51 protein-coding genes and 2 pseudogenes (1 of these 53 only partly in view) are annotated in these 56323 nt (G+C 71.7%); 13 read left to right on the plus strand and 40 right to left on the minus strand.

Features of this window, described 5'->3' with window-relative positions; genetic code table 11:
* The 5 genes in view from ACGFWI_RS23700 to ACGFWI_RS23720 are tightly spaced (at most 17 nt apart) and all read left to right on the plus strand, a layout consistent with a single transcriptional unit that may run on beyond the window.
* Window positions 1–416 carry the 3' portion of a gas vesicle protein gene (locus ACGFWI_RS23700; RefSeq protein WP_393908054.1) on the plus strand. The gene continues 97 nt to the left of window position 1, outside the view, so only the last 416 of its 513 coding nucleotides appear in the window; the start codon falls outside the window, past its left edge; its stop codon occupies window positions 414–416.
* Window positions 413–1228, plus strand: coding sequence for a GvpL/GvpF family gas vesicle protein (locus ACGFWI_RS23705; RefSeq protein WP_393907994.1), 816 nt, complete (start codon window positions 413–415; stop codon window positions 1226–1228). The genes ACGFWI_RS23700 and ACGFWI_RS23705 overlap by 4 nt, the downstream gene beginning before the upstream one ends.
* Complete coding sequence (locus ACGFWI_RS23710) at window positions 1225–1476, plus strand: gas vesicle protein (protein WP_393907995.1); 252 nt, start codon at window positions 1225–1227, stop codon at window positions 1474–1476. Before ACGFWI_RS23705 ends, ACGFWI_RS23710 begins: the two co-directional genes overlap by 4 nt.
* Window positions 1463–1870: a gas vesicle protein K gene (locus tag ACGFWI_RS23715; RefSeq protein WP_393907996.1), complete on the plus strand. Its 408-nt coding sequence runs from the start codon at window positions 1463–1465 to the stop codon at window positions 1868–1870. The genes ACGFWI_RS23710 and ACGFWI_RS23715 overlap by 14 nt, the downstream gene beginning before the upstream one ends.
* Window positions 1871–1887: 17 nt before the next feature.
* Window positions 1888–2061 (plus strand): CsbD family protein, encoded by a 174-nt coding sequence (locus ACGFWI_RS23720; protein WP_393907997.1) that lies wholly within the window; start codon window positions 1888–1890, stop codon window positions 2059–2061.
* A 78-nt stretch (window positions 2062–2139) separates the two neighbouring features.
* Here ACGFWI_RS23720 and ACGFWI_RS23725 read toward each other — a convergent pair whose 3' ends face one another.
* From ACGFWI_RS23725 to ACGFWI_RS23745, 5 genes are all read right to left on the minus strand, one after another.
* Complete coding sequence (locus tag ACGFWI_RS23725; RefSeq protein ID WP_393908055.1) at window positions 2140–2676, minus strand: Dps family protein; 537 nt, start codon at window positions 2674–2676, stop codon at window positions 2140–2142.
* Window positions 2677–2854: 178 nt separating this feature from the next.
* The gene (locus ACGFWI_RS23730) at window positions 2855–3823 is read right to left on the minus strand and encodes an SDR family NAD(P)-dependent oxidoreductase (RefSeq protein ID WP_393907998.1); all 969 of its coding nucleotides are present in this window, start codon (window positions 3821–3823) and stop codon (window positions 2855–2857) included.
* Window positions 3824–4162: 339 nt separating this feature from the next.
* Window positions 4163–5089 (minus strand): Rieske 2Fe-2S domain-containing protein, encoded by a 927-nt coding sequence (locus ACGFWI_RS23735; RefSeq protein WP_393907999.1) that lies wholly within the window; start codon window positions 5087–5089, stop codon window positions 4163–4165.
* On the minus strand, window positions 5086–6063 hold the full coding sequence (locus tag ACGFWI_RS23740; protein ID WP_393908000.1) for an SRPBCC family protein: 978 nt from the start codon (window positions 6061–6063) through the stop codon (window positions 5086–5088). The genes ACGFWI_RS23735 and ACGFWI_RS23740 overlap by 4 nt, the downstream gene beginning before the upstream one ends.
* Before the next feature lie 6 nt (window positions 6064–6069).
* Window positions 6070–7071, minus strand: coding sequence for a histone H1-like repetitive region-containing protein (locus ACGFWI_RS23745; RefSeq protein WP_393908001.1), 1002 nt, complete (start codon window positions 7069–7071; stop codon window positions 6070–6072).
* A 486-nt stretch (window positions 7072–7557) separates the two neighbouring features.
* Here ACGFWI_RS23745 and ACGFWI_RS23750 point away from each other — a divergent pair, with 486 nt between their 5' ends.
* Window positions 7558–9069: an alpha/beta hydrolase gene (locus ACGFWI_RS23750; RefSeq protein ID WP_393908002.1), complete on the plus strand. Its 1512-nt coding sequence runs from the start codon at window positions 7558–7560 to the stop codon at window positions 9067–9069.
* 42 nt (window positions 9070–9111) lie between these two features.
* Here ACGFWI_RS23750 and ACGFWI_RS23755 read toward each other — a convergent pair whose 3' ends face one another.
* The 10 genes and pseudogenes from ACGFWI_RS23755 to ACGFWI_RS23800 all read right to left on the minus strand — a co-directional run bounded on the left by ACGFWI_RS23755 (window position 9112) and on the right by ACGFWI_RS23800 (window position 18781).
* Window positions 9112–9339, minus strand: a complete 228-nt coding sequence (locus ACGFWI_RS23755) for a DUF6458 family protein (protein ID WP_393908003.1) — start codon at window positions 9337–9339, stop codon at window positions 9112–9114.
* A gap of 112 nt (window positions 9340–9451) precedes the next feature.
* On the minus strand, window positions 9452–10408 hold the full coding sequence (locus tag ACGFWI_RS23760) for a Ku protein (RefSeq protein WP_393908056.1): 957 nt from the start codon (window positions 10406–10408) through the stop codon (window positions 9452–9454).
* A gap of 161 nt (window positions 10409–10569) precedes the next feature.
* Window positions 10570–11968: pseudogene (locus ACGFWI_RS23765) on the minus strand (DUF2252 domain-containing protein).
* Between the two features lie 26 nt (window positions 11969–11994).
* Window positions 11995–12393, minus strand: coding sequence for a hypothetical protein (locus tag ACGFWI_RS23770; protein WP_393908004.1), 399 nt, complete (start codon window positions 12391–12393; stop codon window positions 11995–11997).
* Between the two features lie 98 nt (window positions 12394–12491).
* Complete coding sequence (locus tag ACGFWI_RS23775; protein WP_393908005.1) at window positions 12492–13331, minus strand: hypothetical protein; 840 nt, start codon at window positions 13329–13331, stop codon at window positions 12492–12494.
* 48 nt (window positions 13332–13379) lie between these two features.
* Entirely contained in the window at window positions 13380–15188 is a 1809-nt protein-coding gene (locus ACGFWI_RS23780; RefSeq protein WP_393908006.1) for a bifunctional sugar phosphate isomerase/epimerase/4-hydroxyphenylpyruvate dioxygenase family protein, read from the minus strand.
* Window positions 15181–16065 carry a shikimate dehydrogenase gene (locus ACGFWI_RS23785; protein ID WP_393908057.1) on the minus strand — a complete coding sequence of 295 codons (885 nt, stop codon included), beginning with the start codon at window positions 16063–16065 and terminating at the stop codon, window positions 15181–15183. Before ACGFWI_RS23785 ends, ACGFWI_RS23780 begins: the two co-directional genes overlap by 8 nt.
* Window positions 16066–16070: 5 nt before the next feature.
* Window positions 16071–16544, minus strand: coding sequence for a type II 3-dehydroquinate dehydratase (gene aroQ / locus ACGFWI_RS23790; protein WP_393908007.1), 474 nt, complete (start codon window positions 16542–16544; stop codon window positions 16071–16073).
* 52 nt (window positions 16545–16596) lie between these two features.
* Complete coding sequence (locus tag ACGFWI_RS23795; RefSeq protein WP_393908008.1) at window positions 16597–17922, minus strand: MFS transporter; 1326 nt, start codon at window positions 17920–17922, stop codon at window positions 16597–16599.
* Between the two features lie 175 nt (window positions 17923–18097).
* Window positions 18098–18781 carry a TetR/AcrR family transcriptional regulator gene (locus ACGFWI_RS23800; RefSeq protein WP_393908009.1) on the minus strand — a complete coding sequence of 228 codons (684 nt, stop codon included), beginning with the start codon at window positions 18779–18781 and terminating at the stop codon, window positions 18098–18100.
* A 580-nt stretch (window positions 18782–19361) separates the two neighbouring features.
* Here ACGFWI_RS23800 and ligD point away from each other — a divergent pair.
* Window positions 19362–20288, plus strand: coding sequence for a non-homologous end-joining DNA ligase (gene ligD / locus ACGFWI_RS23805; protein ID WP_393908010.1), 927 nt, complete (start codon window positions 19362–19364; stop codon window positions 20286–20288).
* A gap of 71 nt (window positions 20289–20359) precedes the next feature.
* Here ligD and ACGFWI_RS23810 read toward each other — a convergent pair whose 3' ends face one another.
* Entirely contained in the window at window positions 20360–21442 is a 1083-nt protein-coding gene (locus ACGFWI_RS23810; protein ID WP_393908011.1) for a cation diffusion facilitator family transporter, read from the minus strand.
* Window positions 21443–21661: 219 nt separating this feature from the next.
* Here ACGFWI_RS23810 and ACGFWI_RS23815 point away from each other — a divergent pair, with 219 nt between their 5' ends.
* Window positions 21662–22321: an endonuclease gene (locus ACGFWI_RS23815; RefSeq protein WP_393908012.1), complete on the plus strand. Its 660-nt coding sequence runs from the start codon at window positions 21662–21664 to the stop codon at window positions 22319–22321.
* Window positions 22322–22473: 152 nt separating this feature from the next.
* Here the strand turns inward: ACGFWI_RS23815 and ACGFWI_RS23820 are convergent, their stop codons facing one another.
* From ACGFWI_RS23820 to ACGFWI_RS23920, 21 genes are all read right to left on the minus strand, one after another.
* Window positions 22474–24306, minus strand: coding sequence for a complex I subunit 5 family protein (locus tag ACGFWI_RS23820; protein WP_393908013.1), 1833 nt, complete (start codon window positions 24304–24306; stop codon window positions 22474–22476).
* On the minus strand, window positions 24303–24650 hold the full coding sequence (locus ACGFWI_RS23825) for a sodium:proton antiporter (RefSeq protein ID WP_053209921.1): 348 nt from the start codon (window positions 24648–24650) through the stop codon (window positions 24303–24305). The genes ACGFWI_RS23820 and ACGFWI_RS23825 overlap by 4 nt, the downstream gene beginning before the upstream one ends.
* On the minus strand, window positions 24647–25405 hold the full coding sequence (locus tag ACGFWI_RS23830) for an MnhB domain-containing protein (RefSeq protein ID WP_393908014.1): 759 nt from the start codon (window positions 25403–25405) through the stop codon (window positions 24647–24649). Before ACGFWI_RS23830 ends, ACGFWI_RS23825 begins: the two co-directional genes overlap by 4 nt.
* Complete coding sequence (locus tag ACGFWI_RS23835) at window positions 25402–25671, minus strand: Na(+)/H(+) antiporter subunit B (protein ID WP_393908015.1); 270 nt, start codon at window positions 25669–25671, stop codon at window positions 25402–25404. The genes ACGFWI_RS23830 and ACGFWI_RS23835 overlap by 4 nt, the downstream gene beginning before the upstream one ends.
* Complete coding sequence (locus ACGFWI_RS23840; protein ID WP_393908016.1) at window positions 25664–26155, minus strand: monovalent cation/H+ antiporter complex subunit F; 492 nt, start codon at window positions 26153–26155, stop codon at window positions 25664–25666. Before ACGFWI_RS23840 ends, ACGFWI_RS23835 begins: the two co-directional genes overlap by 8 nt.
* Window positions 26152–26328, minus strand: a complete 177-nt coding sequence (locus tag ACGFWI_RS23845) for a hypothetical protein (protein ID WP_393908017.1) — start codon at window positions 26326–26328, stop codon at window positions 26152–26154. The genes ACGFWI_RS23840 and ACGFWI_RS23845 overlap by 4 nt, the downstream gene beginning before the upstream one ends.
* A gap of 115 nt (window positions 26329–26443) precedes the next feature.
* Window positions 26444–28858 carry a phosphoketolase gene (locus ACGFWI_RS23850; protein WP_393908018.1) on the minus strand — a complete coding sequence of 805 codons (2415 nt, stop codon included), beginning with the start codon at window positions 28856–28858 and terminating at the stop codon, window positions 26444–26446.
* Window positions 28859–28894: 36 nt separating this feature from the next.
* Complete coding sequence (locus ACGFWI_RS23855) at window positions 28895–29860, minus strand: LLM class F420-dependent oxidoreductase (RefSeq protein WP_393908019.1); 966 nt, start codon at window positions 29858–29860, stop codon at window positions 28895–28897.
* A gap of 52 nt (window positions 29861–29912) precedes the next feature.
* Window positions 29913–30107 (minus strand): hypothetical protein, encoded by a 195-nt coding sequence (locus tag ACGFWI_RS23860; RefSeq protein ID WP_393908020.1) that lies wholly within the window; start codon window positions 30105–30107, stop codon window positions 29913–29915.
* A gap of 145 nt (window positions 30108–30252) precedes the next feature.
* Window positions 30253–34527, minus strand: a complete 4275-nt coding sequence (locus tag ACGFWI_RS23865; protein WP_393908021.1) for a molybdopterin-dependent oxidoreductase — start codon at window positions 34525–34527, stop codon at window positions 30253–30255.
* A 142-nt stretch (window positions 34528–34669) separates the two neighbouring features.
* Window positions 34670–35902 (minus strand): NAD(P)/FAD-dependent oxidoreductase, encoded by a 1233-nt coding sequence (locus tag ACGFWI_RS23870; protein WP_393908022.1) that lies wholly within the window; start codon window positions 35900–35902, stop codon window positions 34670–34672.
* Between the two features lie 87 nt (window positions 35903–35989).
* A complete protein-coding gene (locus ACGFWI_RS23875; RefSeq protein ID WP_393908023.1) occupies window positions 35990–36760 on the minus strand; it encodes an HpcH/HpaI aldolase/citrate lyase family protein in 771 nt (256 codons plus the stop codon).
* 1 nt (window position 36761) lies between these two features.
* Window positions 36762–38009 carry a type III PLP-dependent enzyme gene (locus ACGFWI_RS23880; protein WP_393908024.1) on the minus strand — a complete coding sequence of 416 codons (1248 nt, stop codon included), beginning with the start codon at window positions 38007–38009 and terminating at the stop codon, window positions 36762–36764.
* Window positions 38006–39787 carry an IucA/IucC family protein gene (locus ACGFWI_RS23885; protein WP_393908025.1) on the minus strand — a complete coding sequence of 594 codons (1782 nt, stop codon included), beginning with the start codon at window positions 39785–39787 and terminating at the stop codon, window positions 38006–38008. Before ACGFWI_RS23885 ends, ACGFWI_RS23880 begins: the two co-directional genes overlap by 4 nt.
* On the minus strand, window positions 39775–41055 hold the full coding sequence (locus tag ACGFWI_RS23890) for an MFS transporter (RefSeq protein WP_393908058.1): 1281 nt from the start codon (window positions 41053–41055) through the stop codon (window positions 39775–39777). The genes ACGFWI_RS23885 and ACGFWI_RS23890 overlap by 13 nt, the downstream gene beginning before the upstream one ends.
* Before the next feature lie 5 nt (window positions 41056–41060).
* Window positions 41061–42869: an IucA/IucC family protein gene (locus ACGFWI_RS23895; protein WP_393908026.1), complete on the minus strand. Its 1809-nt coding sequence runs from the start codon at window positions 42867–42869 to the stop codon at window positions 41061–41063.
* A complete protein-coding gene (locus tag ACGFWI_RS23900; RefSeq protein WP_393908027.1) occupies window positions 42866–44056 on the minus strand; it encodes an acetyl-CoA carboxylase biotin carboxylase subunit family protein in 1191 nt (396 codons plus the stop codon). The genes ACGFWI_RS23895 and ACGFWI_RS23900 overlap by 4 nt, the downstream gene beginning before the upstream one ends.
* 92 nt (window positions 44057–44148) lie before the next feature.
* Window positions 44149–45162: an ABC transporter substrate-binding protein gene (locus ACGFWI_RS23905; RefSeq protein WP_393908028.1), complete on the minus strand. Its 1014-nt coding sequence runs from the start codon at window positions 45160–45162 to the stop codon at window positions 44149–44151.
* A 59-nt stretch (window positions 45163–45221) separates the two neighbouring features.
* Window positions 45222–46031 (minus strand): ABC transporter ATP-binding protein, encoded by an 810-nt coding sequence (locus ACGFWI_RS23910; protein WP_393908029.1) that lies wholly within the window; start codon window positions 46029–46031, stop codon window positions 45222–45224.
* The gene (locus ACGFWI_RS23915) at window positions 46028–47110 is read right to left on the minus strand and encodes a FecCD family ABC transporter permease (protein ID WP_393908030.1); all 1083 of its coding nucleotides are present in this window, start codon (window positions 47108–47110) and stop codon (window positions 46028–46030) included. The genes ACGFWI_RS23910 and ACGFWI_RS23915 overlap by 4 nt, the downstream gene beginning before the upstream one ends.
* A complete protein-coding gene (locus ACGFWI_RS23920) occupies window positions 47107–48117 on the minus strand; it encodes a FecCD family ABC transporter permease (RefSeq protein ID WP_393908031.1) in 1011 nt (336 codons plus the stop codon). Before ACGFWI_RS23920 ends, ACGFWI_RS23915 begins: the two co-directional genes overlap by 4 nt.
* 325 nt (window positions 48118–48442) lie before the next feature.
* On the opposite strand from ACGFWI_RS23920, the gene ACGFWI_RS23925 reads away from it, so the two are divergent.
* From ACGFWI_RS23925 to ACGFWI_RS23945, 5 genes are all read left to right on the plus strand, one after another.
* The gene (locus ACGFWI_RS23925) at window positions 48443–49600 is read left to right on the plus strand and encodes an FAD-dependent oxidoreductase (RefSeq protein WP_393908032.1); all 1158 of its coding nucleotides are present in this window, start codon (window positions 48443–48445) and stop codon (window positions 49598–49600) included.
* A 330-nt stretch (window positions 49601–49930) separates the two neighbouring features.
* Window positions 49931–50695 carry a VOC family protein gene (locus ACGFWI_RS23930; RefSeq protein WP_393908033.1) on the plus strand — a complete coding sequence of 255 codons (765 nt, stop codon included), beginning with the start codon at window positions 49931–49933 and terminating at the stop codon, window positions 50693–50695.
* Between the two features lie 174 nt (window positions 50696–50869).
* Complete coding sequence (locus ACGFWI_RS23935; RefSeq protein ID WP_393908034.1) at window positions 50870–51289, plus strand: SH3 domain-containing protein; 420 nt, start codon at window positions 50870–50872, stop codon at window positions 51287–51289.
* 120 nt (window positions 51290–51409) lie between these two features.
* Window positions 51410–52204 (plus strand): SDR family NAD(P)-dependent oxidoreductase, encoded by a 795-nt coding sequence (locus ACGFWI_RS23940; protein ID WP_393908035.1) that lies wholly within the window; start codon window positions 51410–51412, stop codon window positions 52202–52204.
* A 243-nt stretch (window positions 52205–52447) separates the two neighbouring features.
* The gene (locus tag ACGFWI_RS23945; RefSeq protein WP_393908036.1) at window positions 52448–53668 is read left to right on the plus strand and encodes an acyl-CoA dehydrogenase family protein; all 1221 of its coding nucleotides are present in this window, start codon (window positions 52448–52450) and stop codon (window positions 53666–53668) included.
* Between the two features lie 422 nt (window positions 53669–54090).
* Here ACGFWI_RS23945 and ACGFWI_RS23950 read toward each other — a convergent pair.
* The 3 genes and pseudogenes from ACGFWI_RS23950 to ACGFWI_RS23960 form a co-directional block, all read right to left on the minus strand.
* A pseudogene (locus ACGFWI_RS23950) lies at window positions 54091–54236 on the minus strand (AAA family ATPase); the annotation flags it as partial.
* A 404-nt stretch (window positions 54237–54640) separates the two neighbouring features.
* Window positions 54641–55912, minus strand: coding sequence for a cytochrome P450 (locus ACGFWI_RS23955; RefSeq protein WP_393908037.1), 1272 nt, complete (start codon window positions 55910–55912; stop codon window positions 54641–54643).
* Between the two features lies 1 nt (window position 55913).
* Window positions 55914–56114, minus strand: a complete 201-nt coding sequence (locus tag ACGFWI_RS23960) for a ferredoxin (protein WP_393908038.1) — start codon at window positions 56112–56114, stop codon at window positions 55914–55916.
* Window positions 56115–56323: the final 209 nt, after the last annotated feature.

The raw sequence follows: 56323 nt of genomic DNA on the forward strand, positions 1-56323 counted from the left end.
TCATCGCGGGCGACATCCAGATCAATCTGCTGGACATCGAACTGCTCACCATCAAGCTGCGCCTGCTGATCGCCTCGGTGGACAAGGCGAAGGAGATGGGCATCGACTGGTGGGAGCACGACCCGTCACTCTCCTCCCGCGCTGCCGACGGCCACCACTCGCTCGCGGAGGAGAACAAGCGGCTGCGCGCCGAGATCGCGGCCCTGCGCGAGGACACCGAGCTGTCCCCGGCCGAGGACGAGGAGGAAGCCGAGGAGTACGAGGAGCAAGGCGAGGACGAAGCCGGGGAGTACGAGGAGGAAGCCGAGGAGGAGGACCGTCCGGCCGCCACCCGCCGCCCCTCACGCCCCTCCCGCACGCCACGCGCCAAACGGGCCGGGCCCGGCCCCCGTAGCAAGCGGCGGGACGAGTCATGACCGAGGCCATCACCTACGCCTACGCCGTCGCGCAGGACGCCGACGGCTCCCTGGAGGAGGCGCTGACCGGACTGCCGGGGGTCGCGGACGGACCGGTGCATCTGGTGCGCGCAGGAGACCGCGGCGAGGTGGTGGTCGCCGTGAGTCCGGTACCCGAGCAGGACTTCGAAGAGACCGCACTGCGCGCGCACTTGGAGGATCTGGACTGGCTGGAGTCGGTGGCCCGCGCCCACCACCGGGTGATCGAGGCGCTGGCCGCGCGCACCACCGTCCTGCCGCTCCGTCTGGCGACGGTGTACCTCGACGACGAGCGGGTGCGGCAGATGCTCGACGCCCGCCAGGAGGCGTTCGGCGAGCGGCTGTCCGACCTGGCCGCGCACACGGAGTGGGGCGTCAAGATCTATGTCGAGGCGCCCGCCGCCACCGACCGGCCCGCCGAGCCGCCCGCGGACGCGGACCTGAGCCCCGGGCGGGCCTACCTCAGCCACCGCAAGGCGCAGCGGCACGCCCGTGAAGACGCCTACCGGGACGCCGAAGAGGTCGCCCGCCGCGTCGAGGACGCGGCCCGCGGCTATGCGGTCGACCGGGTCCAGCACCGGGTGCAGCAGGGCGAACTCGCCCGCGGCCCGGGGGAGAACGTCATCAACGACGCCTACCTCGTGCCGCTGGAGCACGGCGACGGCTTCCGCGCCGACGTCCTCCGGGCCGGCGAAGGGCTGTCCGGAGTACGCGTCGAGGTCACCGGGCCCTGGGCCCCGTACTCCTTCGCCACGCCCCCCGAAGCCGAAGCGTTGAAGCGGGCCGCCCCGTGAGGGCGGCGGGCGGGCCGCCGGCACGGGCGGACGAGCCCCTGCCGGACCGGCAGATCGCACTGATCGACCTGCTGGACCGGCTGCTCAGCGGCGGCGTGGTCCTCACCGGAGACATCGTCCTCTCCATCGCCGACATCGACCTCGTACGCATCTCGCTGCGCGCGCTGATCGTCTCCATCAGCGAACAGAACCCCTCCCCGTGGCGCTCCACCGCACCCCTGGTACGGGACGACGATGACAGCCGGTGACCGCCGCCCCGGCAACCGCTTCGACGATGTCGCCGATGCGGCCGCCCGCGCCTTCCGGCTGCTGCCTTCGACACCGCAGGACGTCCAGCCCCCGGCCGGCCCGGGACCACGAAGGCCGGCCCACCGGGTCAGCGCCGACCCCGACACCGTGGAGCGGGACCTGATCAAGCTCGTCCTCACCCTGGTCGAGCTGCTGCGCCAGCTCATGGAACGCCAGGCCCTGCAACGGGTCGAGGCCGGAGATCTCACCGAGGAACAGGAGGAACGCCTGGGAGCGACGCTGATGATTCTCCACGACCGCATGGTCGAACTCTGCGCCCGCTACGACCTTTCGATGCAGGACCTGAACTTGGATCTCGGGCCGCTCGGGACGTTGCTGCCCCCTGCCGAATGAACCCGAAGGAGTACGCGATGAACATCGGCAAGAAGACCAGGAACATCGGCCATATCGTCGAGGGAAAGGCCAAGGAAACGACCGGGAAGGCCCTCGGCAACAGAAGCCTTCAGCGGAAAGGCAAGGCGGAACAGGCCATGGGAAGAATGCGGCAGGCAGTGGAAAAGGGTAAGGACACCTTCAAGCACTGACCGGCACGGCCCCGCCGCCGCACCGCGTGCGACGGCGGGGCCGGCGCCCCATGGGCCGGGGGACACCCGGCAGCCGGCTCAGGGCTGGCGCCGCGCCTCGTCGACGGCCGCGCGGCCCGCCGCGAACTCCCCGTCGGCGGAGTCGGTGCTGAGCTTGCCGCCGGCGCTCTCCAGATGCGCCCGGACGAACCACTGGAAGAGTTCCAGCGACCGCAGATGCTCGATGAGCAGGTCCTGGGTCACCGGATCGGTCACATCGGTGGCGGCCACCGCCGCGCGATGGTCCTTGATGATCCCCGAGTAGACGACGTCCAGCGCCCCCAGGTGTTCGATCGCCTGTGCCCGTCCGACGGAGTAGTCCTCCCAGGCCCGCTCGGCGACCAGGGCCCCCGGCGTGCCCGTCGGCGAGCCGCCCAGCGTCGCGATGCGTTCCGCGGTGGCGTCGACCATGGAGCGGACGGCCTCGACCTGTGGGTCGAGCATTTCGTGGACGGCGATGAAGTGCGGACCCACGACGTTCCAGTGCACATGCTTGAGGGTGAGTGCCAGGTCATTGAGCGCATGCAGCCGTAGCCGCAGCCGTCCGATGACCTCTCGTCCTTCGGCCTCGGTCATGCCGGGAACGGTGTACTCGGGGGAATTGCTCGCAGCCACGGTGAACTCTCCTTTCACCACAGGTGGGCTCTTCCTGCGGTGAAATCCCGGGTGCCCGGTAACTCCGTCCGGAAACACGCGCCCGGCCCCCGCTTTCCGTCCGCCGCGGCCGCGGGCCGCACGGCCCTACGGGACGTCCTCAGCGCTGATTGAACCGGTCGGCCGCCCGTTCGTTGAGGGCGCCGAGCACACTGCGCAGCCGCCGGGCCGGCGGCTGCTCCCCGGCCGCGACCGTCGAGCCGTCGACGGTGCCGCGGGCGCCGTCGCGGGGCAGGACCCGGGAGAGCGCCGACACCAGCCGGGTGGTGGTCACCGGCGCCAGCCCGTGCGCCTTGGCACCGAGCCGGGCCGCCGGCGTCAGCACGATGCGTGGACGGCGCCGTTGCACCGCGGACACGATGCGCTCGGCCGCCCGCTCGGCGTTCATGGACAGCAGCGGCGCCCCGGCCAGCGCCGAGAACCAGGCGTACTCCCGGCGCCGGTCCCCGCCGAAGAGGGCATGGAGATGCGACCCGGTGCGCATCAGGCCGGGGTGGACCGCCGTCACGGTGACGCCGTGCGCGCCCTCCTCCGCGTGCAGCCCGTCGGCCAGCGCGGCCACCGCGGACTTGGCGCAGGAGTACGGCAGCAGATGCGGCACCGCCAGCAGACCCCCGACGGACCCGATGAGGGCCAGTCTGCCGCCGGCCGGGCTGCGCCGGAGGTGGGGGAGCGCGGCGAGCGCGGTGTTCAGCGCCCCGTTGAAGACGGAGTCCATCGCGTCCTGGAATCCGTCGGGGCCGAGTGCGTCCGCCGGGCCGACCTGGATGATGCCGGCGTTGGCGATGACGAGGTCCAGGCCGTCGTGGTCCCTGGCGATCTCCGAAAGGCGGTCCTGCACCGCGGCCCGGTCCCGCACATCGCACACCACACCGCGCACCGTGCCGCCGCGCCACTGGGCCAGCTTGCCGACGGCCCTGCCGAGTTCGGCCTCGTCGCGGGCCAGCAGCACCACATCACAGCCGCGCCGCAGCAGTTGACGGGCCAGGAGCAGCCCGAGCCCCCGCGAGCCGCCGGTGACCACAGCGGTGAGCCCTTCGATCGAGGGAGCGGCCGGAAGTACGCGCATGACGATCCCTTCCCTTGGACGCCGGTCGGCACAGGCGGGGAGGCGGTCCCGCGGACGACCTCAGGCGCCGATCGCCTGCTGGCTTCGACGCTAACGGGCGGCGGGGCGTGGCGTGAGGCGCGCATGAGCCGCTGAGCTGGGCATTCGTCCCCGGACCTGGCGGGATCCCCGGACAGCCAAGGGCGGGGGACGCCTACGGCGCCGGGCGCACCCGCCAAGGAGCGTTCGGCCAGTCAGGCGGCCCGGTGCCGCCGGACGCTCCGAACGGCGCGGCGCAGCCCTCTCGATGAACCAGCAGCTGCGCCAGGCCCACGGCCGCTGACCGGACCCGCGAAGCGGTCAGCCGGCGCTGGGCAGCCGTACATGGACGGTGCCCTCACCGTCCACGCTCACCTGGAACGACGGCTGGGGAGCGGTGGCCGGGCCACGGACGTTCGCGCCGTCCGACAGCCGGAAGACGCTGCCGTGCCAGGGGCACACCACACAGCCGTCGGTGATCGTGCCCTCCGGCAGGGGCCCCGAGAGATGGCTGCACCGCCCGGCGAGGACATGGATGTGCCCGCCCGGCTGGCGGACCACCAGCAACGGGACCTCGCCCAGTTCCCGGCGCACCGCCTCGCCGACCGGGAAGTCCTCGACCCTGCCCACGGGGTGCCAGCCCTCGTCCAGCAGATGCGGCACCGGCTCCGCCTTGTTGGCGCCCGCGGCCTGCCGGTAGGCGAGGTGCCCGCCGAGCATCCCGCCGGTGCCGGCCGCGCACAGTCCCGCGAACCCGAGCACCTTGCCCCGCACCGTACGGCCGCGGCCGCGGTGCACCCAGGACCGGGTGTACAGCCCGACGGCGACGGCGATGGACGCCGCGTGCACCAGCCCCGTACGCATTTGGTCCTCGTGCTGCTCGGCCCAGTCCACCCAGCCGGCCCACGCGGCCGGCACGGCCGTGACGACGCCCACCCCCACCAGGAGGCGGGCACCGCGCCGGGTCCCCGGGACGACGTCCAGCACCGCGGCGGACAGCCAGGCGCCCATCGGCACCTGCACCAGGGCCGGATGCAGCGGATGACCGATCGGCAGACCGTGCAGCACATCGCGGTAGCGCCCCAGGGGCAGGCCGCGCACCAGCCGCTGCAACGGACCGGCCAGCGCATCCAGCTTCTCCCAGCGGGCCGGCGCGTCGAGGGACGTCACCACGGCTTCCGCGGCGCGGGCGGCGGCCCCGGCAGCGGTTCCGCTGCCGCTCGCGACGCCATATGTCCTCGCTCTCATTCCTCTTCCTCCTCGTCTTCCTCCTCCTCTTCAGCGAGTTCGTCGTCGTCCTCGTACTCCTCCTCGGGCTCTTCCTCCTCCTCGTCCTCTTCGCCTTCGTCGTCGTAGCCCTCGGCTTCCTCGTCCTCCTCCTCGCTGTCGTAGTCCTCGGCGTCTTGAGCCTCTTCTTCCTCCACGGCCTCTTCATGAGTCCGTACGACCTCGCCGTCGCGGATTTCCCCGCGCCAGCCCTCGGGCTCTTCGTCGGTGAGGGTGACGTAGCGCTGGAAGTGCTTGAAGTCCAGCCGCAGTCGGCGTCCCTGGACCCGCCAGATATTTCCGGTCTTCTCGAAGAACCCCGAGGCGTAGTACTCGACGACCAGCACGATGCGGGTCAGGCTGGGCGCCAGTTCGTGAAAACTGACGGCACCCCGGGTCGATCCCTTGGCACCCTCGGACGTCCACACGATGCGCTCGTCCGGAATCTGTTCCTGCACGGTCGCCTTCCAGCCCCGGGTCGACGGACCCACCTTGGCCTTCCAGTCACTGGTCGTCTCGTCGTGCAGCGACACATTGCGTACGCCCTTGGTGAAGCCGCTGAACTTCTCGTACTGCGTCCAGTGGTCGTAGGCGGTGCGCAGTGGCACCCCGACATCGAGCACCTCGATGATGTTGGTGACCTTCTGGTCCCCCGACTTGCGTTTCTTCCCGCCGCCGAAGGTCTCCTTGGCCTTCCCCACCACGGTGTCCTTGACGTTCTCCGCCGTGCCCTTGAGGGCGGCCTTGACGGGGGAGTCGCCGCCGAGGAGATTGCCCGCGATCTTGGACAGTGAGCCGCCGTTCTCGGCGACATCGGTGAGCTGGCCCGTCACATCCATGAGTTTGTCCCCGGCCCGTTCGGCCAGGTTGCCGACCCACTTCGTCGCATATTCCCCGAGTTCGTCACGCAGCCGGTCGAGTCCCGAGTCCGCGTTGTCCTGTCCCGTCTTGGCCATGACCGGTTACCTCCGCCGCTCGGTGCGCGATGATGTCTTCTTGGCGGCCTTCTTCGCCGCGGGTGCTGCCTTCTTGGCTGCGGCGGTCTTCTTCGCGGGAGCTTTCTTGGCGGCGGTCCGCCCGGCCGTCTTCTTGGCCGCGGTCTTCTTCGCCGTGGTCTTCTCGGCTGCCGTCTTCTTCGCCGCTGTCTTCTTCGCTGCCGTCTTCTTTGCCGCGGTTTTCTTGGCCGGGGCCGCCTTCTTGGCCGGGGCTTTCTTCGCGGTCTTCTTCGCCGCCGTTGTCTTCGCCGCGGTCTTCTTGGCTGCGGACTTCTTTGCGGGCGCCGTCTTCTTCGCGGCCGTCCGTCCCGCGGCGGCCTTCTTCCCGGCGGACTTCTCGGCCGGTGGCCGCTGCGCGCGCTTCTTCGCCGGGGCTCCCCGCTTCGCCTCCGACGCGCGTCCGCGCGGCTCCGGCTTCGCAGCGGCCCGCGGGGTGCGCCGAGCCGGCCGCTCCTCGGGCTCTTCCTCCGGCTCCTCTTCTTCTTCCTCTTCCTCGTACTCCTCCTCGGGCTCTTCCTCCGGTTCCTCCTCCTCTTCCTCGTACTCGTCCTCCTCGTACTCGCCTTCGGGCCCCTCCTCCTCCGGCTCCTCTTCCTCGTCGTACGCGTACTCCCCCTCGTCCTCCTCTTCCTCTTCCTCCTCCGGTTCCAGCCCGATGCCATCGAGCTTGAGGGACCGGTCGTGGAGGGTGTCGGCGAGCGTCGTCAGACGGCGGTTGGCGGCCGTCGTCAAGGCCTTCCGGCCGGCATCCATCACTTCTCCGCGCAGTTGGTCTCCCAGCTCCGCGACCTGGGGGATCTCATTGAGCTTGCGCATTCCCTGGGCCACGAGCTGGCGCGGTTCAAGCCCGAATTGACGCCCGGCGATATACGACGCCGCCGTCAGCGCGAACCGGCCCTTCTTCGTACGGCCCAGCACATAGCCGCCGGCTAGGGCGGCGGCCAGCAGAATTTTGGTTCCGTCATTCATGGGTACGTCACCTTTTCCCGGAAATGCAGCCGATCGGCGTCTGTGGAGGGGCCGCCACTGGGCGGCATACCTTTCAGCCCTATCTCCAGAGTGATCGGTGTCGTGACCTGCGCATCCCGAGCGGTCCGAAGGGCCCTGTGCGCTCACCCTGTGGAAGCGGCCGGTCCTGCTGCGTGGCGGGCGTACGCGGGCGCCGCACGTACGGCAACCGGCGGTGACGCCCCCTGGACGGGCGCGGGCACGGCCCGCCGTACGGGTCACCTGCGCAGCAACGGAAGCCTCGCGCCTCCCGGCCACGGCGCGACGGCCCTCGGGTGGGGCACCGCGTGGCAGCGGCAGCACGGCAGGTGTGCGGGAGCTGAGCAACGGCCCTACGCTCGGAATATGCCGGGAACACGCCGTGCACCGTCTCGTGTGGGAGTAGGGGGAGCGCGGCGTGTTCGCCGGCACAGGCCGGCGGTCCGGCCGTCGGTCGTCACGGCGGTGATGGCGCTGCTCGCCGCGTTCGTCGGAACTCCGGTCGCGGCGGCAGCCGATGACCCGGATCTGACGTCCTTCTACCAGCAGAAACTGTCCTGGGAACGGTGCGGACAGGACCTGCAGAGCGGCGCGCGGAGCGACGGTGCCGGTCAGCCGCCCGGCTTCCGGAAACGTCTGGAGTGCGCCCGGCTGGAGGTGCCGCGGGACTACGGCAACCCCGGGCGGAGCACGATGCAGGTCCAGCTGATCCGGCTGAAGGCGACCGGGCCCGGCAAACGGCTCGGCTCGCTGGTGCTCAACCCCGGAGGACCGGGTGCTTCCGGCGTCAACTATCTGATCGACAGCGGGAACTCCTTCGCCAACCTGGGCCGGCGCTACGACATCGTCAGCTTCGATCCGCGCGGCACCGGCCATACCGAACCGGTCTCCTGTGGTAGCAAGCTCGCCCCGCCGCCCGGCTCGGGTGCCGACGACAGCCTCGCCGCGAAGGAGAAGCGCATCAACGAGGCCTGCGGCCGCTACTCCGGCGGGCTGCTGCGGTGGGTCGGCACCCAGGATGTGGCCCGGGACATGGACGTCCTGCGCGCCGCGGTCCGCGACGACAAGCTCAACTACCTGGGGTTCTCGTACGGCACCAAGCTCGGCGCTGTCTATGCCCACGAGTTCCCCCGCAAGGTCGGCCGGATGGTCCTGGACAGCGTCGAGGACCCGACCAAGAACGCCTGGCAGACCGCCCTGTCCCAGGTCCGGGGCTTCCAGCGGGCGCTCGACGACTTCGCCGCCGACTGCACCCGTCAGGCGGACTGCCCGCTGGGCACCGACGAGGGCAAGGCGCAGGACCAACTGCGCCACTGGTACCAGCAGTTGAGCGAGCAGCCGATGAAGGTGAAGGGGGAGACGGTGGATGAGACCAGCTATGTGTACGCCTTGCGCGAGGCCCTGTACAGCAGAAGCGACTGGCCGGCGCTGCGGCAGGCGCTGGAACAGCTGCGGCACGGCGACGGCGCCGGGATCCTCCGCCTGAGTGACGCGGGTGGCGGCAGCGCCGCCCACTCCGACAGCGTCCCGGCACGGCGGATCGGCCAGGACGAGCTACCGCCACAGGACCAGCTGGCCCTCCGGGCGATCTCCTGCCGGGACACCTCGGAGCGCTATGGCGCAGACGACTACCCCCGCGCGGAGCGTGAACTCACCAAGGCCTCCCCGCTCTTCGGCCCGGACATCGCCCCCACCCTGCTGGACTGCTACAACTGGCCCGCTGCGGGCGACGACGCCTCCCGTGATGTCGCGGCGCCCGACGCGCCGCCCCTTCTGCTCGTCGCGACCACCAACGATCCGGCCACCCCCTACCAGGGCGCGTTCAACATGGCCCGTGAGCTGCGCAACTCCAGCATCGTGCTGACCTACCGCGGTGAGGGGCATGCCGCCTACACCACCGGTGACCCCTGCGTACAGCGCCATGTCGACGACTTCCTGCTGAGCGGCACCCTGCCCAAGTCCCATACTTCCTGCAGCTGACGGCCGGACCCCCGCGGCGGAGCGAAGCCCCCACGCCGGGGACTACTTGTAGTAGCGGGTGTCCTCGACATCGACGACGGGGGCCCCGGGGGACGGTGGCTGGGTACGCCGCCGCTTCAGGATGCTCACATATGCGGCGAGGCCGATGACGCCGACGATCATCATGATGATCCCCACCAGGTCGACGTTGATCCCGGCCACATGCCAGTCGACCGCGAACGTGAGGATCGCTCCCACCGCGAGCAGACCGATGCACCCACCGATACCCATGGTGTCAGCCTCCCTAACTGTCCGGGCAGTAAGCCCTGTTGAGGGGTCGCGTACCCGAGGGTGGCCGCCTTATGTGTGAATGCGGGGCGGGGCCCGGGGCCCCGGACGGGGCTCAGCCGGCCCGCCGTCCGCCCCTGCTCGCGGTCTTCTTCGCCGCGGTCTTCTTGGCGGCGGTTTTCGTGGCGGTGGACTTCTTCGCTGCCGCTTTCTTCGCTGCCGTCTTCTTCGCGGTGCTCTTCTTCGTGGTGCGGCCGGACCCGGCGCCCTCGGCGTCCTCGTCCTCGCCGCGGGACTTCTTGGCCGCGCGGACACTGTCCTGAAGGGCCGCCATCAGGTCCATCACCTGCCCGGTCGGCTGCTCCTCACCGGCCGGGAACTCCGGCTTGCGATGCGCCAGCTTCGCCGCCACGATCTCTTCGAGCGCCTCACGATAGTGATCGTGCACATCGGCCTCCGACAGCTCGCCGAAGGAGTCCATGAGTGTCTCGGCGGCCGCCACCTCGGCGGGGGCGACCTCCGCCCGGCGCTCGGGCAGCACCCCGTCCATCGGGCGGATCTGGTGCGGCCACAGCAGCACCTGCATGACCAGCGCGCCCTCCATGGGGCGGATCATGGCGAGCGTCTCCCGCCCGTGCAGTGCGATCTTGCCGAGCCCGACGCGCTGATGCCGCTCCATCGCCTCGCGCAGCAGCACGTAGGGCTTGGCCGCGGCGGGGCTGTCGATGCCCAGGTAGTAGCCCTTGCCCATCTGCAGCGGGTCGATGTCACCGCCGGCCACGAAGGCCAGGATCGTCAGCGTCTTCGCGGTCGGCAGCGGCAGCGCGTCGAGATCGTCGTCGCTCAGCGGTACGACGCCGTCGGCGTCGTCGGGCCGGTAGCCCCGGCCGATCTCGTCCGGGGGGACCTCCACGCCTTCCAGCGAGCACACCGGCTGATTGCGCACCCGGCCGCCGTCCGCCGTATGGATCCGCACAAAGCTGACCGACGTGGAGCTGTCCGTGGCGTTGTACGCGGCGACCGGGATCGTGACCAGGCCGAAGCTGATGGAGAACTTCGCCGTGGGGCGCATGGGGGCCGCCTTCATCGGAGCCATTCGGCACCATGGTAGGCGGGGCGGACGGAGGGTACATCCCGGGCGATTACGGGTGTGCCAATCGGGTGGCGGCGGTCCCGGTGCGCCCTCGGCGCGGTGCTCGGGTGCCGTCCGCCCGCCCGGCTGTTCCCGCCCGCTCAGGAGGCCGCGGCGGTGACCCGGCCCGCCCGGACCGCCTCCATGAGCGCCTGGTGATCGAGCTCGTTGCGGTCCGCGTAGCGCTCCGCGAACCGCGCCAGCGCCTCGTCGAAGGCCGTGCTCCTGCCGAGGTAGGCGCCGATCGCGATCCGGTCGCCGGACCTGGCGTGCGCGCGGGCCAGGGTGGCCCCGCAGCGCACGGCGAACCGCCGCATGCCCGTCGGCACCATCACATCCGTGGGCAAGATGCCCTTCCAGTCACGCAACTGGCGTACATAGAAATCGCGCTGGCGCCCGTCGATGCCGGTGGTCCGCTCCCAGCCGAGGAAGATGTCGCCGGCGGCCTGCATCAGCCGCTGGCCGGCCACGACGCGTTCGCCCTGGTTGGTGTAGGGGCCCTGTCCGGCGTAAGGGGCGAGCGCGGACTCATCGGCCTCCTTGGCCTGCAGCAGGAGCGGGTCGTCCGTGTCCTTGCCGAGCAGCAGCACGATCCAGCAGCGGGTGCCCACACTGCCGACCCCGACGACCTTGCGCGCCATGTCGACGACCCGGTACTCCTCCAGCAGCCGGCGATGGTCCGAACGCAGCGTGCGTCCGTATCTCTGGACCAGCTGCCGGATCTGGTCCTCCAGCTGGTCACGCTCGGCGTCCGGCAACAGATCGTCCAGCGGCACGATCAACGGCGGATCGGCGGCGATCCGCACCCGGCCGCCGCGGCTCCGGGTCAGCTTGCGATACGCCTGCATGGTGTCGCGCGTACGGGCTTCCTCGATGGTGCGGGACAGCTGCGCACGGCCCCTGCTGTCCAGCTGCTGCGCCTCCTCGGCCGCCACATCGGTCATATCGGCATGGGCGTACCAGACGTCGAGGGTGCGCATGTCCGCGTAGCGGCGCATCTGCTCGCGGTAGGACGCACCGGCGGCCCGGACGATGTCGGCCCGTACCTTCTCGGGGAAACCGTTCCCGCGCCCCGCGATGGCGAAGCTGGCCGCCAGCCGCCAGCCGCTTGACGTCCCACTCCCACGGACCGGCCAGGGTCTCGTCGAAGTCGTTGATGTCGAACATCAGATGGCGCTCGGGGGAGGCCAGCAGCCGGAAGTTCAGCAGATGGGCGTCCCCGCACAGCTGGGTCCGCAGCCCCGTGGACGGCGTCGTGGCCAGGTCCGCCGCCATGATGGCGGCGGCGCCGCGGTAGAAGCGGAACGGTGACTCCAGCATCCGACCGTAGCGAAGGGGCACCAACTCCGGTACGCGGAGGGCCGACTGCCGCTCGATGATGTCCACCGGATCGTCACGGCCGGCCGTGGGGCTGAACTCCGCATGACGGGAGCGGGGCACTTCGGAGCGAAGTGCCCTGCCCTGTTCCGCGCGTTCCTGCGGGGTGAGTCCGGAGGTCATGGCCGGGGCCGCGGAGGGTGTTCAGGTCACCGGGTGGCCGGGGCGTGGTGGTTGTCCGTACACAGCGCCCACATGATGAAGATGTTGATGGCGACCAGCACGATGGCCCAGAACGGGTAGTGGGGGATCCACAGGAAGTTTGCCAGCGCACCGAAGCCCGCCAGGATGACACCGACCGTCCGCGCCCACAGCGCACCGGTGGCCATGAGTGCGATACCCGCGAGGAAGATGACGATGCCCAGGATGAGATGGATCCATCCCCAGCCCGTGAGGCTGAAGGAGAATACGTAGTTCCGTGAGGTGACGAAGAGGTGGTCCTGGGCGATGGCGGAGATGCCCTCCAGGAACGTCATGGCGCCACCGAAGATCATCAGAACTGCGGCGAAAGCTGTCCAACCGCCTACGCTGTGCTTCTGAGTGGCCATGGGTCACTCCTCACTTGAGAAACCTGGCCGTCCGAACTGGACCTGCCGACCGTCATGCAGTGCATTCCACGTTTGCACACGTACCGGTCAGCCGCATGTCAGGGACGTTCGAAGGCCTGGAGCACCCCGGCCACCGCGAAGCCCAGCGCTCCGGTGAGGGTCCCCCAGTTGGCGATGCCGACGCTGACCAGGCTGCCGGTCTCCGGGCGGGTGAAAGCGGCCAGCGCGGCCACCATGAAGAGCACGGAACCGAGCTGATTGACCGCGACGATCCACCAGCCGAGGCTGCGCCGGTGCAGGCACAGCGGGCGATGGCAGACCTCGACGACCGCCAGCTGCCCCGAGATCAGGAACAGCAGACAGCCGATCATGTCGGGCGCCCAGATCAGCCGGTTCATCTGCTGGGTCGTGAGCCCCTGCAGAAACGAATCCAGCAGATTGATGCCGAACACCAGCGTCCCCGCGAACAGCACGAAGGTACTGAGCCAGTCGATCCGGCCCGGTTCATAGCTCCACCACCGGAAGTGGTGCGTGGTCAGCGAACCCGCCGTGCTCTCCCGGCGCGGAGCGTTGACGGTCTGGACGAGTGAGGCATAGCCGCCCAGGGTGAAGAATGCGCCGCCGATGAAGTAGATGATGGCGGTCACGGTGGAGCTCACCGAGCTGAACTGGGCGAGCGCCGCACCGAGGGCGAACAGCGTCCCGCCGACGGTGAAGGAGGTCGCGGCGATGCCGTTGAGCCTGCGCAGACGGTCCAGCGTCGCGGTGTCGGCAGGCCGGGCGCTGCTCTCGGTGGCCCCGGCGGGCCGCACCGCGAGCGTCCCGCGCTTGCGGGCCGCCCGCGACTCCCATACGGCGGTCTCGCCCGCTTCGAGGCACCAGGTCAGCCGGGTGGTGAACGGTCCCGCACCTTCGGCGCGCTCCTCGGTAATCCCCACCCGCCGAGCCTAACGATCCCGTACGGGAATGCCGGTAGCGCCGCCTCGTCAGATCCTCGCGGTGTTCCCCCGCTGCTCCGCCGCGCGCTGGGCGGCGAGCCGGACGGTGGCGTTCCGGGCGCCGTACCCCCGGTAGCCGCCGGTGCGTTGGACGATCTCGAAGAAGACCCGGCCGACGGTGGCGGTGTAGCAGTGCCAGAACTCGCCGTCTTCGTCGCGGTCGTAGAGAATCCCCAGCTCCCGCAGGGTCGCCAGGGTGCGGGGGTCCAGGTCGTGGCGGGCTTCGAGGTCGTCGTAGTAGTTGTCGGAGAGGGGCAGCAGGGCCACGCCGGCCGCACGTACCCGGCGGACGGTGGCGACGATGTCGTCCGTGGCGAACGCGATGTGCTGCGGCCGGGCCCCCTGGTCCCCGGGGCCCGGTGCGACATTGAGCGCGATCCGCAGCCCGCCGTCGGCGCCGGCCACGGCGCGGCTGCGGAACAGCCCGTAGGGATCGGCCAGCTCCAGGCTCTCGTCCGGCCGCAGGCCCAGCACGCTCCGGTAGAAGAGGCACGCCGAGTCGAAGTGGTGCCAGGGCTGGGTCAGGGCCACATGGTCGATATGGGAGAGGCCCGCCGCCGCCCCGGGCGGGCCGGGGGCGGCGGCGAAGTCGTCCGTCCAGTCGGCGTGGTCGCGCTGTGCCGTACGGCAGAAGAACAGCTCGGTCCCGTCGGGCGCGGCCACCGCGTCCAGCGGTACCTCCTGCCCCCTGCGGTGGCGCGGGACGACGGGTGCGAGCAGCGACTCGGCGCGCCGCACGGCCGCGCCGGGCTCCGGTGTCTCCAGGCCGAGGGCGACCAGCCCGGGTCCCTCCCTGCGGTCGGCTCCGGCGGCGTTGAGCAGGATGCGGGCCGTGCCCTGCTGCCACAGCTCCACGGGCTTGCCGGTGTGCCGGCCGGTGCGGGCGAAGCCGAGGGCACCGAGCAGTCCGCGCAGCGGCTCGGGGTCGGCGGCGGCCAGTTCGGCGAAGGCGAAGCCGCTCGGTACGACCGGCGCGGGCAGCGCACCGGTCTGCGCCGCTTCCTCCAGGCTGAGCAGGGAGCGCAGCGCGTCGACCGCGGTCCGGCCGGCGTCCGCCTGCCGGAAGACGTCGTTGAACACCTCCAGTGACAGCGGCCCCGTATACCCGGCGCGGACGGCATGTTGCACCAGGCCCGCGACATCGAAGCCGCCCTGGCCGGGGAAACAGCGGTAGTGGCGGCTCCACTGCAGCACATCCATCGCCATCAGCGGAGCGTCGGCGAGCTGGAGGAAGAAGAGCTTGTCACCGGGGATGTCCTCGATGCCCCGGGGGTCGCCGCCGTGGGAGAGGATGTGGAAGCTGTCCAGGCACAGGCCCAGCGCGGGGTGGTCGGCCTCCTTGACGATGCGCCAGGCATGGTCGTACGTCTCCACGTGCCGGCCCCAGGCGAGCGCCTCGTAGGCGATCCGGATGCCGTGTGCCGCGGCGCGCTCGGCGAGCCGGCGCAGCTGGGCGGCGGCGAGCGCATCGTCGTCGGCAGCCCGGGGCGAGACGCTGGAGCAGACCAGCATCAGGTCGGCGCCCAGCCGTTCCATCAGGGCGAACTTGTGCTCCGCGCGCCGCAGATTGCCGGCGAGCAGGTCCTCGGGCACCGCCTCGAAGTCGCGGAAGGGCTGGTACAGCTCGATGGTGAGCCCCAGGTCGGCGGTGCGTGACCGTACTTCCTCGGGACTGAGGGGACCGGCGATCAGATCGTTCTCGAAGATCTCCACCCCGTCGAAACCGGCGGCGGCGATGGCGGTGAGCTTCTCGGAGAGCGAGCCGCTCAACGAGACCGTGGCGATGGATTTACGCATGGGGAGCGTCCTCACAGGCGGGGGCGACAAGGGCGGCGAGGTCGTCGAGCATCCGCTCGGGGTGCGGCTCACGGCCGGTGAACAGCCGGAAGGCGTCCGCGGCCTGGAAGACCGCCATACCGCCGCCGTCCAGCGTCCGGCACCCCAAGTCCCTTGCAGCGAGCAGCAGTTCGGTGTCCAGCGGGCGGTAGACGACCTCCGCCACCCACAGCCCGGGGTGCAACAGGCGGGCCGGCAGCGGCAGTCCGGGGTGGGCGGCCATCCCTGTGGGTGTCGCATGCACCAGGCCGTCGGCGTCCGCCAGCGCGCCGGGCAGTCCGGCCCTCGTCGCCGTGGTGGCGCGCCGGCCGCCGAACCTGCGGTTCAGCGCGTCGGCGAGGCCGCTCGCGCGAGCCGGGTCGCGGTCGGCCACGGTGAGCCGGTCCACGCCCAGGGCCAGCAGCGCATGGGCGACGGCCGCACCGGCTCCGCCCGCGCCGAGCTGGACGACCCGGTCCGCCGCGGCGCCGGGCAGCCCCCGGCTGAAGGACTGGGCGAAGCCGGTGACATCGGTGTTGTGGCCGATGGTCCGCCCGTCGCGGAAGACGACGGTGTTGACCGCGCCGAGGGCCGCGGCCTCCGGCGCCAGCTCATCGAGGTGCTCGATCACCAGCTGCTTGCAGGGGTGGGTGATGTTGAGACCGTCGAAGCCGAGGGTGCGGGCGGCGCGGATCAGCTCGCCGACCGATTCCGGCCCGCCGCCCAGGACGTCGATGTCGAGGGTGCGGTAGAGCAGTCGCAGACCGTGCCGGTCGGCCTCGCGCTGGTGCAGCTCCGGGCTGAGCGAGGGGCCGATGCCGGAGCCGACCAGCCCGGTGAGGTAGGCGGACGTCGTCACCGGGGTCACCGGCTCCCTTCCAGCAGACGGGCAAGGTGGGCCAGCGCGAGGGCATAGCCGTGCGCACCCGCACCGCAGATCACGGCATCGGCGACACCGGACACATAGGAGAAGTGCCGGAACTCCTCGCGCCGGTGAATGTTCGACAGATGCACCTCGACGATGGGGACGTCCGCCGCGGCCAGCGCATCGCGCAGGGCGACGGAGGAGTGGCTGTAGCCGGCCGGATTGATCACGATCCCGCGGTGCGCGGTCCGTGCCTCCTGCACGGCGTCGATGAGGACGCCCTCGTGGTTGCTCTGCCGTACGTCGGCCGCCAGCCCGTGCTCGGCGGCGGTGCGGTGGCACAGCGCCTCGATGTCGGCGAGGGTGTCGGGTCCGTAGATCTCGGGTTCGCGGAGTCCGAGCAGATTGAGATTCGGCCCGTTGAGGACCAGGACGGGGGCCGCGAGCGTCCCGTCGGTGGCGGGGTTCGGCATGTTTCTCTCCCGTGCAGAGATGCGTGGAGCACCAGGCTAATGTACGAACTGGTTAGTTCATTGTGTGCACAGGTCGGCGCGTGGCGACAGTCCGCTTGGTCCCCAGCTCCGCGGTGGGCACCCGGTGCGTCTCCCGTGCGGTCGCCGCGGCGAGGGCGCTGAGGAGGCAGATGCCCGCCGTGAAGGCCGCCACGCCCGGCCAGTTGGAGCCGTCCGGGCCGGCGATCCGCTCCGCGAAGGAGACGGCGAACCCGGCGACCGCGAAGCCGGTCTGGGTGCCGATGGCCATTCCGGAGAGCCGGACCCGGGTGCTGAACATCTCGCCGTAGAACGACGGCCAACTGCCGTTGGCCGCGCTGTAGACGACGCCGAAACAGAGGGCGCCGGTGGTGAAGACGAGCGGATAGCTGCCGGTGGAGAGCGACCACAGATAGACGAAGATCATCACGGCGGAACCCAGTGCACCGGTGAGGAAAACCGGCTTGCGGCCGATCCGGTCCGACAGCCGCGCCCACAGGGGAATGGCGGGCAGTGCCACGGCGTTGGCGAGCGCCCCGACCCACAGCATCGTCGACTTGTCGAGGCCGACGTGGTCCCCGGTGGCGTAGGACAGGGCCCAGACGGTGAAGACGGTCTGGACGGTGGCGATGAGGGAGGCCACGACCACCCGCAGCACATCGGCCCAGTGGTGGCGCAGCAGATGGACGAGCGGAAGCGCGGCCACCTCGGCGGCCGCCGAGGCCTCCAGGAAGGCCGGGGTCTCCGTCAGCTTCCGCCGGATCACATAGCCGGCCACCGCGACCACGGCGCTCACCAGGAACGGAAGACGCCAGCCCCAGGTGTAGAGCTGTTCCTCGGGCAGTGTGGCGACCGGGACGAAGGCGAGGGTCGCCAGGATCTGGCCGGCCTGGGTCCCGTTCAGGGTGAAGCTGGTGAAATACCCCCGCCGGGTCTCCGGGGCGTGTTCCAGGGTCATCGAGTTCGCGCCGGCCTGCTCGCCCGCCGCCGAGAGGCCCTGGAGGACCCGCATCAGGACGAGCAGCACCGGAGCCGCGGTGCCGACCTGCGCATACGTGGGCAGACAGCCGACGACAAAGGTCGACAGGCCCATCAGGACCAGCGTGAAGACCATGATCTTCCGTCGCCCGAGCCGGTCGCCGACGTGCCCGAGCACCAGCGCGCCCAGCGGCCGGGCCGCATAGGCCACGCCGAAGGTTCCCAGTGAAATCAGGGTGGCGGTCGCGGGGTCGTCGGGACTGAAGAAGACATGCGGGAAGACCAGGGCCGCGGCACTGCCGTACAGGAAGAAGTCGTAGTACTCCAGGGCGCTGCCGATCCAGGCGGCGACGGCGGCCTTGCGGGGAGAGCGAGCGGACACACGTGCTCCTCAGGCAATTAACGTACTAGATAGTTAGTTGTTGCGCTGGGATCGTGCTGTCCGGCCGCTGTCACTGTCAAGACATCTCACCGAAACTCTTGCCGTGAGCGGGAGTGGCGAGTGAGGGACGAAGAGCGGCGGGCGGCGGGGCGCTTGCGGCGCCGCCCGCCCCGGCTCACCGGTCGGCGGCAGCGTTCCCGCTCGTCAGATACGCCAGGACCATGTCGCCGAGCATCGTGCGGTAGTGGTCCCGGCGGTCCTTCGCGGTCAGATCGCGTCCGAAGAGCGCGCCGAAGGTATGCCGGTTGGCGACCCGGAAGAAGCAGAACGAACTGATCATCGCGTGCAGATCGACGGCGTCCACCGTCGCCGTGAACACCCCCTGCGCCCGCCCCTCCGCCAGGATGCGGCCGATGATCTCGATCGCCGGGGAGTTGAGTTCACCGAGCGTCCGCGAGGCGGCCAGATGCTCCGCCTCATGGATGTTCTCGATGGTGACCAGCCGGATGAAGTCCGGATGCGCCTCATGGTGGTCGAAGGTCAGCTCGGCGAGGTGCCGGATCGCGGCCGCCGGGTCCAGATGCCCGGCGAGCAGCGGTCCGGCGATGCGCTGTTCCTGCTCGCGGATGACAGCATAGGCCCGCTCCAGCACCTCGGTGAACAGCTGTTCCTTGCTGCCGAAGTAGTAGTAGATCATCCGCTTCGTGGTGTGGATCCGGGCGGCGATCTCATCGATCCGGGCGCCGGTGTAGCCCAGGCGCGCAAACTCCTCCGTGGCGACGTCGAGGATCTCGGTCCGCGTCCGCGCCGCGTCGCGCTGCCGTCCGGCGGGACGCGACGGCGGGCGGACGGCGCTCATACGGCTCCTCGGAGGCTGGATCAGTGCCGGTCAGTCTAGGGCCTGCCCCCAAGGCGCGGCCGTTCGGTCCGCCGTGCGGTGCCCGGCGCGGGGACCGGATCGGGCGCGGGTCCGGGCTCCGGTCCCGGCGTCGGCGGTGCCGGATTCGGCGGCAGCGGATCCGGCTCGGGGGCAGGCACCGGAGGGGGCACCGGATCGGGTCCCGGAGCGGGGACCGGGCCGGGTGCCGGGCCCGGCGTGGGTCCGGGCGGTCCGGGGCCCGGACCCGGAGTGGGCGGAACCGGATCCGGATGGGTGGGGCCTGGCGGGCCTGGTGGCTGTCGCACGGTCAAAAGCTCCTCACGCGTCGCTCCTCGGCGGCCGAGCGCCTCACGCTCGCTCCGCGTGGCCTGCTGGTCTCCTTGCCGGTCCTGCGCCGGCCATGCGAGGCGATACGCACGGAACCCGGCGGCCCGGCGTACGTACACACTCTGCGACGGTGCGGATCACTCGGCGACACGGGAGGCGAACGGACGCCCCGCGCGCCCTGCCACCCGGACGCGCGAGCGTACGACGGTCCTGAGCGGGTAACCCGGCCCGCATGAATGCCACAGACACCGGCACCGACACGGTGCGCGCGGGCCGCCGCACCGTGGAGATCCACCGGCCGGACAAGGTGCTGTTCCCCGACGACGGTCTGACCAAGGCCGATGTCGTCGGCTACTACCGCCGGGTGGCCGCATCGATGGTCCCGCAGCTGCGGGGGCGGCCGCTGATGCTGGAACGGCTCCCGGAGGGGCTGGGCGGCCCGCAGTTCATGCAGAAGGACACCCCGGACCACTACCCCGACTGGATCCGGCGGGTGCGGGTCACCAAGGAGGGCGGCACCGTCACCCATACCGTCTGCGACGACAAGGCGACCCTCCTTTTCCTCGCCGACCAGGCATGTCTCACGTTCCACCGCTGGCTGTCGCGCGCCGACCGGCCCGACCACCCGGACCGGCTGGTGTTCGATCTCGACCCGCCCGGCCCGGACTTCGCGGCCGTACGGGACGCCGCCCGGCAGCTCTGCGCGCTGCTCGACGAACTCGGCCTGCCGGCCGTCCTGATGACCACCGGCTCGAAGGGGCTGCATGTCACCGTTCCGCTGGACGGCAAAAGCGACTTCGACACGGTGCGCGGATTCGCCCAGGAGGTGGCTCACGTGCTGGCGGGGCGTCACCCGGACCGGCTCACCACCGCCGTACGCAAGAAGTCGCGCGGCGACCGGCTCTACCTCGATGTGCAGCGCAACGCCTATGCGCAGACGGCTGTCGCCCCGTGGTCGCTGCGGCCCAAGCCGGGCGCCCCGGTCGCCGCGCCGATCAGCCGGAAGCAGCTCGACGATCCCCAACTCACCGCGCAGAGCTGGTCGTTGAGGGATGTCGCCGGCGTCCTGGAGCAGGCGAGGTCACGTCCGTGGTCCGGGGTGCCGGCCCGCGGGCGTTCGCTGCGTACGGCACGAAGGCGGCTGGAGGCGCTGCGGTGAGCGGGGCCCGGCGGTGAGCGGGGCCCGGTGGGCGGTCGGTCCGCGGCCGGCCGTCCGGCCCCGGCCCGTCCTCACGCCTCCTCCTGCCGCTGCTCCGCCTCGTCCTCGGGCTCGCCGTCCACCGCCCTGTCGAGCCGGCGCCGCTCTCGCCGGGCCCGTTCCCGGTCCCCCGGTGAGGCTTCCGTGACATCCAGGAAGACCTGGTCGGCGATCGGCCACTTCTCCCGGATGGCCTTCTTCAGCCGTACCAGGACCTCTTCGACCTCCTCGCTGTCCAGTCCGGGGACGAGATCGACGCGGGCCGCGACCAGCGTCGACAGGGTCCCGAGCCGCATCGACAGCAGGGTGGTCACGGTGTCGATCTCCGGCTGCTCCTCCAGGAACTCCCGGATGGCACGGCGCAGCGCCGGGTCGGCGGCCTCCCCGATGATCTGGCCGCGTGACTCCTTGGCGAGCTGGTAGGCGACGAACACCAGCAGCGCGCCGATGATCATTGACGCCCAGGCCTCCCACTGCACCGAGCCGGTGATCATGTGCAGTCCCATGCCGACCATGGCGACCACCACACCGAAACAGGCGGTCGAGTCCTCGGCCAGCACCGTACGCAACGCGGGGTCGTCGGCCGCGCGGATCGCCTCCCGCATGCTGTGGCCGGCCTGCCGTGCCCGGCCGCGGACCTGCATCAGGGCACGGAACAGCGAGGCGCCCTCGGCGACCAGCGCGACGGCCAGCACGATGAGGCCGACGACATAGCCCGTACGGGTCTCCGAACTGCCCGAGCGCAGTGCCTCGATGCCCTGGAAGACGGAGAAACAGCCGCCCATGACGAAGATTCCGACGGCGGCGAGCAGCGACCAGAAGTACCGCTCCTTGCCGTAACCGAAGGGGTGTTTGCTGTCGGGTGCGCGCTTGCTGCGCTTGAGCGAGGCGAGCAGAAAGATCTCGTTGAGGCTGTCGGCCACCGAGTGCGCGGCCTCGGAGAGCAGCGCGGGCGAGCCAGCGAACAGCCCACCGAGCACCTTGGCCAGGGCGATCACCAGATTGGCACCGAGCGCCACGAAAACGGTGACCGCGGTCCTGGCGTCCTGGCCCTTGCCCCCGTCCGCGTCCGGTCGACCGGTGGAGTGATGCGCAGCGTCAGCGTCCCGGGACAAGCGTCGCCTCCCCGTCGTCGGTCGGACAGCCGACGCGAGCGTAGCCGCCCGGACACGGCCGCGCACCTGACGCGGAAGCATTGCGCCTCACGGAGCAGCGGCGTTTTCCCGCCCGTCGGACCGGGGACTGTGACAGCGGATCACCCACCGGAACGGCAAAGGACAAGGCATGGCCCGCACTTCCTCTCTCGACCTCCTGCGTCTCCACGGGGGCGCACCGTGAGCCCCCGTGGCGGACAGCGGGCCCTTGCGCACACACTGCTGGACCGGCACGGCGAGACCTTCGCGGCACAGAGCGGGATCCGGCTGGGGAACACTCCCCAGCCGCTCTATCAGGTGCTGGTGCTGGCCGGTCTGCTCAGCGCGCGGATCCGCGCGTCCGTGGCGGTGGCGTCCGCCCGCGCCCTGTTCGACGCGGGGATGCGCACTCCGCGGCGGATGGCGGAGGCGACCTGGCAGCAACGGGTCGATGCCCTGGGGGAGGGCGGATACCGGCGCTACGACGAGCGCACCGCCACCCAGCTCGGTGACGGCGCCACACTGCTGCTGGACACGTACGGCGGCGATCTGCGGCGGATGCGGGAGGAGGCCGGCGGCGACACCGGTGCACTGCGCCGCGCACTGCGGAAGGTGCCGGGCCTGGGGCCCGCGGGCTGCGACATCTTTCTGCGCGAGGTGCAGGGAGTCTGGCCCGAACTCGCCCCGTACCTCGATGCCAAGGCCGTCCAGGGGGCGGAGCGGCTGGGCCTGCCGGGCGACAGCGGGAAACTGGCGCGGCTGGTCGGGCCGGACGATGCCGCCGCCTTCGCCTCGGGCCTGGTACGCGCGGCGCTGGACCGGTCCGTCGTCGAGGACGTACGGAAGTCGGCGGAAGCCTGAACCGGGACCGGGGCGGTACGGATTCCGGTCGTGTCCGCGGGCGGTACGGATTCCGGCGCCGTCCACCCCCGTCCACGGGCGGTACCGGTACCGGCCGCGCCCGTCGCGCACGAACCGGCCGCGCCCGTCACGCACGGAACCGGCCGCCCCCGTCACACGATCAGCGCCGCCAGCAGGGTGACGCCCGCCAGGAACCAGGCGACGTAGTCGCCCACGTGACCGGAGTGCAGCCGGCGCAGTGGTGTGGCCCAGTGGGGCGGTTCCCGGAGTGCGGGGCGCCGTACGGCCAAGAGGGCCACCGCCGTGGCCGCGGCGGTGGCCAGCAGGCCCCACAGCACACCGAAGAGGGACCAGTGGGGCGGGGGAGTGGGCGCGGGCTCCGCCGCCCGGCCGTACAGGACGGCCGCGAGGTATCCGGCGTGGTCGGTGAAGGCGTCGGCGGCCCGGCCGACGGCCGTGCGCAGGCCCGGGACCAGCCCCACCGCCAGCGCCCCGGTGAGCAACACCGTGGGCACGACGAGCATGCTGTCCGGAACGCGGGCGAGCCGCCCGCCGCTGGTCTCCGGCTCCTCGGCCTCCCCCGTCGTCTCCTCGGCGGCGTCCGCCGGGCGGGGCCGGGGGGCCTCGCTCTCCGGGACCGGCCCCAGCCCCAGGAACACCCGCGCCCCGGCCCGTAGCACCGCGCCCCCGGTCACCGCCGAGACCAGGACGCACAGCGCCGTCGCCCAGCCGCCCGCCGCCTCCTCGATGACGGCCTTGCCCAGCGCGGTGCCGAACGGCGGCAGCCCGGCGAGCGCCAGTCCGCCGATGCCGAACAGCACGCCGGCCCAGGGGAGTTCACGTCCTCTGCCGTGCAGTTGGAGCTCGTCGACACTGCCGAACCGGTCCAGGAGAATGCCCACACAGGCGAAGAGCGCGGCCTTCACCCCGGCATGCGCCAGCACGTACAGGACGACGCCGCCGAGCCCCTCCGGAGTGAGCACCGCGAGGCCCACCAGGAACAGTCCGGCGTGCGCGACGGTGGAGTAGGCCAGCAGGCGCTTGAGATGGCGCTGCTGCCAGCACATCACCGCCCCCAGCACGGCGGTCAGCACGCCCAGGGTCAGCAGCGCCCGGTGCGCGTCCGGCGCCGGGATGCCGCCGGGCCCCGCGAAGACCGTCCAGTAGATGCGGGCCGTGCCGTACAGGCCGAGTTCGACCATGACGCCGGACAGCAGCATGCACACCGGCGTCGGCGCCACCGCATGCGCATCGGCCAGCCAGAAGTGGAACGGCACCGCAGCGGCCTTGACTAGCAGACCGGTGACGACGAGGACGAAGGCGGCGATCACCGGCGCGTCCGGGGCGCCGGGGTGCGCATCGAGGGCGCTGCCGATCTGGGCGAGGCCGAGCTCACCGGTCCGGGCGTAGAGCAGGGCGATGCCCAGCAAGGTGGCATAGGCGCCGAGGGAGTTGACGATGCCGAACACCAGCGCCCCCTGGACGGCGCGGGCCTCCTCGACGCGGTAGCCGGTCAGTGCGTAGGCGACGACGCCCATCAATTCGAAGAAGACGAAGGCGTTGAAGAGGTCCCCGGTGAGCGCGAAGCCGCACATGCCCGCCTGGAAGAGCAGCACCAGGGCGGGGAAGGAGCCCGCATGGCGCCGTGGCGGCTCGTCGAAGTAGCGCCAGGCGTAGGCGAGAGCGGCCAGCGCCAGCAGCGAGACCAGCGCGGCCAGGCCGAGACCGATGCGGTCGCCGACCAGCACGATGCCCACACTCGCCCCGCCGTGTGGTCGCCAGCCGCCCAGCCATTCCGCGGGGCGCGCGGTGGACGACGGCGTGGCGGCCGATGCGCACAGCGCGAGCGCCGCGGTGCCCGCGGCGAAGAGACACCCCAGCACCTCCGCCGCGTACCGGGGCAGCCGGCGGCCCGCTCCGACCAGCAGCGCCGCGCCGAACAGCGGAGTGGCCACGATCAGCGGCAGGGTCTGTGCGACGGTCACCCCCGCAGCTCCGAGAGTTCGTCCGGGTCCACCGTCCGGTGCCGTTTGGCGACCTGGATGACCAGGGAGAGCAGCAGTGCGGTGACGGTCGCCCCGATGACGATGTCCGTGAGGGTGAGGGCCTGGACGACGGGGTCGACGACGGGGCGCGAGCCCGGCGTGATGTCGGAGAAGACCGGGGCGGTGCCGCCGTCCCGGTACCCGATGGCGAGCAGCAGGACATAGGTCGAGGACTGACAGACGGCGAGGCAGCCCACGGCGTGGATGAGGTTGCGGCTGGTGGCCAGCCCGTAACAGCCGATCAGAAACAGCCATGCCGCGATCACATACGGCAGCACACTCATGTCCTGGCCTCCGCTTCGCCGTCCCGGTCGTCGCTCTCGATCTCCACGGCCTGGTCCAGGAAACGGGCCAGCAGGACGACCACGCCGCATGCCACCTCCACGCCGATGGCGGCGTTCAGCAGCGGAACGGTGCCCCCGGAGGAGAGGGTGTTGAAGGTGCCGTAGGGCAGGAAGTTGGCCAGGAACGCCGCCCCGGTCAGCAGCGCGGCCGCGCCCACCAGCAGATAGGCGGCCTCACCGGCGGCATCCGCCACCTCGTACGTGCCGACCGGTCTGATCCGCTCCAGTGCCCGGTAGTCCACGGCGATGTACAGCAGATGCAGCGAGGTGGCGACCACCACCCCGCCCTGGAAGCCCCCGCCGGGGCTGAGCTGGCCGTGCGCGATGACGTACAGGCCGATGAGCAGGGTGACGGGCAGCGCGATCAGCGCATAGCGGCGTACCGGCGGCGCGACCGGGACCGGCTCCGGAGGCAGCCGGTCCTCGTCGCGGGTCTGCCGCAGCAGGACCACGGTGCCCAGGACCGCGCCGAACAGGATGGACTCCTCACCGAGGGTGTCGAAGGCGCGCTGGTCGAAATTGACGGAGGAGATGGTGTTGGCGGTGTGCCGGGCGAGCGCGGCATGCACGGCCCGGTCGCCGTAGGGATGCCACAGGCCGCCGAACGCCGGCAGCCCGAAGCAGGCCACGAGGAGCAGCACGGCCACCCCCAGGCCGCCGACGGCCAGCACCCACAGCCGCAGCCTCATGCTCATTCGTGTTCCTCCCGGCGCTCGCTGCGCGCCTTGCGCCGCACCTTGCGTACGGACAGCAGCACCATCAGCGGGGTCAGCGCACAGCCCACCGCCAGCTGGGAGAGCGCGACATCGGGGGCCTGCAGCAGCAGGAAGACCGTGGCCAGGGCCAGGCCGAGCAGGGACAGCAGAAAGGACTGGCGTACCGGGTCGCGCACCAGGACGGTGGCGGTCCCGGCGCCGGCCACCAGGAGCAGGCCGAGCAGCAGCGGCAGATCGTCAGCCATCCGACATCCCTTCCGCGGGCCCGGTCCGGCCGTGCCCCGAGGTCACGGCGGCGGTCACCGCCCGGGCGGCCACCCGGCTCCCCAGCACCAACAGCACACCGATGACCAGCAGTTTCACCAGCGCCCTGCCAGGGCCCGTGACCACGCACAGCGACAGCACCACCGCGGGAACGGCGGCGTAGGTGAGCGCTGTGACCGCGAACAGCGAGCGCGGCCGGGGCGGGCGGTCCGCCAGCCGGTCGGCGAGCAGCCGCACGAACAGCAGCGTGCCGGCCGGCCCCAGGACCGAGAGCACCAGCGCCGGATCGACATACGCCGGGCGCCCGTACCCCTGGGCCAGCAGCAGGAAGACCAGGCTGAGAAGCGTGGTCGCCAGGTTCTGCGCGGGCACCCGCCGCCGGACCGGACCGGTGGCGGCGCCGTAAGCGGCCGGGGTGACCCCGCACAGCAGCAGGGCGGTGGCCGCGGCGGTCCAACCGTTCATCGGCGCCCCACCACGCGGCGCGCCCCGCAGGCCGCGGCGGCGGCGAGCAGCGCGGCGCCGGCGCCGACCGCCCACTCCAGTGTGTCGACGGGACCGATCAGTACGATCCACAGCCCGGTCAACCCCGCCCACCAGCGGATGAGTTCGGCGCCGGTCGTCAGCCGTCGAGCCATCCGCGCACCTCCTGAGGCCCGGGTACCCGGGCCTCAGGCTCACATGCGGGGACCCGGCCGCCCCGTCACCGCGCCGCGCGTCACTCCGTCGGAGGGGGCATCCGGCAGGGCGCCGTCAGTTCCCCCAGGTCCAGTCGGCGACCTCCGGCAGATCGGTGCCGTGCTCCAGGATCCAGGCGTGGTGGCGGGTACGGACGTCTGCCATCGCCTGCCGCAGCGCGACGGCGCGCACCCCGAGGCCCGGGACCCGGTCGATGACATCCATCACCAGCCGGTACCGGTCGAGATCGTTGCGGACGACCATGTCGAAGGGCGTGGTCGTGGTGCCCTCCTCGCGGTAGCCGCGGACATGCAGATTCTCATGGCCGGCGCGGCGGTAGCAGAGCCGGTGGATCAGCCACGGATAGCCGTGGTAGGCGAAGATGACCGGCTTGTCACGGGTGAACAGTGCGTCGTACTCGGGGTCCGGCATACCGTGCGGATGCTCCCCCGACGGCAGCAGCCGGGCCATGTCGACGACATTGACCACCCGCACCGTCAGCTCCGGCAGATGCCGGCGCAGCAGATCGGCCGCCGCCAGCGTCTCCTGCGTGGGCACGTCCCCGGCACAGGCCAGCACCACATCGGGCTCGCCGGTGCCGTCCTCGGTGCCCGCCCACTCCCAGGCGCCGGCGCCGCGCGCGCAGTGGGTGCGGGCCTCGTCGAGGGTGAGCCAGTCGAAGCTCGGCTGTTTGCCGGCCACGATCACATTGACGTAGTCGCGGCTGCGCAGCGCATGATCGGCCACCGAGAGCAGGGTGTTGGCGTCCGGCGGCAGATAGACCCGGACCACCTCCGGGCTCTTGTTGAGGATGTGGTCGACGAAGCCGGGGTCCTGGTGCGAGAAGCCGTTGTGGTCCTGGCGCCAGACGTGCGAGGTGAGCAGGTAGTTCAGCGAGGCGATGGGACGCCGCCAGGGCAGCCGGCGCGCGGTCCGCAGCCATTTGATGTGCTGGTTGACCATGGAGTCGACGATGTGCGCGAACGCCTCGTAGCTGGAGAAGAGCCCGTGCCGGCCGGTGAGCAGATAGCCCTCCAGCCATCCCTGGCACAGATGCTCGGAGAGCACCTCCATGACCCGGCCGTCGCGCGCGAGGTGCTCGTCGGTGTCGAGCGTGGTGGCCTGCCAGGCCTTGCCGGTGGCGTCATAGAGCGCCTCCAGCCGGTTCGACGCGGTCTCGTCGGGGCCCACGACGCGGAAGTCGCGGCGCTCCGCGGTCGCCTCCATGACCGCCGTCAGCAGTCCGCCCAGCACCCGGGTCGGCTCGTGCAGCTCGTTGCCGCGCTTGTCGACCGTCACCGCATACCGCTCCAGCGGCGGGACGGGCAGCTCGCGCAGCAGCAGACCGCCATTGGCGTGTGGGGAGGCGCCGAGCCGGTGCGACCCCTCGGGCACACAGGCGAGCACCTCCGGGCGCGGCCTGCCCTCGTCGTCGAAGAGCTCGTCCGGCCGGTACGAACGCAGCCAGCTCTCCAGCTGCCGCAGATGCCCGGGGTTGTCGCGTACCCCGGACAGCGGGACCTGGTGGGAGCGCCAGGTACCTTCCACGGGCTGCCCGTCGACCTCGTGCGGGCCGGTCCAGCCCTTGGGCGTACGCAGCACGATCATGGGCCAGCGGGGGCGCTCCGTCACCCCCTCGGTGCGGGCCCGGCGCTGGATCTCGGCGATCCGGTCCAGCGCACCGTCCATGGCGGCGGCCATCGCCTGATGGACCGCCGCCGGGTCGTCGCCGGTGACATGGATCGGCTCATGACCGTAGCCGCGCAGCAGCGCATCCAGCTCGTCCTGCGGAATCCGGGCGAGCACCGTCGGGTTGGCGATCTTGTAGCCGTTGAGATGCAGCAGCGGCAGCACCGCGCCGTCGTGTACCGGGTCCAGGAACTTCGTGGCGTGCCAGGACGCGGCGAGCGGCCCGGTCTCCGCCTCGCCGTCGCCGACCACACACGCGACGAACAGCTCCGGATTGTCGAACGCCGCGCCGTAGGCATGGGTGAGGGAGTAACCCAGCTCGCCGCCCTCATGGATCGACCCCGGGGTCTCCGGGGCGACATGGCTGGGCACCCCGCCGGGGAACGAGAACTGCCGGAAGAGCCGGGCCATGCCCTCGCCGTCCCGGCTGACATCGGGATAGGTCTCGGAGTACGTGCCGTCCAGCCAGGAGTTGGCCACCACGGCGGGACCGCCGTGACCCGGCCCCCACACGCACAGGGCGTCCAGCTCGCGGGCCTTGATGACGCGGTTGAGGTGGGTGTGCACCAGGTTCAGGCCGGGCGAGGTGCCCCAGTGGCCCAGCAGCCGCGGCTTGATGTGCTCCGGGCGCAGCGGCGTGGTCAGCAGCGGATTGGCCATCAGATAGATCTGCCCGACGGACAGATAGTTGGCGGCTCGCCAGTGGGCGTCGAGACGGTGCAGCTCGGGGGCGTCGAGGGGCCCCGGCGCCACCGGTGCCCCGCTCGTCCCCGCCCCAGCCGAGTTCTCCGCGTCGTGCATGCTCATCTCCCTGTCGAGGTGACGTGCAACGGACGTTCACAGCGTGCGCAGTGCGGGCAGCAGCTCGGCCTGGGCCCACTCCAGGAACGGCTCCTGGTGGGCGCCGCCGATCTGGACCAGCGCGACTTCTGTGAAGCCCGCGTCCACATAGGTGCGTACCGCGTCGACGAAGCGGCCGACGTCGTCGCCGCACGGGAAGGCCTCCGCGATGTCCTCCGGCCGCACGAACCGCGTGGTCGCGTCGAAGCCGGCCGGGCCCGGCAGCTCGGCGTTGACCGGCCAGCTGCCGAGCGCCCAGCGGAACTGCTCGTGCGCCCGGGCGACGGCCGCCTTCCGGTCGGGGTCGTAGCAGACGGGCAGCTGGCCGATCCGCGGTTTGCCCTGGCCGCCGTGCCGGTCGAAGGTGGTCAGCAGCTCACCCCTGGGCTCGGTGGCGATGACCAGATCGGCCAGCCGGCCGGCGATCTCACAGGACCGGGCGCCCGAGACGGCCACCCCGATCGGCGGCAGCACCTCGGGCAGATCCCACAGCCTGGCGTGCACCACATCGAAGTGGGTGCCGTGGTGGGTGACCTCACCGCCACGGAACAGCGCCCGGATGATCTCGATCGCCTCGGCCAGCCTGTCCAGCCGTACGGGCGCGGCGGGCCACCCCGCACCCACCACGTGCTCATTGAGGTTCTCACCCGAGCCGAGCCCCAGCCGGAACCGGCCCCCGGAGAGCAGCTGCATGGTTGCGGCCTTCTGGGCGATGACGGCGGGGTGATAGCGGGTCGTCGGGCAGGTCACATAGGTCATCAGCGGGATGCGGTCCGTCGCCTGCGCCGCCGCGCCCAGCACGCTCCAGGCGTACGGGGAGTGGCCCTGGGAGGCCAGCCACGGGAAGTAGTGGTCGGAGGTCACCGAGAAGTCGAAACCGGCTCGCTCGGCGCCCACCACATGCTCGACCAGCGCCCGGGGCCCGGCCTGTTCGGTCATCATCGTGTAGCCGACATGCACCATTCCATACACCTTGCTGTGGGCGTGCAGGGCCTGCAACCGGGGTCGTTCCCGCTCAGTCGGGCGGTTCGGGAGCCGGGTGGTCGCCCGGCTCCGCGCCGGGCGGCTCCTCCGGGTTCGGGCCCGGCTCATCCGGTTCCGGCTCGGCCGGCACCGGGTCATGCGGCACCGGGTGCGGGTCACTCGGCACGGGCCCCGGCTCCTTGGGCGTCGATTCGGTGGTCATGGCGTGGATGGTCCTCAAGGTCATGGCGCTCTCCTTCCTCCCCATCCTCCGTCGGATGCCCCTGGTCGGCCCGTTCAAGAAAAAAATCCACGGGTACGTTCGTGAGGCGCTCCGGTCACGAGGTGAAAGGACGCGGTGGGAGTGCCCCGAGGCCCTGCCGACGGGTTCCTCAGTACACGTCGCGGACGTAGCGCTTCTCCGCCGCGAGCTGCTTGACGTAGCCGGCGGCCGCCTCCTCCGCCAGACCGCCGTGTGCGACGGCGATGTCCCGCAGCGCACGGTCGACGTCCTTGGCCATCCGGGACGCATCACCGCACACATAGAAATGGGCGCCTCCCTGGAGCCAGGACCACAGCTGGGCGCCGTGTTCCCGCATCCGGTCCTGGACGTAGACCTTGGCGCGCTGATCGCGGGAGAAGGCGGTGTCCAGCCGGGTGAGCAGCCCGTCGCGGCGCAGCCGGCCGAGCTCCTCCTCGTGGTAGAAGTCCGTGGCGCGGCGCTGCTCGCCGAAGAAGAGCCAGTTGGGGGCGCGGTGGCCGCGGGCCTGCCGCTCGTCGAGGAAGCCGAGGAACGGCGCGACTCCGGTGCCGGGGCCCACCATCACCATCGCGGTGGCCGGATCGGCCGGCGGACGGAAGTGGGCGGCGCGCTGGACGAACACCGGCACCGGGCGGCCGGGCTCGGCATCGGCCAGAAAGGTGGAGGCCACGCCCTTCCGCGGGCGCCCCCGGCGGTTTTCGTAGCGGACCACGGAGACCGTCAGACGGACCAGACCGGGATCGGTCAGCGGGCTCGACGAGATGGAGTACTGCCGGGGCTGCAGGCGCTTGAGGACGCCGGCCCACTCCGCCGCACCCGCCCGGACCGGGTGTTCGGCCAGGACGTCGACGGCCTGACGGCTCCAGGCCCACTGGGCCAACTCGCCCTTGTTGTCCGGCCGCAGCAGCTTTTTCAGGACCCGGTCACCGGTGCGTTCGGTGACCAGCCGGAGGAGGCCGGGGGTGATCCGGGTGATGTCCAGATGGCGGTGCAGCGCCTCGCCCAGCGGCACCGTGCCCAGTCCGGTGAGGTCGACGCCGGTGGCCGGATCGAGGCCGGTGACGGCCAGCCACTCCGCGACGAGCTCCGGGCAGTTCCGCGGCAGCACGCCGAGCGCGTCACCCACCTCGTAGTCCAGTGGGGTGCCGTCGCCGTCACGGGTGTCGAAGGTGAACTGCCGTACCTCCTTGGTGGCCCCGGCACGGCTGAGCAGCTGATTGCCGACGAGGCGGACGGTGACGGGCGCGGCCTTGGAGGGGCGGGTGGCGGCCGGCGCCGCGGGAGCCGGGGCGGCATCCGGTGCGGGCGCCGCCGGGTCCGGCGCCCCGGCGGTGCCGGTGTCCGTGGCGTCGCCCGTCTCCGCGCCGGCCTCCAGGGCCGTGAGCACCTGGTCGAGCCACCGTCCCGCGGGCTGCTCGTAGTCCGGTTCGCAGTCCGTACGCGGTGCCAGCCGCACCGCACCCAGTTCGGCGAGCCGGTCGTCGAGCCGGCGGCCGTGGCCGCAGAAATCGTCGTACGACGAGTCGCCCAGCGCGAGGACGGAGTAGCGCACACCGTCCAGTCGGGGGCTGTCCGGCGCGTTGAGGACATCCCAGAATCCCGCCCCGTTGTCGGGGGCGTCGCCGTCACCGAAGGTGCTGGTGACCAGGAGCAGATCGGCGCCGCGCGGCAGCGTCGCCGGTGCGCTGTCGGCCATGCTCAGCAGCGTCGCGTCCCGCCCGCTGCCCTGCAGCCGCCGGGCCGTGTCGGTGGCGACCTCCTCCGCGTTGCCGGTCTGGGAGGCCCACAGGACGAGGACCGTACGTGCGGGCGGGGCGCCGTCCGCTTCGGCGGGGGCGTCCGCCGGGTCCGCCGCCGTCGCCGGCCGGGCGTCCGGCGCCCGCGAGAACATCCCGGCCAGCACGCCGTTGACCCACAGCGCACTCTCCGGATCCAGGGGCGCCTGGGCGGGCAGCACGGGCGTGCCGGCGGTGCGCCCGGAGCCCAGCCCGGCGAGGAAGCCGGACAGATAGCGGCGTTCGTGCTCGGCCAGCACCGGCGGGGCGGAGCCGGCGAGCTGGAACACCTCGGACAGCACCGCCACCGCACCCTCCGGGCCGGCGCCCCGGCCCGCGCCGGTCTCGGGCAGGCCGCCCCCGTGCGCCGTGCCGGCCTCGGGTACGCCGCCCGTATGTGCCGCGCCGGCCCCTCCCTGCCCGCGTCCCGCCTCGCCCGCCACCCTGGCCAACGACACCGCGCACGCCTTGAACTCGGGCTGGAAGGAGACCGGGTCGACCGCGTCATGGGTCACCGCATTGACGCTGAGGTACTCGCCGAACAGATCGTTCCAGTGGAACGGCGCAAAGCAGTTCCCGGGCCGTACCCGGTCGGTCAGCACGGCGGGCAGCACCGCCCGGCCGCGCCGCGAGGCGACCTCGACGGTGTCGCCCTCGGCGATGCCCAGCGCCTGGGCATCGTGCGGATGGAGCTCCACGAAGGGGCCGGGGTTGAGCTTGTTCAGCTTGGCGACCTTGCCGGTCTTGGTCAGGGTGTGCCACTGGTGCGGCAGCCGGCCGGTGTTCAGCACATAGGGGAAGTCGTCGTCGGGCAGCTCGGCCGCCGGAAGATGCGGACGGGCGAAGAAGGCGGCCCGGCCGCCGGCGGTGGGGAAGGAAAGCCGGGGACGGGTGCCGTCCGGCCGCTCCTCCAGGGTCTGGCTGATGCCGTCGTTCAGGTAGCGCACCGGATTGCGGTCGGGTCCGTCGGCGGCCGCGCTGGGCCACTGCACGGGGGTGTGCCGCAGCCGCTCATAGCTCACCCCGCGCAGGTCATAGCCGGTCTGCGGGTTCCAGGCGCGCTTGATCTCCTCGAATATCTCCTCCGCGCTCCGGTAGTCGAAGGCGTCCTCGTACCCCATCTCGCAGGCGATCCGGGCGATGATCCGCCAGTCCGGCCAGGCCTCGCCCGGGGCGTCGGCGGCCTGCCGGAGCAGCGTCAGATTGCGCTCGGAGTTGACCATCACGCCCTCGGACTCGGTCCACATGGCTGCCGGCAGCACCACATCGGCGTACGCATGGGTCTCAGTCTCCGCGAAGACGTCCTGCGAGACGACGAATTGCGCCGCCTCCAGCCCCTCGATGACCGTCCGGCGGTTGGCGACCGAGGCGACGGGGTTGGTGCAGATGATCCAGCAGGCCTTGATGTCCCCGTCCGCCATCCGCCGGAACATCTCGACGGTCCCCCGGCCGGGCTCGTCCGCCCGCACCGTGCCCGCCTCCAGGCCCCACAGGTCCTCGACGAACGCCCGGTCCTCCGCCACCAGCGTCGAGCGCTGGCCGGGCAGGCCCGGCCCCATATAGCCCATCTCGCGGCCGCCCATCGCGTTGGGCTGGCCGGTGAGCGAGAACGGGCCGCTGCCGGGGCGGCAGATCGCGCCGGTCGCCAGATGCAGGTTGATCAGTGCGTTGGTGTTCCAGGTGCCATGGGTGCTCTGGTTCAGGCCCATGGTCCAGCAGCTCATCCAGTCGCCCGCCGCGCCGATCCACTCCGCGGCCCGGCGGAGGTCCGCCTCCGGTATCCCGGTGATCTCCGCGACCGTCGCGGGCGGATAGTCGCGGAGAAAGTCCGGCATCGCCTCCCAGCCCTCGGTGTGCTCGGCGATGAACTCCGCGTCGAGGGCGCCGCCTTCGACCAGCAGATGCAGCAGACCGTTCAGCAGCGCCAGATCCGTACCCGGCGCGACCTGCAGAAACAGATCGGCCTTGGCCGCGGTGGCGGTGCGCCGGGGATCCACCACGATCAGCTTGGCGCCCGCCTTCACCCGTTCCATCATCCGCAGGAAGAGAATCGGGTGGCAGTCGGCCATGTTCGAGCCGATGACGAAGAAGACCTCGGCGTGCTCGAAGTCCTCGTACGAGCCGGGCGGGCCGTCCGCGCCCAGCGACAGCTTGTAGCCGCTGCCCGCGCTCGCCATGCACAGCCGCGAGTTGGACTCGATGTGCCGGGTACGTACGAAGCCCTTGGCGAGCTTGTTCGCCAAGTACTGTGCCTCCAGGGTCATTTGACCGGAGACATAGAGGGCGAGGGCGTCCGGGCCGTGCTCGTCGACGATCTCGCGCAGCCGCGCGGCGGTCTGCTTGACCGCCGTTTCCATCGACTCGGCCACCGGCTCGTCACCACGGTCCGCGCGCACCAGAGCGGTCGACAGCCGCCCCGGCGCGGTGAGCAGCTCGGCGCTGGTCGCGCCCTTCGTGCACAGCCGCCCGCCGTTCGCCGGGTGGGCCTTGTCACCGGCCGCCCTGCGGACCGTCCGCCGCCCGTCCGGGCCCGTCGCGACATCCAGCACGATCCCGCAGCCGACGCCGCAGTACGAGCATGCCGTCCGCACCTGCGTGAGGCTCTCGGCCGGCGGTTCCGGTGCGGTCACGGGCGGTCCCCTTCGTGGTCGGATGCTCCGCTCCACGGTACGAACCGCCCGTTAACCAGGTGTCACGTCAAGCGATCACCCGTCGTTACGGCGGCCACACAGTCGCCGGACGCGCCACGTGAGATCGGCCGGCGGCCGCCGCTCAGGGGACCAGATCGCCCAGCGGTACGTCCGGATCGGCGAGCCGCTCGGGGTCCACGGCCCGCCCGCTCGCCACCAGGGCCCCGATCGGCTCGGTGACGTCCCAGACGTTCACATTCATCCCGGCCAGCACCCGGCCGCCGGACAGCCAGAAGGCGATGAACTCACGGGCACCGGTGTCGCCGCGGAACACGACACGGTCGTATCCCTCCGGTTCCACATGGCCGGTGTACTCCATGCCCAGGTCGTACTGGTCGGTGAAGAAGTACGGCAGCCGGTCGTAGCCGACCTCCTGGCCCAGCATGGCCTTGGCCGCGGTCTGCGGCTGGTTGAGGGCGTTGGCCCAGTGTTCGACGCGGAGGTGCCTGCCCAGGAGGGGGTGGTAGGCGTTGGCGACATCGCCGGCGGCGTAGATGTCCGGGTGGGAGGAGCACAGCCGCTGGTCCACGACGACACCGTTGTCGACCTTGAGCCCGGCCGCGGCGGCCACCTCGCTGTTGGGCGTGATCCCGACGCCGACGATGACCGCATCGGCCGCGATGCGGGTGCCGTCGGCCAGCCGTACCCCGTCCACCGCACCGTCCGTGCCGGTGATCTCCGTGACCTGGGTGCCGCAGCGCAGCGCGACGCCGTGCTCGGTGTGCAGATCGGCGAAGATCTGGGCGGCCTCCCGGCCCAGCACTCCCAGCAGGGGCAGCGGCGCCGACTCCAGCACGGTCACCTCGACCCCGGCCGCGCGCGCGGCGGCCGTGGTCTCCAGCCCGATCCAGCCGCCGCCGATCACCACGATCCGGGAAGCGGACCGGAAGAGGTCCTTGAGGCGGTCGCTGTCCGCCAGACGCCGCAGCGTGTGGACCCCGTCGAGGTCCGCGCCGGGCACCGGCAGCAGCCGCGGTGTGGAGCCGGTGGCCAGCAGCAGCTTGGCGTAGCCCAGCCGGCTGCCGTCGGCGAGGGTCACTTCGTGGGCGGCCGGGTCGAGGGCGGTGACGGCGTTGCCCAGGCGCAGATCGACGTCGTGCTCCGCGTACCACTGGGGCGGATGGACGTACACCTTCTCCTTCTCGGAGCTCCCCAGGAGGTAGCCCTTGGACAGTGGCGGACGCTCGTAGGGACGCTCGTGCTCGTCACCCAGCAGCAGAACGGGGCCGTCGAAGCCCTCCGCCCGCAGTGTCTCCGCGGCCTTCGCGCCGGCCAGCCCCGCTCCCGCGATCATGAATGCTGTGTTCTGGGCCATGTCCCGCTCAGCTCCTTCGGACGATCGGTTACCCGGTCATCAGTTACCCCTCCGAAGCGCGAGTGGATACCGCCGATGGAGTTGCCGTCACCCCCGCCCGGCGGTCCGCTCCAGATGCCCGCGCAGCGCCCGCGCCGTCAGATCGCGGTCCTCGCCCAGGACGAAGGCCCGCACGCCGTCGGCGTGCCACTCGGCGCGGCGCTCCGGTGTGGTGGACATGGCGCAGAACGGAACCATGTGGCGGGCGCAGGCGCCGCGGACGGCCTCGACCGCTTCCCGGACGCGGGGGTGCCGGACCTGCCAGGGCACTCCGTAGGACTGGGAGAGATCGCCGGGACCCGGCAGGACGAGGTCGACGCCGCTGGGGGAGAGGATCTCGTCGATCGCGTCGACCCCCTCGGCGTCCTCGATGAGCGCCACGACCATGATCTCCTCGTTGGCCCGGCGGATGTACTCGGCCGGGTCGATGCGGCCGAAGCCGGGGCCCCGGCCGCCGTTGAGGGAGCGCATGCCCTCGGGCGCGTAACGGGCGGCGCGGATCGTCGCGTCGATGTCCGCGCGCCGGCGGACGTGCGGGACGACGATGCCCATCGCCCCGGCGTCCAGGGCGCGCAGCACGGCGCCGGGGTCGGCCTCGGGGACCCGGACGAAGGGGGTGAGCCCGGTCGTCTCGGCGGCCCTGATGAGGTTCTCCAGCTGCTGCGGGTCGACGAGGGTGTGCTCGGTGTCCAGAATGACGAAGTCATAGCCGGCGCAGCCGATCATCTCGACCATCGCGGGCTCGGGCAGGGTGCCGAACAGGCCGTGCACCTCCTCGCCCGCGGCGAGCCGCTGCCGGACCGCGTTGGGGCGGAGCATCTCAGGCCTCCTCGGTCGTGCCGGGCTCCGCGGCGCCGAGGAAGTGGAAGCCAGGGCGCGGGTGCATCAGGAAGTCGTGGTGCGAGATGTTCCAGGCGTACGCCCCGGCGACCCCGAACACCACCCGGTCGCCGGCCCGCAGCCCCGGCGCCGGGACGTTGCGGGCGAGGACGTCCTTGGGGGTGCACAGCTGCCCGGTGACGGTGACCTCGCCGCCCCGCGCCGCCGACCGCGGCCAGGGGTGCGGCCAGGGCGCGTCGGACGGCAGGACCGTGCAGGGCTGGTCATGGCCCTTGGTCGCGGGGGTGCGCAGATGGTGGGTGCCGCCGCGGACCACGGCGAACTCCTCACCGTGGCTGTGCTTCACATCCAGCACCTCGGTGGCGTACCAGCCGCAGTACGCGGTGAGCGCCCGGCCGGGCTCGATGCGCAGGGTGAAGCCGGGGTGGGCGGCGGCGAGCCGGGCCAGGCCCGCACCGAACGCGGTCCAGTCGAAACGGCGCTCCGGGGCGGCGTAGTCGACGGCCATCCCGCCTCCGATGGTCACCTCGGAGAGGGGGATGCGGTGGTGCGCGGCCAGCTCGGCGGCCCACGTCACGATGGACTCCGACACGGCGAGTTGCTCGGGCGCCTCCAGGCCGCTGGCCAAGTGGGCGTGGATGCCGCGGAGTTCGAGCTGCGGGTAGGTGCCGTCGGTGAGCAGGGCGACGACCTCACCGGCCTGCGCGGGGTCCAGGCCGAAGGGGGTGGGGCGGCCGCCCATGGCGAGCGAACTGCCGTCCAGGGAGCCGTCGTCGACCGGCAGGTTGAAGCGGGCCAGCACCGCGATACGGCGTTCCGGGGCGAGCCGGGCGGCCAGGCTCGCGAGCATGTGGAGCTCGTACACGCTCTCCAGATGGAAGCGCTCCACACCGGTCTCCAGCGCCTGCGCGACCTCGGCGGGTGTCTTGCCCGGTCCGCCGAAGGCGAGCGGGGCGCCCGGCACGGCCTTGCCGACATGCGCCAGCTCGCCGCCCGAGGAGACCTCGTAGCCGTCCACGTACGGGCGCAGCGCCTCCAGGATCTCCGGCTCCGGGTTGGCCTTGGCCGCGTAGTACAGCTCCACGCGCTCGGGCAGGGCGGCCCGGACCTCCGCCAGATGCGTGCGCAGCGCCGTCAGGTCGTAGAGGTAGGCGGGCAGTTCCCCGGGGGAGAGGGCCAGCGCGCGGTCCCGGACCTGCGGGGTGAGAGCGGGGGCGGGAGTGGTCATCGTGCGCTCCAGGGGGTGGTGTCATCGGTACGCACGGCGCCCGACAGGACGGCCTCGGCCAGCGGCGAGGGCAGCAGGACATAGCCGGCCTCGCGGTCGGCCTTGCGCTCCCAGCGGGTGAGCAGATTGGCCTTGGCGGGCAGCGGGACGCCGGCCAGCAGGGCGGCCAGCCGCGGCGGGCAGCCGTAGCGGTCCGCGTGGGTCTGCAGGGTGCGGCGGACCTGCGCCCACAGGTCCGTCTCGGTGTCCGGGTGCAGATCGGCGAGCGCGGCGAGCATCTCGGCGACGTGGTTGACCAGCAGGCAGTACACGACGCGGTCCCAGCCGCGCTGGGCGTCGTAGGTCATCGGCGCCGCGATCCGTCCCGGCAGCGAGGCCAGCAGCTCGGTGTGGTGCTCGGGGACGAGCTTGGTGCCCTCCAGGTCACGGAAGAGGACCTGTGCGGGCATGCCGTCGCCGTCGACACAGACCAGCACGTTCTGCAGATGCGGCTCCAGCACCAGGCCGTGGTCGAAGTAGGCGGCGAGCACCGGCGGCAGGAGCAGATTGAGGTAGGCGGCCCACCACTCCAGCGCGGCCTGCGGGCCGGCACCGTCCAGGAGGCGGGAGATGTGTGCCGGGCTGGTGGGGTACTCGTCGGCGACCGCGGCCGCCAGCAGCGGGGTGGTGCCCGGCAGCAGCTGCTGGGACAGGCCTTCGCGGACGATGACCCCGAACCCTTCGAGCAGTTCGGTGTCCGGGCGGCCGTCGGCGCCGGGCAGCGCGAGGCTGCGGTAGGCGGGTTCACGGAGCACCGCGCTGCCGGGGAAGCGGGTGGCGAGGTCGGTGAGCGCCGGGGCGAGCAGGCGGGTGAGGGCCACCGCGCCGGACAGCTCGTAACTGGCGTTCTTCCGCAGGCAGTTGGTGATCCGGACGTTCAGGCTGAACTTCAGGAAGGCGTCGCCGTCGTAGAGCGTGCGCACCGACGCGGTGGCGGCGAACGGCGTCTCGCTGGTGCCCAGGACGCGGATGTCGTCGCGGTCCAGCGCCTCCTGCAGGCCCGCGTGGTCGCGCAGCAGCTCGTACTGCCAGGGGTGGACGGGCAGCAGCCGGTAGCCGTCCGGGACGTCGGTGTGCAGCGCGTCCAGGGGCTCGGTGGCACCGTCGGCGGACACCTCCTCGGCGATCAGCTCCTCGCGTACGGCGAGCAGCAGCAGCGGGAAGACGGCTCCGGTCTCGGGGGCGTACGACTGCCAGGCGGCGGGGTCGCCGGTGCGGGCCTTGGGGGTCGGGTGGAAGCGGTGGCCGAGGATCAGCGCCTGCTCGGAGGTGACATAGGCGGACTGCCAGTCGTCCGCCGCGGCCTGGCCGGCGGCGGTGCCCTGCTCCGTACGGGCCGACAGCGCCGCGGAGACGGCCTGATGGCTGGAGGCGATCTGCGCCAGGAACTCCTCGTTGTGCACCCCGGTCCGCAGCGACAGCTCGGCGTGCACATACTCGGCCAGCCGGCGCCAGCCGACCTCGGCCCAGCCGTCGGCGGTCTGTTCGGACACCGGGCCGGTGAACCGGTGCGCGCCGAGCAGCGAGGTACGGCGCAGCGCGACCCGCAGCAGCACCCCGCGCCGCGGCAGCCGCAGCAGCAGCCGGCCGTGGTCGACGGCGGTCTGGTGCTCGGGTCCGGACACCTCCCGCAGCAGGCAGTTGAGCAGGGTGTGCGCCACGGCCTGGTCCGCGGTGGGCAGACCGGCGGGGGCGGCGCAGGCCGGGGCGGTGGTGGGCGAATTGGTCAGCGAGGGCATCGAAGGCTCCTGCGGGTGCGGAGAGTACGGGGGAGGGCGGTCGCCAACACGGTGACCAGCGCTATCGCGGTGCCGGTCAGGACGGGCGCGGTGGGGCCGAACCAGTCGTTTCCGGCCGCTGCGGCCACACCGGCGGTGACCGCGCCGGCCTTGGAGAAGAATTCGATCGAGCCGAACAGCCCGCCGGGGGCGCGGCCCTTGGCACAGTCGGCGGCCAGCACCGACATACAGACCAGGCCCAGGGTGAGGCCGGCGCCGAGCACCAGACGCACCGCGACGAACGAGGTGAGCGAGTCGGCGATGCCGTGCCCGGCCAGGCCCAGCGCGATACAGCCGAAGCCGAGCGCGATGCCGGTCCGGGGGCGGCTGCGGAAGAGCGAGTGCACCGGGATCGCCGCGACCAGGTAGCACATGTGCGGCAGGGCGAACAGGACACCGGACACCATCGGGCCGGTGCCCGGTATGCGCTCCTTGATGAGGGAGATCAGATACGGGAAGGAGATGACGGTGGAGAAGACGAAGGCGAACTCGATGGCGTACAGGGCCCGCAGGGAAGCGGCCGGGGCACGCCCGGAGGGCTCGGCGGCGGCCTCGACCACCGGGGTGCCGTCCGCCTCGGTCTCCGCGGTGGTGGCCTGCGGTGGTGCGGGCCGGGACCGCGGGGGCTCCGGCAGCGCCGCCAGCATCGCCGCGGCGGCCAGCGGCAGCACGGCCAGCAGCGCGTACTGGCGGTGCGGCGACAGCCACGGCGTCAGCGAGCCGACCACGATCGGCGCGCACACCAGCGCCGCGCGGGCACTGCCCTGCATCAGCGTCAGCGCCCGGGACAGCGCATGGCCCTCCAGCGCCGCCCCCAGGTAGCCGTTCGACGCGGCGAACGTGCCGCCCAGTACGCCCTGGATCACCAGGGCGGCGGCGAAGGTGCCGATCGAGTCGGCCCAGCCCGCCAGCAGGAACGCCGCGGCGAGTCCCAACTGCGCCCGCAGCAGCAGCCGTTTGCGGCCGAACCGGTCGGCGAGCCGTCCCCACAGCGGCGCACCGAGGGCGCCGAAGATGGTGGGCACGATGTAGAGCAGACCGGCCCAGCGGGCGGCGCCGTCGCCCAGCTCGGGCAGGATTTCGGTGAGGTACGGCGGCAGGCCCAGCGCGGCGAACGAGGCCACGAAGTAGCAGCCGGCCACGGCGAACACCTGACGGCGGGCGAGGCCGGGGCCGGTCTTCGTCTCGACGGCCGCCGGTTCGACGCGTGGGGAGGTGGCGGTTTTCATCGGGCTCATCGGGAAGTCCCCGTCGGCAGCAGATAGTTGGGGCCGGTGGTGTAGTGCTTGTTGATGTCGGCGGCGCCGGACCGCTCCTTGGACAGCAGGGTGCCGGCGCTGACCATCGCCTTGACCGGCAGCTCCGGGGCGTCCAGGAGGTGTGCGCGCAGCGCGGCGCCCGGCCCGCCCGGTGCGGTGCCCAGCCGTGCGACGGCCTCGGCGAGCCGGTCGCGGACCTGGCCCAGCAGCCGGTCGAGCGGGGCGCGTCCGTGCCGGGCCAGCCCGAAGGCGTAGGAGCCCGCGCACAGATGGAGGGTGATGGTGGTGAACAGGTCCAGCACCGGCCGGTCGTGGTCCGCGAAGATCCGCGGATCGGCGAAGTCCGCGGGGTCCGGGGCGTCCTCGCCCAGGGTCTCCCGCAGCCGTACGGCGTTGATGCGCGGCGCGTCGTTGTCCTTGAACAGCAGCCGCAGCCGGGTGCCGTGCGCCCCCTCGTCCAGTACCAGCGAGATGTTCTGCTGGTGCGACTCCAGGCCGAAGCCGTAGCCGAACAGGGTGGTCTGCCAGTCGAAGAGCAGGGCCAGACAGGCGTCCAGCAGGGCCGGCGCGTCACCGCCGTAGAAGCGGTCGGCGAGCTCGTCGATCACCAGCCGTCCGCCGGGCGCCCGGGCCAGCAGCGCGGCCATCGGCACCACGGCACTGCCTTCCAGCCCGGCCGGGTAGCGCCGGCACAGCACGGCGAGCAGCTCGTGGTCGGCGTGTGCGTAGACCGTCTCGTCGGCCTGCAGGATCGACTCGGCGAAGCGCGGCTCGCGGGCGATCACCTTGTCCAGCAGCCGCTGGCCCTCGGCACCGTCGATGAGCGTGCGGGGCTTGATGGTGCGCCGGTTGCGCAGCCCCAGCGTCGCGGTGGCCAGCGGCAGCTTCAGATGCAGCCGGGGATCGTCGTCCACCGCCACGGTCCGCATCGACAGGGTCGGCACCGCCCCGAGCAGTGCACGGTCGGACAGCACCGCCTCGCGCTCCAGACCGGTCTCGCGCAGCGCCTCGTGCAGCGCGTCGCCGAGGGTCAACGGGTGGACGGGGAGCGCGAGATGGCTGTCGTCGAGGTGCGGCAGATCCAGCTCCGCCGGCGTCGGCCAGCAGTCGGGCAGCGCCGCGGCGCCGCCCGCGACGGTCATCGCGGTGCGGGGTACGGCCAGCCAGTGCAGCGCGAAGTCCGGACGGAACTCCGGTGCGTAGGCCCGCAGTTGGCCCTCGTCCAGACCGGAGCGGCCCCGCGAGGTCGGGTAGACGGGGTGGTCGATGCGCGCGGCGAGCGTGTCGTACGCCAGACCGCCGTCCACTCCCCGCCAGCCCTCGGACGAGGCGCCATGACGTTCGGTCAGGATGTGGTCGACCTCGTCCCGGGTGCGGGTGTGCAGCCGCATCGTCGCCAGGGTCTGCCGGCACTCCTCGGCGAAGGCGTCGAAGCCGGGGTGGTCGGCCGGATCGGCGAGGGTGCGCAGAGCGGTGAGGATCTCGTCGACCGACGTGAGCCGGGCGCCGTCGGATTCGCGGACGAGCAGCGGCAGCCGGGCCGCATAGGTGCTCTGGTACCCGTCCGCGCCCAGCGGCAGCAGCAGGGCACCGGCGGCCGGGTCGGCGGGCAGCCGCAGCCAGGGGCCGTCCGGCCGCTCCAGCAGCGTGCCGCGGGTGCGCAGCCCGACCACGTCCTCGCGCAGCAGCGCGCTCAGCACCCGCAGCAGCAGCTCGGACTCCTCGGCCGCGCCGGCCGTGTCCTCCCCGGCCGCGTCGGTGCCGGTGTCGAGGGAGACGGTCATGACGAGATCTCCCAGCGCTCCGCGGCGAAGAAGTCTTCCGCGACCCGGTCCAGCACGCTGCGGTCGGTGCCGGTGGACCGCAGGACGCCGAGGTAGTCGCGGTTGGTGCGGTAGAGCGGGTGCTCGGCGCCGACCGCGCGCAGCGGCCGGTAGGCCAGCCGTACGCCGTCCGCGTCGCGGTCGGTGGCGGCGGGCGCGGCGGTGAGCGTGCCGGCCCGGTCGGCGAGGGCGTACTCCACCCGGCCCGCACCGTCCTGCCGGGCACCGAGATCGGCGGGCAGCGGCTCGCCGAGATGGGTCCGCAGGACGTGCTCGAACAGCTCGATGCCCAGCACCTGGGCGAGCAGCAGATCGCACTGGTCGCCGATGACGCGGTAGTTCACCTCGATGAGCCGCGCCCGGCCCTCGTGCACCACGAACTCGGTGTGGCAGGCGCCGAATCCGACGCCCAGCGCGTCGAGTTGGGCGAGCACCTGCGCGACGACCGGTTCCGGGTGGGCGGCGACGAAGTCGTGCCGCTCCTCGATGAAGGCCGGCGGCGCGGAGAGGGTGGTGTGGAAACCGCCCAGGACATGGCGCAGCCGGCCGTCACCGAGGGTCTCCAGGGTGTACAGCTCGCCGGCCAGGAACTCCTCGGCGACCAGCGCCGCCTGCGGGCGCCGCGCCTGGATCTCCGTGGCGCGCGCCACCAGTTCCCCGGGGCCGGCGGCCAGCATCACATCCTCGCTGGCCACGCCCTCGCGGGGCTTGACGACGCAGGGGTAGGGCAGCTCCGCGGCGGTGAGCGCGGACGGGTCCTGGCCGGGGGCGAGCTCCGCTGACCGCACGGTGTCGGTGCCGGAAGCGGCGAGATGGCGGCGCATCTCGGCCTTGTTCTTGGCGCGCAGCGCGGCCCGCCAGTCCTTGCCGGGCAGCCCGAAGTACTCGGCGGCCAGGGCCGCCTGGGTCTGCAGATGGTCGCTGTTGGTGAAGACCGCGGCGGCCGGGTGATGGCCGGCTATGCGATGGATGACGGCGCGGAAGTCATGGACGTCGCACTCCAGGACCTCGGCCCGGTCGCAGGTGCGCCGGTGTGCTTCGGGCTGGTCCGTCAGCACCGTGACATCGAGACCGAGGCGGGCGGCGGCGGGGAGAAATCCCTCGGTGACCGAGTCGGTGGGGTTGAGAGCGAGCAGATACATCCGCATGGGCGGGGTCCTTCAGGATCAAGGGTGGTGCGGGGGACATCGGGGACGGGGGCGGGCCGTGGGGACGGCGGCCCACCCCCGTTTCGGGCGCGTCAGCTCTTCGGCAACGGCACGCCGGTGGCCTTCGCCACGTCGGCGAGCATGTGCTCGGCGGCCTGGATGCCGATGCCGGACATCCAGGTCTCGTCGGGCACGTCGAAGACCTTGTGCTTCTTGACGGCCGGCAGGTCCTTCCAGACGGGGTTGGACGTGACGTCCTTCTGCTGGGTCTTGTCCGGCGAGTCGGCGACGGTCACGAACACCAGGTCGGCGTCAGCCTTGTCGATCTGCTCCGGGCTGACGTCGAGCATCGTCTTGACCGGGGCGGTCGAGCTCTGCGACGTCGGCCGGGCCAGGCCGATGTCGTTCAGCACCACGCCGCTGTAGGAGGACTTCTGGTAGAGGCGGGTCGGGCCGGCGACGAAGCGGACCACGGACGCCGAGGGCATCTTGCCGTGGTACTTCTTCTTGATGGCCTCGCCCAGCGCCTTGGCGCGGGTCTCGTACTCCTTCAGCTTCCGGTCGGCCTGCTTCTCCAGACCCAGCGCCTTGGCGTGGACCTTCAGATTGGCCTTCCAGGGACCGCCGGTGGTCTCGGTGAAGACGGTCGGCGCGATCTGCTTGAGCTTGTCGTAGATCTTCTCGTGCCGGACCTTGGAGGACAGGATCAGGTCGGGCTTCAGGGAGATGATCTTTTCGAGGTTCGGCTCCAGCAGGGGACCGACGTCCTTGACGCCCCCGATCTCGTCCTTGAGGTAGGTGGGGAAGCCGCCCTCGGTCTTCATGTGCGGGGAGACCGCGCCGACGGGCTTGACGCCGAGGGTGGTGACATCGTCGAGCTCACCGGTGTCCAGGACGACCACGCGCTTGGGCTTGGCGGGGATCTTCACCTCGCCGCCCATGGCGCTCTTGACGGTGCGCGGGAAGCCGGCGCCGCCCTTCGCCGCGTCGTCGCCGGCCGAGGACGAGCCGCCGCCGCACGCGGTGAGGGCGCCCGCGCCCAGGACGACGGCGAGCAGTGCGGCCGGCAGCCGGCCGGCGCCGTGAAGAGTGGATCTGGTGAGCATGAGGGTGCAACTTCCTTACGGGGAGCGGAAAAGGGAGAGGTCGTGGGGGAGCGGTGGGGTCAGGCGGCGGTGGTGTGCCGTTTCGCGCTGCCCTTGGGGACGACCAGCGGGGTGCCGGTCTCGGGGTCGGGGATGACCCGGCAGTCCACGTCGAACACGGACTTGACCAGCTCCGCGTCGAGTACGTCCGCCGGTGCGCCGGCCGCCGCCAGCCGCCCGTCCTTGAGGACCACGAGGTGATCCGCGTAACGGGCGGCCTGCCCGAGGTCGTGCAGCACCATCACCACGGTGCGGCCGGCCTCGGAGTGCAGCGCGGCGACCAGATCGAGGACATCGAGCTGGTGCCGCAGATCCAGGAACGTGGTCGGCTCGTCGAGCAGCAGCAGCTCGGTGTCCTGCGCCAGCGCGAGCGCGATCCAGGCGCGCTGCCGCTGGCCGCCGGAGAGCCGGTCGACGGGCTGGTCGCGCAGCTCCACGGTGCCGGTGCGCCGCAGCGCCTCCTCCACCGCCTGCTGATCCGCCGTCGACCAGGGGCTCAGCAGCCGCTGGTGCGGATAGCGGCCCAGGCGTACCAGCGCCTCGACCGTGATCGCCTCGGGGGTGACCGGCTGTTGGGGGAGCAGCCCCATCCGCAGGGCCAGCGCCCGCGCCGGCATCCGGTGGATATCGGCGCCGTCCAGCGCGACGGTGCCGGCGGCCGGCGCCAGCAGCCGGGTCAGACCGCGCAACAGGGTCGACTTGCCACAGGCGTTGGGGCCCACGACGGCGGTGACGGCGCCGCCGGGCAGCACCAGATCGAGGCCGCCGACGATCAGCCGGTCGCCGTAGCGCAGATCGAGTCCCTGGGTGGAGAGCTGGTTGGCGGTCATCGGACACTCCTGTTGACGGAACTGCTCTGACGGATCATCAACACCAGCAGCCACGGCGCGCCCAGAGTGGCGGTGACCACTCCGACCGGCAGCCCGCCGACCGGCAGCAGGTACTGCGCCACGAGATCGGAGGCGAGCAGCAGTACGGCACCGGCGAGGCCGGACAGCGCCAGCGTCCCGGCGGTCGGCGGCCCGGCGAGGAACCGCACCGTGTGCGGAACGGCGAGCGCGACGAAGGCGACCGGGCCGGTGAGCGCGGCGGCCAGCGAGGCGAGCACGATGGCGATGACCAGGACCTGCAGACGGGCGGCGTGGGTGCGCAGCCCGAGCGCGCCGGCCGAGTCGTCGCCCAGGTCGAGGACGGCGAGCCGGCGGTGCAGCGCGAAGGCGCCGAGCAGCCCCACGGCCATCGCCCCGCCGGCGGACCACACTTCGGTCCAGGTCCGCCCGTACACCGACCCCGTCGTCCACTGCAGGGCCGACCCCGCGAGTTCAGTGGGGAAGCGGACGACCATGAACGTCACCGCCGCGGACAGGCCCGCCTGCACGGCGAGACCGACCAGCACCAGGCGGGTCACACTGACCCCGGAGCGCCAGCCGAACACCCCCAGCAGCGCCGCGGCGAGCAGCCCGCCACCCAGCGCGGCCAGCGGCATCAGCGCCTGCGAGGCCCCGGCGGCCAGCATCGCCACCGCGCCGAACGAGGCGCCGCCGGTCACGCCCATCACATCGGGGGAGGCGAGCGGATTGCGGAACAGCCGCTGCAGCAGGGCACCGGCCACCGCCAGACCCGTCCCCGCGACGATCGCCGCGACCATCCGCGGGGCCCGGAACTCCTGGACCACCAGCACCGTGGCCGAATCGCCGATACCGAACAGGCCCTTGACCGCATCGGCGGGCGGCAGCGGCATATCGCCGTTGGCCACGGACACCGTCACCAGTACGGCGAGCACCACGACGCCGGCGAGGGCGAGCAGCGGGGTCCGGCGGACCGCGGGCTTGCGTCCGCGGGCCGGGGCCTGGGGCGGGGCGGAGGACGGCGAGCCGAGCGCCTTCGTGCTCCGTATGCCGTCGGTCATCGGGCCACCTTCCGGGCCAGCAGCGCCAGCAGCGGCGCGCCGAGGAACGCGCTGATGATGCCGACCTGCAGCTCGGACGGCCGGATGACGATCCGTCCGAGGATGTCGGCGGTGAGCAGCAGCAGGGGCCCGGCTATCAGGCAGCCGGGCACCAGGATCCGGTGGTCGGAGGTGCGCAGCAGCTGGCGGACCAGATGCGGTGCGGCCAGCCCGATGAAGGCGAGCGGACCGGCCACGGCCACCGCCGACGCGGCGAGCAGTACGACGGCCAGACCGCCGGCCACGCGGATCCGGGCCACCCGTACGCCCAGCGCCTGCGCCGCATCGTCGCCCAGCGCCAGCGCGTTGAGGGCGGGGGCGAGGGCCAGCGCGAGGACCAGACCGAGCGCCAGGGTCGGCAGCACCGGGTAGAGCACCGACAGCGGGCGCTCGGCCAGCGAACCGGCCATCCAGAACCGGGCCTCGTCCAGCGACCGCTTGCTGGCCAGCATGACCGTCGACGTCCAGGAGAGCAGGACGAGTTGGAGGACGGTGCCGCCCAGCGCGAGGCGCGCGGGGTCGAGATCACCCGCGCGCCGGGCCAGCGCCTGGGCGAACAGCGCGGCGGCCGCGGCTCCCGCGAACGCGAACCAGACGTACTGGGCGGGGCGGGTCAGATGCAGTGCATAGATCGCGGTGACCACCGCGAAGCCCGCGCCCGCGTTGATGCCGAGCGTCGTCGGGGACGCGAGCGGGTTGCGGGTGACGCCCTGGACGACCGCGCCGGCGACACCGAGGGCCGCGCCGACCGCGAGGGCCACCACGGTCCGTGGCAGCCGAAGTCCCGTCACCACAAGGGCATCCCGCCCGTGGACGGTGCCGGACAGCGCGTCCCACACGGTGGACAGCGGTACGGACCGGGCGCCGAGGGCGAGGCTCAGGGCAGCACAGACCGTCAGGACACAGAGCCCGGCCACGAACAGCGGGACGCGCCGCAGGGCGTTCGCGGCGGGTCGCGCATCGGGCACAGGGGGTGCGGTGGCAGTTGGTTTGATCGTCGGCACGCGTCGTTACGTTAGGTTAGGCATACCTAAACTTGCAAACGCGCCTGCGTTAAACGATCAACTGTCCCTTTTGTCGGGCGGAGATCCACCGAAGAGCCGTCGCGAGGCCCCGACCTGGGGTGATCTACCCGTCTTCACGCCTGCTCACTCCACTGAACTACCGCCTGTGTCCCTGCCGTCGATCCGGCGGCGCGTGAGTGAATCGCCCGGAAAGCAGGTCGATGGCACTGTTTGGTCGATGTGCTTCTCTGAGGGGCGAGGCTGCCGTCTTGCCCAGCTGAGGAGCGCCATGGCCCCCACCACTCCCCGTATCGCGATCATCGGCGCCGGCCCCGGCGGGCTGACCTGTGCCCGCGTCCTGCAGTGCCACGGCGTACCGGTCACCGTCTTCGACCACGAAGCGTCCGCGGACGCCCGCCCGCAAGCCGGTGCCCTGGCGCTGCAGATGACGGAAGGTCAGGCGGCACTGCGGGCCGCCGGTCTGCACGAGGAGTTCGCCGCTCTCGCCCGCCCCGAGGGGCAGGAGATGCGGCTGCTCGACCACACCGCGACGGTGCTCTTCCAGTACACCCCCGCCCCCGGCGAGACCGGCCGCCCCGAGATCGACCGGGGCGAGCTGCGCCGGCTGCTGCTGGACTCCCTCACTCCGGAAAGCGTGCGCTGGGGCAGCTATCTGCGCACCCTGCATCCGCTCGGCGACGGCCGCCACAAGGCCGAGTTCGACGACGGCCACACCGAGACCTTCGACCTGGTCATCGGCGCCGACGGCGCCTGGTCCAGGGTCCGGCCGATGCTCTCCGACGCCACCCCCCACTACACCGGTGTCACCGTCGTCGAGTCCCGATTCGAGGACGCCGACACCCGTCACCCGGATGTCGCCCGTCTGGTCGGCGGCGGCAGCATGAGGGCCGAGTCCGCCGACAAGGCGCTGATCGCCCACCGCGACAGCCGCGGCCGCATCCGCCTCTGTGCCGCCTTCCGCGGCTCCGAGGACTGGGCGCTGGAGGCGGGGGTGCACAGGGCGGACACCGAGGCCGTCCGCGCCGCGCTGCTCGACCGGTTCGCGGGCTGGGACGAGCGGCTGCTGGCGCTGCTGCGGGACAACGAGGGCGGGTTCCTCAATCGGCCGCTGTTCGCCCTGCCGGTGCCGCACACCTGGACCCACACCCCGGGCCTGACCCTGCTCGGCGACGCCGCGCATCTGATGTCCCCGTTCGCCGGCGCGGGCGCCGGCCTCGCGATGCTCGACGGCGCTGAACTCGCCCAGGCCCTCGCCGGACACGGTGACCCTGACGAGGCGGTACGCGCCTACGAAACGGCCATGCTGCCCCGCGCCGCCGAGGCCGCCGCGGCCGCCGCCCGCGTCCTGGCCGAGGCCCTCGCCCCCGACGCCCCGCGCGGCTCGCTGCGCCATCTGCGCGCCGGCTCCGGTGACCTGCGGCCGTAGCGGGGCCGATGCCGTCACCACGGGATCCGGCCAATCCGCCCGCCGCGCCGCGCGCCGCCCCCGCTTCCCGCGTTGCCCGGTCACGAGAGGTGATCGCCTGTCATGACCCGGCCGACACCCGGCCGCCGCGCACCCCAGAAGACCCGGCCCCGCCGGGCACCGGCCGACACCGCGCTCCCGGGCGGCTGGGCCGGCCCGCCGTCCGCCCTCCGGTTGCGGCCCTGTCGCACCCATCGGACGATCGGCAGCGTACGGATACCGACCGGCAGGGTGCGGACGCGAGCGCGGCACCGCCCGGCCACGGCTCGGCGCGGAGGGACGGAACACACCGTGAAGATCACTGAGCCCACACCCGGCGCGCCCTGCTGGGTAGAGCTGGGTACGTCGGACGTGGACGCCGCCAAGGTGTACTACCGCCAGGTCTTCGGCTGGCGCGCCGAGACCGACGCGCGGGAGGAGGCGGGCGGCTACACCATGCTCTACCTCGGGGGCGCCCCGGTCGCCGCGCTGACCTCCCTCTACACCCCCGGGCAGCCCACTGCCTGGACCGTGTCGTTCGCGACGCGGGACGCCGACGCGCAGGCCGCGGCGGTCGCCGAGGCGGGCGGGCGGCAGCTGATGGGGCCGATGGACGTCTTCGACCTGGGCCGCTTCGCCGTCGTGGCCGACCCGGAAGGCGCGGTGTTCTCGCTGTGGCAGGGCCGTTCCTTCGCCGGCGCCGCGGTGTTCAACGCACCGGGCTCGCTCGGCTGGGTCGAGCTCGCCACCCGGGACGCGGAGGCCGCCAAGGCCTTCTACACGCGGATCTTCGGCTGGACCGTGGGTACCCACGCGGACTATCCGCAATGGGGTATCGACGGCGCCGACTTCGGCGGTATGAGCGCGCTGGACGAGTTCTATCCGGACGACGTCAGGGCGCACTGGCTGCCGTACTTCGCGGTTGCCGACGTCGATGGGACGGCCGCCCGGGCCGCCGAGTCGGGGGGCATGCTCCTGGTGCCCCCGACGGATGTGCCCGCGGGACCGAGGGTCGCGGTGATCCGGGATCCGCAGGGGGGACACTTCGGGATCCATCGGGCCGGTACCGAGGGATGACCCTCGGCGGCTCCGTGTGCCGGCGGGGCGGCGACTGCCCGTGACCCGGGCGCACTTGCGCTGTCACACGATCGGCGGCCTGTTCGTCGTTTCACCACATTCCGCGAGGTGATTGCGCGTAATGTCCACTTCGCGCCAATGGGTGGCATTGCGCGTCGAGAACAGGAGACCCCTATGTCCACGACCGACCTCCTCGTGGCCCGAGGTAAACAGCTCGCAGCCGGCGCGGGCGCACTGACCGCAGCCGTCGCCCTCGGCGCGACGCTGCTCTCCGCGGCCCCGGCCCAGGCGGCGCCCGCACCCAACAAGCCCTTCGGCGTGGTCACTGCCAAGGCGGGTCTGAGCCAGCGTCAGTACCCCAGCACCGATTCCTCCGTGCGGGGCTACCTCCGTCACCGCTCACAGGTCGGCCTGGTGTGCAAGGTGCGCACCCAGAGTGTCCGCGGCAACTCCGTCTGGTACCTGACGCGCAACGAGCGGCCGGCGTGGGTCTCGGCGAAGTACGTGACCAACAGCGGCTACGTGAAGTACTGCAAGGACGTGCAGCACACCCGGGTGCAGGCGAACACCCCGGCGAAGCACGCCGTGGGCTGATGGAGCCCGGGTAAGGCCCGGTCCGGTGCCGCGGAGGTGCCGGGCCGGGCCTTCGTGTGTGCGGTGGGCAGGGCCGGCGCGCGGGGTTCAGGGGCGGGAAACCGAGAACGGAGAAGAAGCGTGCAGATCGATCTCACCGGCCGGACCGCGATGGTGACCGGCTCCACCCAAGGCATCGGGGCGGCCATCGCCATGGGGCTGGCCCGCGCCGGCGCCCGGGTCGCCGTGAACGGCCGCAGCGCCAGGTCCGTGAATGAGGCGCTGCAGCGGATGCGTGCCCAGGAACCGGGCGCGGCATTTCTCGCGGCGCCCGGCGACATCGGCACCGACAGCGGCTTCGCCCAGGTCGTCGAGGCCGTATCGCAGGCGGACATCCTCATCAACAACCTGGGCATCTTCGGCCCCAAGCCCGCTCTGCAGATCGATGACGCCGAGTGGCGGCGGTATTTCGAGATCAATGTGCTCACGGCCGTCCGGATGATCCGCCGCTATCTGCCCGGAATGACCGAACGCGGCTGGGGCCGCATCCAGAACATCGCCAGCGACTCCGCCCTGGTGATTCCGGCGGAGATGATTCATTACGGGATGTCAAAGACCGCGCTGCTCGCGGTGTCCCGGGGCTTTGCGAAGGAGGCGGCGGGGAGCGGGGTGTGCGTGAACTCGGTGATCGCCGGACCGACCCATACGGGCGGGGTCGAGGACTTCGTCCGTGACATCGTCGGCCGGGATCTGTCGTGGGACGAGGCGCAGCGTGCGTTCATGCGGGAGTACCGGCCGCAGTCGCTGATCCAGCGAATGATCGAGCCGGAGGAGATCGCCGCCATGGTGGTCTATCTCAGCTCCCCGTTCGCCTCGGCGACGACCGGTGCGGCCGTCCGCGTCGACGGCGGGTACGTCGACTCGATCGTGCCCTGACCGACGGCGGACGGGTGACCCGCCCGCCGCCCTTTCCCCGCCGGTCCGCCCGCCGCCTTTTCCCGGCCGGTCCGCCCGTCGCCTCTCCCGGTCGGCCCGACCGGACCGGACGTACCTCCCGCTCGCCGCCCTTCCGTATTACTGGAACAAGTTCTACTGTGCCCCTCGATCCGGCAACCGACGGGCCGTCAGCATGCTGTGCCCCTCGGGCCGGACGACCGGACCGGACGAACTGGAGGGGCCGTGCACCTCGAATACACCCCCGAGCAGCAGCAGTTGCGCGCCGAGCTGCGCACATACTTCGCCGAGCTGGTGCCGGACCACGCCCACGCGGGCCACGGCTCCGAGGCCGCCGAAGACGCCCCCCTCACCGGCCCCGCCGCCCAGAAGCGCTTCTACCGCGAGACCGTACGCAGGCTGGGCGCCGACGGCTGGCTCGGTGTCGGCTGGCCCAAGGAGTTCGGCGGGCGCGGTCTGTCCCCGACGGAACAGTTCATCTTCTTCGACGAGGCGGCCCAGGCGGGCGTGCCGCTGCCGCTGATGGCGCTGAACACCGTCGGCCCGACGATCATGCAGTTCGGCACCGACGAGCAGAAGGCCTACTTCCTGCCCCGGATCCTCTCCGGCGAGATCGACTTCGCCATCGGCTACAGCGAACCGGACGCCGGCACCGACCTGGCCGCCCTCAAGACCCGCGCCGTACGCGAGGGCGACGAGGAGAGCGGGCACTACGTCGTCAACGGGCAGAAGATCTGGACGACCAACGGCGACACCGCGGACTGGGTATGGCTCGCCGTGCGCACCGACCCGGCAGCCCCGCCCCACAAGGGCATCACCATGCTTCTCGTCCCCACCAGCGACCCCGGCTACTCCTGCACCCTGATCAACACCCTCGCCTCGCACGACACCACCGCCAGCTACTACGAGAACATCACCGTCCCGGCCTCCCGCCGCGTCGGCCAGGAGAACAAGGGCTGGCGGATCATCACCAACCAGCTCAACCACGAGCGGGTCACCCTCGCCGCCCACGGCACCATGGCCATCCGCGCGCTGCACAACGTCCAGCGCTGGGCCGCCGACACCAAGCTCACCGACGGCCGCCGGGTCATCGACCTGGGCTGGGTGCGCGGACGGCTGGCCCGCACCCACACCCGACTCGACGCCATGAAGCTGCTGAACTGGCAGATGGTCGACGCGCTCCAGCAGGGCACCCTCACCCCGCAGGACGCCTCCGCGGTCAAGGTCTACGGCTCCGAGGCCCGCCGGGACGCCTACGCCTGGCTGATGGAGATCGTCGGGTCCGCCGGCCCCCTCAAAGAGGGCTCGGCCGGCGCGGTGCTGCACGGCGAACTGGAACGCGGCTACCGCTCCGCCGTCATCTTCACCTTCGGCGGCGGCAACAACGAGATCCAGCGCGAGATCATCTCGTGGATCGGCCTCGGAATGCCCCGCGTACGGCGCTGAACCGCTGGGTGACGAGGCTTTTCAGTTGGCACAAAAGCGGGATAGTTGGCACCGGCTGAAGTCGCGGGCCGGCGGGTAGCAGGTCTGGCGCGCCGACTGTCTGAGGCAGCTGACCTGCTACGTGCTCTGGGCTGATGAGGTTTGGGCGTACTTTGCGTGCGCGATTCCTGCTTGCTGATCGTGCGTACGGAACCGTGGAGGGCCAGGTTCTCGTCGCAGGGAGTCCCGAGTTGGGTCGCGCAGAGCTTCAGGCGTCGGGAAATCGCTCACTGCAGTAGACGCCGGATCGTGGATGAGACAACGCGGGGGCTCGGGACGTGTGTTCTCGCGCCGGACGATGATCGACGGTCTCCGTCTCCATCGCTGCTGCTTTGTCACTCGGTGTGCGGCCTGCGGGTCTTCGCAATGAGGTCTGCCTCGCATTCGGAGCGGACCAGGTCGAGAAAGTCGAGGTAGCCCATCTTCGCTTCATCGGCCCGACGGGTGAACTCGTTGATGGTCTCCGCGAGGTAGGCAGGCTGAGCTTGCCGGCCGTGGTGCGGATGCGGTTGCTGGTGAGCTCGCTCAAGAAGGTAGCTACGTCGCTCGATGGGTGGTGAAGGGACGGGTGCCGGTCAGCTCGTCATAGACCGACAACGGTCGGCGCCCGACCTCGATCCGGGTGGCCGCGGCCCTGTTCAGTAGGGCCTGCAAAGGACTGACCACCTCGCTCCGCGGCCGCTCTTGACGAGGCTGGACCGGGATGTCGCCGGTGGTGGTCCTGTATCGACCACGCAGCACAGTGCCGAGCAGCAGGTCTCATCGCATCAGCAACTGTCCCTTTCCATCCGTACGAGGCTGGGGACGTTCACGTGTACGCCGACACTGCGGCGCACCAGCGTCATCACACTGGAGCACGGCAACGGAGAGGCACCTGCCGCCGTTCTCAGGTTGATCGTCGTCCGTTCCCGCCCGAGGGCGGGCACGGGTCGGCTAGCGGATCCGCAGGGGAAGGGTCTTCGGTCCGCGGGCCTGGGTCCCGCCCCAGGTCACCGTGGACGGGTCCTGGAGGCTGAACTCGGGGATCCGCTCGAGCCAGACCTCCAGTGCGACGCGGAGTTCCATGCGGGCCAGGTGGGAGCCCAGGCAGCGGTGGATGCCGAGGCCGAACGCGGCGTGCCGGTTGCCTTCGCGGTCGATGATGACCTCGTCGGCGCGGTCGAACTGGGCCGGGTCCCGGTTGGCGGCCGGGAAGGAGAGCAGGATCCAGTCGTCGGCCTTCATGTCGACGCCCCGCCAGTGCATGTCGTCCTTCACGAGCCGGGCCATGGTGACCGGCGCGTAGGCGCGGAGGAACTCCTCCATCGCGGTCGGCAGCAGCTCGGGCTCGGCCACCAGGCGCTCGCGATCCTGCGGGTTCCCGGCCAGGTGCCACAGGGACGTGCCGATCGCGCTGTAGGTGGTGCTGATGCCGGCGATGAGCAGCAGCATGATGGTGCCGATGACGTGGTTCGGTTCGAGCTTGCGGCCGTGGAGCTCCGCGTTGAGGAGGTAGCTGATGAGGTCGTCACGCGGCTGCTCGATGTGCTTGTTGACCTCCGCGAGGAGGTAGATGAACACCCGGCCCATGTGCTCGATGCGCTCGTCCCGCGACTGCTTGCCCTCGCCCTCCAGGTTGGTGGCGAGCTCGTGGAACCGTTCCCGGTCCTCCGGCGGCAGGCCGAGCAGGTCGCCGATGACCCGGCTCGGGATCTGCTGCGCGTAGTCGTGGGCGGCGTCGACGACGTCCCGCCCCTTCAGGCCGTCGATGAGGGAGTGGCAGAACGCCCTCGTGCCGGGCTCAAGCTTGGCGACCGCGGTCTTGGTGAACGCCGGCAGCAGCAGCTTGCGCGCGCTGTGGTGGAACGGCGGGTCGGAGGTGATGGGCGGTGCTTCGCCGATCGGCGCCAGGTCCCGCGGCGGGCGGAACTCGCTCAGGTTGGTTCCGAGCGAGGAGAAGCGGTCGGTGTCGTAGGCGATCGCCGCGATGTCCTCGTACAGGGTCGGCACCCACGCGCCACCGAACCGCTCGGTGTGCGCGATCGGGCATCGCTGCCGCAGGTCGTCCATGATCGGGAAGGGATCCTCGGACCACCGCGGATCCAGGTGCGAGAAGTCCGTCGCCCAGTCGGTGACCGGGCCGGTGATGATCTTGCCGCGCGAAACGTGGAACCGGTCCCTGTCGGAGTGCCGGAAGTCCTTGTTGAAGCGATCGTCGGCGGTCATGTCACGCCCCCTCGATCAGGGTGATCGCCCGCTCCGGGCAGCTCGCGACGGCGAGGCGGGCCTCGCGCTCGTTGTCCGGCGGCACGGTGCCGTCGCCGGGAACGTTGCCGTAGCCCTCGACGTCCTCGCCGAACACGCCGGGGGCGATGTCGTAGCAGCGGCCGTGTCCTTGGCAGCGCCCGGAGTCGATCTGAACTTCCACGGTGAACCGTCCCCTTGTTGTGAAACTGATCTGCACGCCCGTTCGGCATACCTCGTCGTGCCGGGCTCGTCGGGCCGCTCGATCAGCTCCATGCCGCGGCCCACGCGAGCACGGGGTCCTCGCAGGGTGCGTGCAGCGGCGACCGGAACCCGCCGGGACCCGGCGAGTTCAGTGGGCCGGATGCCCACGAGCGATCTCCTCAGCGTGCG

This window comes from Streptomyces sp. NPDC048434 (genome assembly GCF_043200375.1).
GTDB lineage: Bacteria > Actinomycetota > Actinomycetes > Streptomycetales > Streptomycetaceae > Streptomyces.

Excerpts from the sequence above, each read along its gene's own strand:
- ACGFWI_RS23900 (WP_393908027.1), bottom strand. The coding sequence starts at position 44,056 with ATGCGGATGTATCTGCTCGCTCTCAACCCCACCGACTCGGTCACCGAG.
- ACGFWI_RS23800 (WP_393908009.1), bottom strand. The coding sequence starts at position 18,781 with ATGAGCGCCGTCCGCCCGCCGTCGCGTCCCGCCGGACGGCAGCGCGAC.
- ACGFWI_RS23915 (WP_393908030.1), bottom strand. The coding sequence starts at position 47,110 with ATGACCGACGGCATACGGAGCACGAAGGCGCTCGGCTCGCCGTCCTCC.
- ACGFWI_RS23735 (WP_393907999.1), bottom strand. The coding sequence starts at position 5,089 with ATGAGAGCGAGGACATATGGCGTCGCGAGCGGCAGCGGAACCGCTGCC.
- ACGFWI_RS23860 (WP_393908020.1), bottom strand. The coding sequence starts at position 30,107 with ATGACCTTGAGGACCATCCACGCCATGACCACCGAATCGACGCCCAAG.
- ACGFWI_RS23840 (WP_393908016.1), bottom strand. The coding sequence starts at position 26,155 with ATGAACGGTTGGACCGCCGCGGCCACCGCCCTGCTGCTGTGCGGGGTC.
- ACGFWI_RS23885 (WP_393908025.1), bottom strand. The coding sequence starts at position 39,787 with ATGCCCTCGCTGACCAATTCGCCCACCACCGCCCCGGCCTGCGCCGCC.
- ACGFWI_RS23910 (WP_393908029.1), bottom strand. The coding sequence starts at position 46,031 with ATGACCGCCAACCAGCTCTCCACCCAGGGACTCGATCTGCGCTACGGC.
- ACGFWI_RS23745 (WP_393908001.1), bottom strand. The coding sequence starts at position 7,071 with ATGAATGACGGAACCAAAATTCTGCTGGCCGCCGCCCTAGCCGGCGGC.
- ACGFWI_RS23835 (WP_393908015.1), bottom strand. The coding sequence starts at position 25,671 with ATGGCTGACGATCTGCCGCTGCTGCTCGGCCTGCTCCTGGTGGCCGGC.
- ACGFWI_RS23720 (WP_393907997.1), top strand. The coding sequence starts at position 1,888 with ATGAACATCGGCAAGAAGACCAGGAACATCGGCCATATCGTCGAGGGA.
- ACGFWI_RS23850 (WP_393908018.1), bottom strand. The coding sequence starts at position 28,858 with ATGCACGACGCGGAGAACTCGGCTGGGGCGGGGACGAGCGGGGCACCG.
- ligD (WP_393908010.1), top strand. The coding sequence starts at position 19,362 with ATGAATGCCACAGACACCGGCACCGACACGGTGCGCGCGGGCCGCCGC.
- ACGFWI_RS23955 (WP_393908037.1), bottom strand. The coding sequence starts at position 55,912 with ATGACCGCCGACGATCGCTTCAACAAGGACTTCCGGCACTCCGACAGG.
- ACGFWI_RS23845 (WP_393908017.1), bottom strand. The coding sequence starts at position 26,328 with ATGGCTCGACGGCTGACGACCGGCGCCGAACTCATCCGCTGGTGGGCG.
- ACGFWI_RS23715 (WP_393907996.1), top strand. The coding sequence starts at position 1,463 with ATGACAGCCGGTGACCGCCGCCCCGGCAACCGCTTCGACGATGTCGCC.
- ACGFWI_RS23925 (WP_393908032.1), top strand. The coding sequence starts at position 48,443 with ATGGCCCCCACCACTCCCCGTATCGCGATCATCGGCGCCGGCCCCGGC.
- ACGFWI_RS23730 (WP_393907998.1), bottom strand. The coding sequence starts at position 3,823 with ATGCGCGTACTTCCGGCCGCTCCCTCGATCGAAGGGCTCACCGCTGTG.
- ACGFWI_RS23870 (WP_393908022.1), bottom strand. The coding sequence starts at position 35,902 with ATGGCCCAGAACACAGCATTCATGATCGCGGGAGCGGGGCTGGCCGGC.
- ACGFWI_RS23875 (WP_393908023.1), bottom strand. The coding sequence starts at position 36,760 with ATGCTCCGCCCCAACGCGGTCCGGCAGCGGCTCGCCGCGGGCGAGGAG.
- ACGFWI_RS23895 (WP_393908026.1), bottom strand. The coding sequence starts at position 42,869 with ATGACCGTCTCCCTCGACACCGGCACCGACGCGGCCGGGGAGGACACG.
- ACGFWI_RS23855 (WP_393908019.1), bottom strand. The coding sequence starts at position 29,860 with ATGGTGCATGTCGGCTACACGATGATGACCGAACAGGCCGGGCCCCGG.
- ACGFWI_RS23705 (WP_393907994.1), top strand. The coding sequence starts at position 413 with ATGACCGAGGCCATCACCTACGCCTACGCCGTCGCGCAGGACGCCGAC.
- ACGFWI_RS23750 (WP_393908002.1), top strand. The coding sequence starts at position 7,558 with ATGGCGCTGCTCGCCGCGTTCGTCGGAACTCCGGTCGCGGCGGCAGCC.
- ACGFWI_RS23880 (WP_393908024.1), bottom strand. The coding sequence starts at position 38,009 with ATGACCACTCCCGCCCCCGCTCTCACCCCGCAGGTCCGGGACCGCGCG.
- ACGFWI_RS23780 (WP_393908006.1), bottom strand. The coding sequence starts at position 15,188 with ATGCGTAAATCCATCGCCACGGTCTCGTTGAGCGGCTCGCTCTCCGAG.
- ACGFWI_RS23755 (WP_393908003.1), bottom strand. The coding sequence starts at position 9,339 with ATGGGTATCGGTGGGTGCATCGGTCTGCTCGCGGTGGGAGCGATCCTC.
- aroQ (WP_393908007.1), bottom strand. The coding sequence starts at position 16,544 with ATGCCGAACCCCGCCACCGACGGGACGCTCGCGGCCCCCGTCCTGGTC.
- ACGFWI_RS23830 (WP_393908014.1), bottom strand. The coding sequence starts at position 25,405 with ATGAGCATGAGGCTGCGGCTGTGGGTGCTGGCCGTCGGCGGCCTGGGG.
- ACGFWI_RS23760 (WP_393908056.1), bottom strand. The coding sequence starts at position 10,408 with ATGCGCCCCACGGCGAAGTTCTCCATCAGCTTCGGCCTGGTCACGATC.
- ACGFWI_RS23905 (WP_393908028.1), bottom strand. The coding sequence starts at position 45,162 with ATGCTCACCAGATCCACTCTTCACGGCGCCGGCCGGCTGCCGGCCGCA.
- ACGFWI_RS23890 (WP_393908058.1), bottom strand. The coding sequence starts at position 41,055 with ATGAAAACCGCCACCTCCCCACGCGTCGAACCGGCGGCCGTCGAGACG.
- ACGFWI_RS23725 (WP_393908055.1), bottom strand. The coding sequence starts at position 2,676 with ATGACCGAGGCCGAAGGACGAGAGGTCATCGGACGGCTGCGGCTACGG.
- ACGFWI_RS23825 (WP_053209921.1), bottom strand. The coding sequence starts at position 24,650 with ATGAGTGTGCTGCCGTATGTGATCGCGGCATGGCTGTTTCTGATCGGC.
- ACGFWI_RS23740 (WP_393908000.1), bottom strand. The coding sequence starts at position 6,063 with ATGGCCAAGACGGGACAGGACAACGCGGACTCGGGACTCGACCGGCTG.
- ACGFWI_RS23935 (WP_393908034.1), top strand. The coding sequence starts at position 50,870 with ATGTCCACGACCGACCTCCTCGTGGCCCGAGGTAAACAGCTCGCAGCC.
- ACGFWI_RS23770 (WP_393908004.1), bottom strand. The coding sequence starts at position 12,393 with ATGGCCACTCAGAAGCACAGCGTAGGCGGTTGGACAGCTTTCGCCGCA.